General features: G+C 41.6%; 55 protein-coding genes (2 of these 55 only partly in view). 35 read left to right on the top strand and 20 right to left on the bottom strand.

Annotation, left to right across the window (positions count from 1 at the left end):
- Nucleotides 1-555, top strand: partial view of a neutral/alkaline non-lysosomal ceramidase N-terminal domain-containing protein gene (locus tag A0125_RS02965; protein ID WP_082784863.1) — the 3' portion only. 789 nt of this gene lie to the left of the window's left edge; 555 of the gene's 1,344 nt are visible here — the last part of the coding sequence; the start codon falls outside the window, past its left edge; the stop codon is at nt 553-555.
- Between the two features lie 32 nt (nt 556-587).
- Here A0125_RS02965 and A0125_RS02960 read toward each other — a convergent pair whose 3' ends face one another.
- Nucleotides 588-863 carry an Rdx family protein gene (locus tag A0125_RS02960; protein WP_066751869.1) on the bottom strand — a complete coding sequence of 92 codons (276 nt, stop codon included), beginning with the start codon at nt 861-863 and terminating at the stop codon, nt 588-590.
- A gap of 64 nt (nt 864-927) precedes the next feature.
- Here A0125_RS02960 and A0125_RS02955 point away from each other — a divergent pair, with 64 nt between their 5' ends.
- The 3 genes from A0125_RS02955 (at nt 928) to A0125_RS02945 (ending at nt 3,568) form a co-directional block, all read left to right on the top strand.
- Nucleotides 928-1,797 (top strand): DUF808 domain-containing protein, encoded by an 870-nt coding sequence (locus A0125_RS02955; RefSeq protein WP_066751867.1) that lies wholly within the window; start codon nt 928-930, stop codon nt 1,795-1,797.
- A 79-nt stretch (nt 1,798-1,876) separates the two neighbouring features.
- Nucleotides 1,877-2,332 (top strand): hypothetical protein, encoded by a 456-nt coding sequence (locus A0125_RS02950; protein ID WP_066751865.1) that lies wholly within the window; start codon nt 1,877-1,879, stop codon nt 2,330-2,332.
- Between the two features lie 60 nt (nt 2,333-2,392).
- The gene (locus tag A0125_RS02945) at nt 2,393-3,568 is read left to right on the top strand and encodes a lycopene cyclase family protein (RefSeq protein WP_066751863.1); all 1,176 of its coding nucleotides are present in this window, start codon (nt 2,393-2,395) and stop codon (nt 3,566-3,568) included.
- A 340-nt stretch (nt 3,569-3,908) separates the two neighbouring features.
- Here the strand turns inward: A0125_RS02945 and A0125_RS02940 are convergent, their stop codons facing one another.
- The 10 genes from A0125_RS02940 to fmt all read right to left on the bottom strand — a co-directional run bounded on the left by A0125_RS02940 (nt 3,909) and on the right by fmt (nt 14,726).
- On the bottom strand, nt 3,909-7,607 hold the full coding sequence (locus A0125_RS02940; RefSeq protein ID WP_066751861.1) for an ATP-binding protein: 3,699 nt from the start codon (nt 7,605-7,607) through the stop codon (nt 3,909-3,911).
- A 97-nt stretch (nt 7,608-7,704) separates the two neighbouring features.
- Nucleotides 7,705-8,427: a tRNA threonylcarbamoyladenosine dehydratase gene (locus A0125_RS02935; RefSeq protein WP_066751859.1), complete on the bottom strand. Its 723-nt coding sequence runs from the start codon at nt 8,425-8,427 to the stop codon at nt 7,705-7,707.
- A gap of 11 nt (nt 8,428-8,438) precedes the next feature.
- The gene (locus tag A0125_RS02930; protein ID WP_066751857.1) at nt 8,439-9,101 is read right to left on the bottom strand and encodes a TatD family hydrolase; all 663 of its coding nucleotides are present in this window, start codon (nt 9,099-9,101) and stop codon (nt 8,439-8,441) included.
- Nucleotides 9,102-9,122: 21 nt separating this feature from the next.
- Nucleotides 9,123-9,494, bottom strand: coding sequence for a hypothetical protein (locus tag A0125_RS02925; protein ID WP_066751854.1), 372 nt, complete (start codon nt 9,492-9,494; stop codon nt 9,123-9,125).
- Nucleotides 9,491-10,054, bottom strand: a complete 564-nt coding sequence (locus tag A0125_RS02920) for an NADPH-dependent FMN reductase (RefSeq protein WP_066751851.1) — start codon at nt 10,052-10,054, stop codon at nt 9,491-9,493. Before A0125_RS02920 ends, A0125_RS02925 begins: the two co-directional genes overlap by 4 nt.
- A 52-nt stretch (nt 10,055-10,106) precedes the next feature.
- Nucleotides 10,107-10,790: a hypothetical protein gene (locus A0125_RS02915; RefSeq protein ID WP_156472388.1), complete on the bottom strand. Its 684-nt coding sequence runs from the start codon at nt 10,788-10,790 to the stop codon at nt 10,107-10,109.
- Nucleotides 10,791-10,892: 102 nt separating this feature from the next.
- A complete protein-coding gene (gene lpxB / locus A0125_RS02910) occupies nt 10,893-12,014 on the bottom strand; it encodes a lipid-A-disaccharide synthase (protein WP_066751849.1) in 1,122 nt (373 codons plus the stop codon).
- A gap of 25 nt (nt 12,015-12,039) precedes the next feature.
- Entirely contained in the window at nt 12,040-13,056 is a 1,017-nt protein-coding gene (locus tag A0125_RS02905) for a WD40/YVTN/BNR-like repeat-containing protein (RefSeq protein WP_066751846.1), read from the bottom strand.
- A 23-nt stretch (nt 13,057-13,079) separates the two neighbouring features.
- Nucleotides 13,080-13,739: a YceH family protein gene (locus A0125_RS02900; protein ID WP_066751843.1), complete on the bottom strand. Its 660-nt coding sequence runs from the start codon at nt 13,737-13,739 to the stop codon at nt 13,080-13,082.
- A gap of 69 nt (nt 13,740-13,808) precedes the next feature.
- On the bottom strand, nt 13,809-14,726 hold the full coding sequence (gene fmt, locus A0125_RS02895) for a methionyl-tRNA formyltransferase (RefSeq protein WP_066751841.1): 918 nt from the start codon (nt 14,724-14,726) through the stop codon (nt 13,809-13,811).
- A gap of 90 nt (nt 14,727-14,816) precedes the next feature.
- Between fmt and A0125_RS02890 the strand changes: the two genes are divergently transcribed.
- The 4 genes from A0125_RS02890 to metA all read left to right on the top strand — a co-directional run bounded on the left by A0125_RS02890 (nt 14,817) and on the right by metA (nt 19,514).
- Nucleotides 14,817-16,034 carry an ABC transporter permease gene (locus A0125_RS02890; protein WP_066751839.1) on the top strand — a complete coding sequence of 406 codons (1,218 nt, stop codon included), beginning with the start codon at nt 14,817-14,819 and terminating at the stop codon, nt 16,032-16,034.
- A 72-nt stretch (nt 16,035-16,106) separates the two neighbouring features.
- On the top strand, nt 16,107-17,378 hold the full coding sequence (gene icd / locus A0125_RS02885) for an NADP-dependent isocitrate dehydrogenase (RefSeq protein WP_066751837.1): 1,272 nt from the start codon (nt 16,107-16,109) through the stop codon (nt 17,376-17,378).
- A 51-nt stretch (nt 17,379-17,429) separates the two neighbouring features.
- Nucleotides 17,430-18,461, top strand: coding sequence for a threonine aldolase family protein (locus A0125_RS02880; RefSeq protein WP_066751835.1), 1,032 nt, complete (start codon nt 17,430-17,432; stop codon nt 18,459-18,461).
- A gap of 90 nt (nt 18,462-18,551) precedes the next feature.
- A complete protein-coding gene (metA, locus tag A0125_RS02875; RefSeq protein ID WP_066751832.1) occupies nt 18,552-19,514 on the top strand; it encodes a homoserine O-acetyltransferase MetA in 963 nt (320 codons plus the stop codon).
- On the opposite strand, the gene A0125_RS02870 is transcribed toward metA, so the two are convergent.
- Nucleotides 19,489-20,514: a DNA topoisomerase IB gene (locus tag A0125_RS02870; RefSeq protein WP_066751830.1), complete on the bottom strand. Its 1,026-nt coding sequence runs from the start codon at nt 20,512-20,514 to the stop codon at nt 19,489-19,491. The two genes, metA and A0125_RS02870, sit on opposite strands and share 26 nt — an antisense overlap.
- 279 nt (nt 20,515-20,793) lie before the next feature.
- Here A0125_RS02870 and A0125_RS02865 point away from each other — a divergent pair, with 279 nt between their 5' ends.
- From A0125_RS02865 to A0125_RS02820, 10 genes are all read left to right on the top strand, one after another.
- Nucleotides 20,794-21,468, top strand: a complete 675-nt coding sequence (locus A0125_RS02865; protein WP_066752707.1) for a MarR family winged helix-turn-helix transcriptional regulator — start codon at nt 20,794-20,796, stop codon at nt 21,466-21,468.
- Nucleotides 21,465-22,958 carry a phytoene desaturase family protein gene (locus A0125_RS02860; protein ID WP_066751828.1) on the top strand — a complete coding sequence of 498 codons (1,494 nt, stop codon included), beginning with the start codon at nt 21,465-21,467 and terminating at the stop codon, nt 22,956-22,958. Before A0125_RS02865 ends, A0125_RS02860 begins: the two co-directional genes overlap by 4 nt.
- Nucleotides 22,942-23,778 carry a phytoene/squalene synthase family protein gene (locus A0125_RS02855; RefSeq protein ID WP_066751826.1) on the top strand — a complete coding sequence of 279 codons (837 nt, stop codon included), beginning with the start codon at nt 22,942-22,944 and terminating at the stop codon, nt 23,776-23,778. Before A0125_RS02860 ends, A0125_RS02855 begins: the two co-directional genes overlap by 17 nt.
- Nucleotides 23,779-23,805: 27 nt before the next feature.
- A complete protein-coding gene (locus A0125_RS02850; protein ID WP_066751824.1) occupies nt 23,806-24,279 on the top strand; it encodes an SRPBCC family protein in 474 nt (157 codons plus the stop codon).
- Nucleotides 24,276-24,743, top strand: a complete 468-nt coding sequence (locus A0125_RS02845) for a sterol desaturase family protein (RefSeq protein WP_066751821.1) — start codon at nt 24,276-24,278, stop codon at nt 24,741-24,743. Before A0125_RS02850 ends, A0125_RS02845 begins: the two co-directional genes overlap by 4 nt.
- Entirely contained in the window at nt 24,733-25,284 is a 552-nt protein-coding gene (locus A0125_RS02840) for a lipocalin family protein (protein WP_066751819.1), read from the top strand. Before A0125_RS02845 ends, A0125_RS02840 begins: the two co-directional genes overlap by 11 nt.
- Nucleotides 25,274-26,578 (top strand): cryptochrome/photolyase family protein, encoded by a 1,305-nt coding sequence (locus A0125_RS02835; RefSeq protein WP_066751817.1) that lies wholly within the window; start codon nt 25,274-25,276, stop codon nt 26,576-26,578. The genes A0125_RS02840 and A0125_RS02835 overlap by 11 nt, the downstream gene beginning before the upstream one ends.
- Before the next feature lie 9 nt (nt 26,579-26,587).
- Entirely contained in the window at nt 26,588-27,130 is a 543-nt protein-coding gene (gene idi, locus A0125_RS02830) for an isopentenyl-diphosphate Delta-isomerase (protein WP_066751815.1), read from the top strand.
- Between the two features lie 128 nt (nt 27,131-27,258).
- Nucleotides 27,259-27,612, top strand: coding sequence for a hypothetical protein (locus tag A0125_RS02825; protein ID WP_066751812.1), 354 nt, complete (start codon nt 27,259-27,261; stop codon nt 27,610-27,612).
- 201 nt (nt 27,613-27,813) lie between these two features.
- Nucleotides 27,814-28,326, top strand: coding sequence for a GNAT family N-acetyltransferase (locus tag A0125_RS02820; protein WP_066751809.1), 513 nt, complete (start codon nt 27,814-27,816; stop codon nt 28,324-28,326).
- Here the strand turns inward: A0125_RS02820 and A0125_RS02815 are convergent, their stop codons facing one another.
- Nucleotides 28,327-28,881: an NADPH-dependent FMN reductase gene (locus tag A0125_RS02815; protein WP_066751806.1), complete on the bottom strand. Its 555-nt coding sequence runs from the start codon at nt 28,879-28,881 to the stop codon at nt 28,327-28,329.
- A 110-nt stretch (nt 28,882-28,991) separates the two neighbouring features.
- Here A0125_RS02815 and A0125_RS02810 point away from each other — a divergent pair, with 110 nt between their 5' ends.
- Complete coding sequence (locus tag A0125_RS02810; RefSeq protein ID WP_066751803.1) at nt 28,992-29,366, top strand: YkvA family protein; 375 nt, start codon at nt 28,992-28,994, stop codon at nt 29,364-29,366.
- Nucleotides 29,367-29,450: 84 nt separating this feature from the next.
- Here the strand turns inward: A0125_RS02810 and purL are convergent, their stop codons facing one another.
- Nucleotides 29,451-33,128, bottom strand: a complete 3,678-nt coding sequence (gene purL / locus A0125_RS02805; protein ID WP_066751800.1) for a phosphoribosylformylglycinamidine synthase — start codon at nt 33,126-33,128, stop codon at nt 29,451-29,453.
- 110 nt (nt 33,129-33,238) lie between these two features.
- Nucleotides 33,239-33,775, bottom strand: coding sequence for a lipocalin family protein (locus A0125_RS02800; RefSeq protein ID WP_066751796.1), 537 nt, complete (start codon nt 33,773-33,775; stop codon nt 33,239-33,241).
- Nucleotides 33,776-34,089: 314 nt separating this feature from the next.
- Here A0125_RS02800 and A0125_RS02795 point away from each other — a divergent pair, with 314 nt between their 5' ends.
- From A0125_RS02795 to uxaC, 6 genes are all read left to right on the top strand, one after another.
- Nucleotides 34,090-34,281, top strand: coding sequence for a biotin carboxylase N-terminal domain-containing protein (locus A0125_RS02795; protein WP_066751793.1), 192 nt, complete (start codon nt 34,090-34,092; stop codon nt 34,279-34,281).
- A gap of 8 nt (nt 34,282-34,289) precedes the next feature.
- Nucleotides 34,290-34,442: a hypothetical protein gene (locus A0125_RS16560; protein ID WP_082784860.1), complete on the top strand. Its 153-nt coding sequence runs from the start codon at nt 34,290-34,292 to the stop codon at nt 34,440-34,442.
- Between the two features lie 268 nt (nt 34,443-34,710).
- Nucleotides 34,711-35,169: a DUF4268 domain-containing protein gene (locus tag A0125_RS02790; protein ID WP_066751790.1), complete on the top strand. Its 459-nt coding sequence runs from the start codon at nt 34,711-34,713 to the stop codon at nt 35,167-35,169.
- Nucleotides 35,170-35,178: 9 nt separating this feature from the next.
- Entirely contained in the window at nt 35,179-35,985 is an 807-nt protein-coding gene (locus tag A0125_RS02785) for a S1/P1 nuclease (RefSeq protein ID WP_082784859.1), read from the top strand.
- 51 nt (nt 35,986-36,036) lie between these two features.
- A complete protein-coding gene (locus A0125_RS02780; protein ID WP_066751788.1) occupies nt 36,037-38,040 on the top strand; it encodes a M13 family metallopeptidase in 2,004 nt (667 codons plus the stop codon).
- Nucleotides 38,041-38,447: 407 nt separating this feature from the next.
- Nucleotides 38,448-39,848, top strand: coding sequence for a glucuronate isomerase (uxaC, locus tag A0125_RS02775; RefSeq protein ID WP_066751785.1), 1,401 nt, complete (start codon nt 38,448-38,450; stop codon nt 39,846-39,848).
- Nucleotides 39,849-40,158: 310 nt separating this feature from the next.
- On the opposite strand, the gene A0125_RS02770 is transcribed toward uxaC, so the two are convergent.
- Complete coding sequence (locus A0125_RS02770; RefSeq protein WP_231863095.1) at nt 40,159-41,805, bottom strand: RluA family pseudouridine synthase; 1,647 nt, start codon at nt 41,803-41,805, stop codon at nt 40,159-40,161.
- A 134-nt stretch (nt 41,806-41,939) separates the two neighbouring features.
- Here A0125_RS02770 and A0125_RS02765 point away from each other — a divergent pair, with 134 nt between their 5' ends.
- Nucleotides 41,940-43,382, top strand: coding sequence for a dicarboxylate/amino acid:cation symporter (locus tag A0125_RS02765; RefSeq protein ID WP_066751782.1), 1,443 nt, complete (start codon nt 41,940-41,942; stop codon nt 43,380-43,382).
- Between the two features lie 98 nt (nt 43,383-43,480).
- Here A0125_RS02765 and A0125_RS02760 read toward each other — a convergent pair whose 3' ends face one another.
- From A0125_RS02760 to A0125_RS02745, 4 genes are read right to left on the bottom strand one after another with little or no spacing between them, the layout of a single operon-like run.
- A complete protein-coding gene (locus A0125_RS02760; protein WP_066751779.1) occupies nt 43,481-44,293 on the bottom strand; it encodes a phosphate ABC transporter ATP-binding protein in 813 nt (270 codons plus the stop codon).
- Nucleotides 44,248-45,120, bottom strand: a complete 873-nt coding sequence (locus A0125_RS02755) for a PstA family ABC transporter permease (protein WP_066751776.1) — start codon at nt 45,118-45,120, stop codon at nt 44,248-44,250. Before A0125_RS02755 ends, A0125_RS02760 begins: the two co-directional genes overlap by 46 nt.
- Nucleotides 45,113-46,000: a phosphate ABC transporter permease subunit PstC gene (gene pstC, locus A0125_RS02750; protein WP_066751773.1), complete on the bottom strand. Its 888-nt coding sequence runs from the start codon at nt 45,998-46,000 to the stop codon at nt 45,113-45,115. The genes A0125_RS02755 and pstC overlap by 8 nt, the downstream gene beginning before the upstream one ends.
- Entirely contained in the window at nt 45,997-46,893 is an 897-nt protein-coding gene (locus A0125_RS02745) for a PstS family phosphate ABC transporter substrate-binding protein (protein WP_231863094.1), read from the bottom strand. The genes pstC and A0125_RS02745 overlap by 4 nt, the downstream gene beginning before the upstream one ends.
- A gap of 236 nt (nt 46,894-47,129) precedes the next feature.
- On the opposite strand from A0125_RS02745, the gene A0125_RS02740 reads away from it, so the two are divergent.
- The 9 genes from A0125_RS02740 to A0125_RS02700 all read left to right on the top strand — a co-directional run.
- Nucleotides 47,130-49,235, top strand: a complete 2,106-nt coding sequence (locus tag A0125_RS02740) for a HEPN domain-containing protein (protein WP_066751768.1) — start codon at nt 47,130-47,132, stop codon at nt 49,233-49,235.
- A 29-nt stretch (nt 49,236-49,264) separates the two neighbouring features.
- Entirely contained in the window at nt 49,265-50,029 is a 765-nt protein-coding gene (gene cobA, locus A0125_RS02735) for a uroporphyrinogen-III C-methyltransferase (RefSeq protein ID WP_066751765.1), read from the top strand.
- A 4-nt stretch (nt 50,030-50,033) separates the two neighbouring features.
- A complete protein-coding gene (locus tag A0125_RS02730) occupies nt 50,034-50,606 on the top strand; it encodes a precorrin-2 dehydrogenase/sirohydrochlorin ferrochelatase family protein (protein ID WP_066751762.1) in 573 nt (190 codons plus the stop codon).
- Nucleotides 50,603-51,301 (top strand): phosphoadenylyl-sulfate reductase, encoded by a 699-nt coding sequence (locus A0125_RS02725; protein WP_197464740.1) that lies wholly within the window; start codon nt 50,603-50,605, stop codon nt 51,299-51,301. The genes A0125_RS02730 and A0125_RS02725 overlap by 4 nt, the downstream gene beginning before the upstream one ends.
- 8 nt (nt 51,302-51,309) lie before the next feature.
- On the top strand, nt 51,310-52,200 hold the full coding sequence (gene cysD, locus A0125_RS02720; RefSeq protein ID WP_066751756.1) for a sulfate adenylyltransferase subunit CysD: 891 nt from the start codon (nt 51,310-51,312) through the stop codon (nt 52,198-52,200).
- 30 nt (nt 52,201-52,230) lie between these two features.
- On the top strand, nt 52,231-53,478 hold the full coding sequence (locus tag A0125_RS02715; protein WP_066751752.1) for a sulfate adenylyltransferase subunit 1: 1,248 nt from the start codon (nt 52,231-52,233) through the stop codon (nt 53,476-53,478).
- 553 nt (nt 53,479-54,031) lie between these two features.
- Nucleotides 54,032-56,413, top strand: coding sequence for an outer membrane beta-barrel family protein (locus A0125_RS02710; protein WP_082784858.1), 2,382 nt, complete (start codon nt 54,032-54,034; stop codon nt 56,411-56,413).
- Nucleotides 56,414-56,502: 89 nt separating this feature from the next.
- Nucleotides 56,503-57,027 carry an RNA polymerase sigma-70 factor gene (locus A0125_RS02705; RefSeq protein ID WP_231863092.1) on the top strand — a complete coding sequence of 175 codons (525 nt, stop codon included), beginning with the start codon at nt 56,503-56,505 and terminating at the stop codon, nt 57,025-57,027.
- Nucleotides 57,028-57,076: 49 nt separating this feature from the next.
- A protein-coding gene (locus A0125_RS02700) for a hypothetical protein (RefSeq protein ID WP_066751746.1) crosses the window boundary here: on the top strand, nt 57,077-57,671 show its 5' portion. The gene runs 113 nt beyond the window's last position; only the first 595 of its 708 coding nucleotides appear in the window; it begins with the start codon at nt 57,077-57,079; the stop codon falls past the right edge of the window.

Below are 57,671 nucleotides of genomic sequence, written 5' to 3'. Positions count from 1 at the left end.
GAGCAGCAAAAAGGAAAATTTGGAGTGTTTATGGCTGGTGCAGTAGGTAGTATGGGTGCACTAAGTGAGGGAGATTCAGATATCGCTTGGGCGAGTGGCGTAGCTCACGGTTTGTACTCTAGATTGGTTGCGCATAACATTGATGAACCAAAAATATTAGCTAACCGTATAGTTAGTGATTATATAAAAATCCCTATGCCAGCGCAAACTGCACGCATTAGCTTGCGTTTTGCTTTACGCCCTTGGGTTTTTCGCACATTTTTTGGCGCATATCCAACCTATGTCAAAATCACGAAAATTGGTGATGTGCTATTGCTAGGTATGCCAGCGGATTTTTCTGGTGAGATCATGACCGAGCTAGATCAGTATGCACAGCAACGTGGTCTACAATTGGTGATTACGAGTTTCAACGGTGGTTATGTAGGTTATATCACAGCAGACAAATGGTACGATACGGATCTGTATGAAACTATTACTATGTCTTGGAATGGTTACCACGCTGGTGGCTATTTCACAGAAGTGGCTAAAGATATCATCGACAAGTTTGGACATTAAATAATCAACGCGCATCATTACGGGCTTTCGTTTTATTTATCGGAGTGGCCTAATGATTTGTCGGGGTTAATCTCATCGCGTATTAGCTGTTTGAGCGATTTAATTTCTGGAAAACCACCTTCAACTTTGCGATCATAAACTAGACGCCCATCAATTCTTATGTGATATCGACCACTAACGGCGCTGGGCATCAGTGTCACACCGTGTATATCATCTACGAAAGTGGTCAATAGTTCTTGCGCCATATAGGCTGCGCGCAGCATCCACCCGCATTTGGGACAATATTCTATTTGTATCGTCGGTTTCATAGTTACAATATAGATTTTTTTACCAGATATTACCTACATTTAGTCCCAATAATACATACCACCTATGGCTTCAGGATTTTTTGCAATTTTAGATGATATTGGCGCTTTAATGGACGACGTCGCGGTAACCAGTAAAATCGCGACACGCAAAACAGCGGGCATTCTTGGTGACGACCTCGCAGTGAATGCTGAGAAAGCCACTGGCTTTTTAGCCAATCGGGAAATCCCTGTTTTATGGGCGATTACGAAAGGTTCTTTTATCAACAAATTGATTATTGTGCCTGTTGCACTATTGTTAAATGCTTTTTTCCCAATAGCCATTCAAGTGATTTTAGTTTTAGGCGGTTTCTACCTCGCATATGAGGGCGTGGAGAAAATTGTTGAATACCTGTTTCATCGACGCAAAAGTGGACAAGAAGTAGTGCAGGAAGCCATTTTAGATGCGGCCGCTGCCGAAAAAGCCAAGGTTCGTTCGGCAATTACGACAGATTTTATTCTTTCCGTCGAAATCGTAATTATTGCTTTAGGTACTGTGTTAAATCGGAGCACGACCATTCAGGTCGTAACCGTTTCTATCGTAGCGATTATGGCAACCGTTGGTGTATATGGTATAGTAGCTTTAATTGTGCGAATGGATGATGCCGGATATCACTTGATTAAACAATCCGACAACAAGGGATTTCGTGCTAAGCTCGGCACAATATTAGTCAAAGCTTTACCCATCGTAATCAAAACATTGGGCGTAATAGGTACTATCGCTCTGATATTAGTTGCCGGTGGTATATTCGTGCACAATATCGATTTCTTTCATGGGCTACTGCCTAGCTTACCGGGTATCTTAACGGAAGTACTGATCGGATTGCTGGCTGGTTTGGTAGCATTACTGGCAGTGTTTATTGGTAAAAAAATGCTGAGTTCTTTTCAGCGAAATTAGTGCTACGCTATTCTTTCAAAATTTTAAAACTATTCCCTAAGTTTGGTGCGCACGGCCAAACACCATGTAATTAGCTACTATGATTCGATCTATTCTGTTTTTTTTACTTTTTTTACCCTTAATTTCATTCGGTAACACGTTAGAAGAGCTTCGCAACAAATTTCCAGACGTAGTATCCGATAGTGACTTGTGTGAAAATTTGATCGAAGAATTGGTAAATAAAAAAGACCTTTCGTCGACCGAAAAAGCGTACTTGGGAGCCATGCAAACCATCTGGGCAAATCATACAAACAGTCCTATCAGTAAATGGAAAACGTTTAAAAGAGGTAAAGAAAATCTCCAAGCCGCAGTACGAGCATCACCAAATAACATAGAAATTCGTATGCTGCGCTATTCGGTACAGAGCAATTGTCCTAAATTCTTAAATTATTCTGACGAACTAGCAGAAGATAAGGCTTATATTGAAGCAAATAAAACACAAATCAAATCCCCAGCAGTGATCCGAATGTACAACGGGTTATTTACCAAATCATAGTAAGTTTGAGCGTTATTTCTTAGACATATACTGATAATTTTTGAAGCTTCACTACGTGATATGGAAAGACAGCAAACAGGTAAGAATTATAATATTGCAATTTTAGGAGCTGGCATAGCTGGTGTTTCTTTGGTACTACAGGGCCTTAAGCAAAACCTTTGGCAAGACCAATCTATATTGCTATTAGGAGATTCTCTTGACACTGGACCCAATAAGCGTATCTCGTTTTGGGCGCAAAACAAGGATTTCGTTCCAGAATTTCCTTATCTACAATGGGATAAGCTTGCAGTTATTTCGCACGAAGGGAACAAAATTCCACTGGAGCTTGACGATTATGTCTATTATAGCTTTGATGCGTCAGCATATCGTCAACACGCGCTTACCGAAATTAGAAAATATAAAAATGTGGAAGTTGTTGAGGGGACAGTGCAGCGCATTGAGCAGCATGATACGTACTGTGATATTAGTAGTACGCAAGGTAATTATCAAGCCGATTATATTTTCCAGACGATCTATCAAAAACCTATTTTAGCGCCGCACAGCCAATACTTCCTTCAGCATTTCACAGGTTGGAAAATACGGACAGATCAAAAATTTTGGAATAACGATGAAGCGGTCATCATGGATTATCGTACAAGTCAAGAACATGGAACTTCTTTTATATATGGTTTACCTGCCTCAGACGATGAGATCTTCATTGAATATACCATATTCTCAAAAAACTTAATTTCTAAAGAAGAGTACGCACAAAAACTATCTACGTACTTAGCAGAGGTGTGCATGGTGTCCGAATATGAGGTTATAGAAACGGAGTACGGAGTGATTCCAATGACGGATCATCACTTTAGTCGACGAGATCGACGCATTTATTTTTTAGGTTCAGCAGGAGGTGATACGCGAGGTTCTACCGGTTATACCTTTACAAATACCAAGCGTACGATCGCTCATATTTTACAAGCTTTTAAGCAAAAAACGTGGCCAAAAATGCAACAACCCAAACAGTGGAAGGGAAGGTTTTATGATGCTATATTATTGCACGTTTTAGCCCAAGGCAAGTACCCTGGGCATGCTTTATTTCGTGATTTATTTAAGAATACGCGCGCTTCTGATGTATTCAGATTTCTCGACAGCCAATCGGATTTCAAGAATGACTTACGAGTAATGTGGAGTTTGCAGAAGTGGCCATTCATTGTAGGGATGTATAATACCCTACGTTTAATGATATGGAAGAAATAATTAGCTAGCTTCTGCTAAATCTACGCTTTCTGAATCTTCTTCTTGAATTATTGCCATTAACAATAAGTAATATCCTTTGTCCAACCCTAATTTTGCTGCTTTTGTTTCGATAGTATCCATAGCTGTATTATTTTTCGGTGTGAATGATATTGTTTTACATAGACAATATTCCAAAACCGATGCCAAACGTGGTGTTTTCGTGTGCCAAGAAGTTAATTAGGTATTATCGCAAGTAATTATAACGTAAAATGCACGAAATAATGTGAATAATACGCACTTGCTATGAATTCGAAGCGATCAGCTCATGCGTATTAAGGTGCAGATTAAAAGGTAAAATCAACTATTGAATAGGCAAACTGAAACTAAACGTAGAACCTTCTCCCCAAATACTTTCTACCCAGATACGTCCATAATGCCGTTGTACGATCTCGGCAGATAAATAAAGACCGATTCCAAAACCTGCAATATTTTCCATGCTTTTGTTTTTCACACGATAGTATCGATCAAAGAGCTGGTCAATGTCTTCCGATTTTATTCCCATACCAAAATCTTGAACGCTAATAATAATCATACCATCAACAGTACGCGTGCGAACATAGACCTTTCCATTTTGCGGAGAATATTTTATCGCATTGCCAATCAAATTATACAGCACAGAACCAATTTTGTCTCGATCTGCTAAAAGCATAACGTTGGGCTCCTCATCATATATAATATCATGACTTCCAGCCACATCGTTTGCTGTATCAATCGTTTCGGTGATTAATGTATGCAGTGAAAAGTGCCGCTGCTGTAAGTGTATTTTCCCTGAATCTAATCGAGAAACATCCAAGAAACCATTGATCAGGGTGTTCATTTTCTTCAGTTGTGAGAAGAGTTTGTCCAACTTATCAGAGGTATAATCATCTGCATTCAACTTTGCTTTTCGCTGCAATATTTGCGAATAGCCACTGATAGCGGTCAAAGGAGTTTTGAGTTCATGGCTTACCATAGCAATAAAATCGTCCTTTCGTTGGCTATCGGCTTTGGATTCGGTGATATCTAGTAAGGTTCCGATCAATCCTACAACTGCACCACTTTCATCGAGCTCCGCCTTTCCCGTCGAATGCAACCATCTTCGATTAGATCCATCCGCTGGCTGAATTTGGTATTCGATAGTAAATCGACCTTTGCTATCTACTGCCTGCTGAATGACTTCCAAAAATTGCATTCGGTATTCTGCCAGGATTATTGGGATCATTTGATCAAATAGTAACGCTGTTCCTACAGGGATTCCATGTAGGCGATATGCCATATCCGAAAAGAAGAGATTGTTAGTGCCCCAATCTGTTCTCCAGGTACCGAGGTTAGCTGCTTCCATAGAAAGTACTAATGTGTCAGACGTTTTCTCCAGCGCTTTTCGCGCATTGATGAGGGTCGTGACATCGGCTGCAGCTGCCATTATACCAGTGATCTTATCTTCTGTTTTTATGGCTTCGATAGTGAGGTTCAAATAGGTGGTTTCTACCACATTATTTCGCCGGATACTTAGTGGAAATTCCGAAGATACAAATCGTTGGCCTGTACGATACACCTGATCTTTGATCTCTCGCATACCTTGCGTTAACAATTCTGGAATAGCGTCAAACAAAGGTTTGCCAAGGGTATGCTGAGCATCACGCCCCCAATATTTCAACATGCGATCATTGGCAATATCGATCACATAGTTGGGGCCTTGGTAGATTGCAATGGCCACCGGTGCATTCGTGATCAACGCACGTAACTGCTGTTCAGCTTGATTGCGTACGGCCATAATTTTGATCTGCGCGCGAACCTTGCTAAGCAATTCTGCTGCCGCAAAAGGTTTGACCAAATAATCATCTGCGCCGGCTTCTAAGCCGTCTATACGCGCTTCTGCACCTGCGCGTGCCGATAGAAATATAACCGGCAAACGTGCTGTATGTGTATGTTGACGAATGCGATGAAGCAATTCTTTCCCGTCCATTACAGGCATCATGATATCACTCAATATCAGATCGGGTAATTCATCTTGAATACTATTCCAAGCTACAAGACCGTTGGTGGCCAATTCTACCTGAAAATAGGGTTGTAATAATCTTTTTAAGTATGCGCGCATGTCTGAGTTGTCGTCAACTACCAAAATACGTACACTTTTAGTCGGATTTTCCTGTTGTGGATCTTGTGAAAGAGTTATAGCGGAAGAATACAAATCGCTTGTGTTTTCCTGCTCCAACAAACTTGCAGCTTCCTGTATAAAAGCACCTTTGAGTGCTGAATTATCTGTGTCTACTTCTGATTCAGATACAAGTTCGGCAGGTAAATGTGATTTGCCTAAAGGGATACAGACCGTAAAATTTGATCCTACGCCTATGGTACTTTTTACCGTAATTTTACCGCCATGAAGCAATACTAACTCATGTACTAAAGAAAGTCCGATTCCCGAACCTTCATGTGTGCGACCAGCGGCGTTTTCGACACGATGAAAACGCTCAAACATATGCGGCAACTCCTGCTCAGGAATTCCAGTACCGGTATCTTCAACTTCCAGAAAAGCTTCACTTTCAGTAGCATAAACCTTTACTTGAATGCTGCCTTCCAACGTAAATTTAAATGCATTGGATAAGAGGTTCAAAACAATCTTTTCCCACATCTGACGATCCACATAGATCTCGTCACTAATTGGTGATGTATTCACGATTAATTGCATACCAGCCTTTTCGACAATTGATCGAAAACTGCTGGCCAAATCCGCGGTCAATTCTGTAAAATCTACCCTTTGGTATACCGCCTGTGTACGGCCGGCCTCCACGCGGCTATAATCCAGCAGATTATTTACTAATTTTAATAAACGTAAGGCGTTGCGATGTGTGGCCTGCAAAGGCGGTTGTAGTTCGGTAGATAAAGCTGGGTCTTGGAGTATATCTTCTAACGGACCTAACATCAAAGTAAGTGGGGTGCGAAACTCATGGCTTACGTTACTAAAAAACAATGTTTTAGAACGGTCAATCGCAGCTAAAGCTTCAGCTCTTTTTAGTTCTTGTTCGTAAGCATATACATTGGAAAATGCGGTATTATAGGTATTCTGCAATTGTTCGTAGAAGTTCAAATAATCGTTGTCCAACGCGCGACGGGCACTAACTCCCGCAATTAAAAAGCAAAAAGCTTCCTCCTGTCCGCTAATACGAATCGGCAATACAACTGCAGATGCTGGACATTCTGGATAGGGCTCGCACTCAAAGTCACCAAATTTTTCTGCCAATCCATGTACCTGAACAATTGTTCCCGTATATCTATTATCGGTTAGCGGCCAACTATCGGACTGTTCAACGAGATGGAGCTTTTCTGGAGTCAACAAACTATCCATTGGCAATCCCGATGCACTAATTAGATTAGCCGTATCGTGCTGACTGTCTAATTGGTAGAGCATCAGAAAGGGGAGATCCAGTTCGCAATCTGTTTGCAAAGTACGTGTCACATCCGCGATATCTTGGATACTTTTGGCTTCACCTAACGCGGCGCCTAGGTCGCGCAGTACTTTGGTACGCCTAGCACTTAGCATTTTGACCGTTGTTTCGGTAATCGGGTGAAAAATACCACCTACGCCACCAGATTCATCTCGGATTGGAGCGAATGAAAACGTCATAAATGCTTCCTCCAAATAACCGTGCCGATCCAAAAACATTCTTTGATCGTTGATATAGGTGCCTTCGCCCTGTTCACCACGGGTAAACGCGTCGCCAACTACTTCTAGAGCAGTTTCCCAGCAAATTCTGAAATTCTGCCCCATAGACTGGGGATGCTTGTCTCCACAAATCGGACGATAGCTATCGTTATAAATTTGTATTTTTTCAGGACCCCAAGCAATCAAGATTGGAAACGTGGATGAAAGACATAAACTAACGGATGTACGTAAACTTTGAGGCCAATTTTCTACTGGTCCAAGTGCCGTTTCAGACCAATCCATACTACGGATCAGCGCACCCATCTCACCGCCTCCTGAGAGGAATTGAGGAATATTCTGCGATTCAATTATATTCATGAAGTAAATGTTCGGAATATCCTCCCGAATGGATGCTAGTTGAGCTGTTCTAAAAATACGTATTTCATTTCTGATTTACGATACGTACTTCCGAGTTTTATCGGCCGATCAAATCGCGAATAGCTGCCGATGCAATCGCGCCTCCAAAAGCAGCTGGAAGGTATGACATGGTACCATATGCCGATTTTTTGTAATTGCTGCCATCGGTATACAACAGTGATGCTTTATCCGGCAATTCTGTTGAAAAAGCCACCTTTACACCATACTCTATATCGTGCTTACGCAATTTCTTGCGTATATGCCTAGCTAACTTGCAATTGTACGAATCGCTAATATCTCCTATACGTATTTTAGTAGGATCTACCTTGCCGCCAGCGCCCATCGAGCTGATAAAAGGAATGTTAGCAGCATGAGCCGAGCGGATCAAAAATAGCTTCGGTGTAATACTATCTATTGCTTCTATGATATAATCTGGCTTTAGGTCTATAAAAAAGGGAATTCGATCGGGTACGACGAATTCTTCAAAAACCTGTAATTCTAAGTCGGGATTGATTGCTAGCAAACGCTCCTGCATAATTGTAGCCTTGGATACACCATGATTTGTAGCCAATGCAGGAAGCTGTCTATTTCTGTTGGATGGATCGACCGTATCACCATCAATGATGGTCATTTTGCCAATACCGCTACGACAGACAAACTCGGCCGCAAACGATCCTACACCGCCTAATCCTAGTACCATCACATGTGCATTTGTGAGGGTTTTAATGGCGTCGCCGCCAATCAAAGCTTCCGTACGAGAAAGCCACGATACATCTTTCATTCTTATTGCAACTACAAATTAAATACCTTGTCAAAATTGGCGCTTATTTGCATCTTTAATGCAGATAAGCTCATCTTTCGAACGCGGCAAAAATACATATAAATTTCTGAGATCGGGGAGGTCGAATCGTCCGTCTCAAAGAAGAGGCGGTGCAATGGGATACTGCGGATTAATTCATCTTGTCGGCCATTTAAGATATTAGCGCCAAGAGATAAGTAAAAACCTTGTTTTATAAGCTGTTCCGCCAATCTTGGATGCTTGTTAAAGCCGTGGATAATGGGCGACTGTATCATTTTTGCATCTTTCACAAGCCTAATTATTTCTTGGTAAGCACGAACGCAGTGGATTATTACCGGCTTCGAAAATTCGTTGGATAGCTGTAGTTGCCTACTAAATACGATCTTTTGAGTTTCCCATGGAGTATCTGTTATTTTATCCAATCCGCACTCACCAACAGCCAAAATGCTTGGATTCGTCAAGAGATTATCATAGAGTATCTGTAGTTGAAATTTGCCATCTTCATGTAGATACCAAGGGTGTATCCCAACAGAGCAAGGATTATCAGGCAGCGTATCTTTATCCACAGCGACATTATTGATACGATACACGGCGGTGCTGGCATCATCCGCAAAATGGTGCGTATGAATGTCAATAAATGTAAAATTATCTTGCACTGCGGGTTGAAAATGATGGATTTAATTGGAGCCGTAGCGCTTTATAATACGAAGTACGCTGTATTTTCCTGTCTCAAAATGGGGTTCTTCTAAAGTCAACTCCGTTGGGTAAGAGCCATTTTTGTCGAAAAAGTATATTTTAGTTACACTGCCATAATCGTTGGTGGGGAATAAGTCGGCACACTGCTCGTATTGCGCCTGAGTGGGATCGCCCACAGTAACGGCATAAATGCGTACAATTCCACCTTTATTTTGTTCATTACGCACAAAAGCAACTTCTTCAAAATCTCCTGGAACGTCTTTTATATTGGGCTGGCTGTAGCTATCCCACACAAAATAAATCAATAACAGCGATAGGGCTCCAACGAACCAAATAATTTTACGTGACTTCATGATGTTTGTTTAGAATCCAATATTTTCTTCATCTCCCGTTTTGTCTTTCTAACTTTCGCCTCTAACTGACTACGAAATAGGGCATTGGTCACACCTTTTTCATCTTCAAAATTTGCAGAAAATTCTGGTAGGGATAAACTTTCTAGTACCGTACCACCATCATATGGCATCCGAGCGAGCGCTATGTTCATCACACTTTGACCACCGCGCGCACCATTGCTAGTTGATAGTAAGAAAAGGTGCGCATTTTGATATGGTTTTCTGCCTTTGATTCGGCTTACCCAATCAATGAGGTTTTTGTATCCGGCTGAATAATTACCATTGTGCTCTGCAAATGAAATGATTATTAAATCTGCAGCATCTATGTGTTCGGCAAATTGAATCGCTTGGGGCGGAATGCCATTTTCCCTTTCTCGATCCGCAGAGTAGATTGGCATTTCAAAATCATGAATATGCACTATTTTCACGTCGTCTTCCTTATAATATTTGGACACGCTAGTGGCGAATTTCTGATTGATGGACCTAGAGCTGTTTGAGGCTCCAAACGCTAAAACTTTCATACGTAAAAATACGACAAACTTTGCGAAGACACAACCATGCGGCTTTCAACTGTTATTGTAGCGCTTCTACAGTTACTTTACCTTCGCGCCCCGGAGATCCTGAATACACTTGCCCTTGTGGTATTCCCGCAATTCGACCTCCTTGACTCATTCCGATGCGGCTCATGACCAAAGCTACGTCCGTTGGTGGATTTACACGACGTCCTCCTGCACTTGCATCAATTTTTAGATGTTGTTTTGCTTTTCGATCTTCTTGTTGTGGTACTAATCCATTGGGATCGTACCGGAAAGTGACGTCGCCGCCATCACCATTTGGATTTGTACGTGTGCCATTCATCGCATCTATACCGCGAGCGATGACATACATAGATTGAAATTTTCGAAGGTTAATGGCAATATCGAAGTTGGAAGCATTGTTTTGGCTACCGATACCCGAAAAAACAACGTCTTTGCCTATTTCTGCATATCCGATCTGCAATTGTACATCTTTCAATCCGTGGAATTGTAAGGAAGCACGATCTTTCATGATCAACGTATCGATATGAATGGTAATAGTAGAGTCGCGTCCCTTATTACGAAATATCTTGTTCTTCTTTTTGGATAGGACAAGTTTTCCAATATGTTCTTCTATACGATATTCGTTACTTTGATCTTGCGCTACGGATGCAGTGCTGTGGGACAGTGCTAGTAATACTGATACGAAGCACATCAATGGTAAGCTTAGTAAATGTTTCATAAGCATGCGTCTTTGTATTTTAGACCAAATACTATGCTCATTGGTTTAATATCAATTTATAGCGTGTTTGAAGAGCGTTACGCAGTCAGGATTATGCCTTGGCTATTGTGATTCGCGAAGGTAAGCCACAATCTTGCTCGCTGTCTTGCCAGATGCGCCGGGTTCACCTAATTTTTCACGAAGCACGTCGTAATTTTCCAATACGCTGGCACGATGTGCCGGATTGGTGATCAATTCACCTATTTCGTCGGCAATATTGCTGGCTGTGCAATCGCCCTGAATCAGCTCGTGCACCGATAGGTAATCATTAATGAGATTTACTAAAGAAATAAATCGCACTTTAATCAACTTCCGTGCAATGGCTATGCTAATCGGATTGGCTTTGTATACGACTACTTGCGGAACGCGTAAGATAGCAGTTTCTAATGTAGCGGTACCACTTGTCACGACTGCGGCCACGGCATGTTTTAGCAAGTCGTATGTCTGATCGAATACGATTTTTATGGGTAAATCGCCAATGATGTTTCGGTAATAAGATTCGTCAAAATTGGGTGCTCCAGCAATGATTACTTGATGCGAGGGAAACTTGTGATAGAGTTCGGCCATCTCAGGCAAAATGCGTTCGATCTCCATTTTGCGGCTTCCAGGCAGTAAGGCGATGATATCTTGCTGTGGCGAAAGTGCATTGTCGGCTACGAAGTTGGTGTTGATTTGGTGGTCTGAAATTGCATCGAGCAATGGGTTTCCGACGTAATCTACTGCATAATGATACTGCTGATAGAAATCAACTTCAAATGGCAAGATACAAAACATATGATCTACGACCTGCTTGATCTTATACACACGCTTTTGATTCCAAGCCCATATCTTTGGTGAAATATAATAACTGGTTATAATGCCATTCTTTTTGGCAAAGTCAGCGATTTTTAGGTTGAATCCGGGGAAGTCGATGAGGATTACTGTATCTGGACGCACACGTAGCAGATCTTCTTTTACAGCCTTAAGATTCCGTGCGATAGACGACAGATTCATAATAACCTCAACAAAACCCATAAAGGCCATTTGATTAGTATGAATCAATGCTTTCTGTCCGCATTCTGCTTCCATTAGAGATCCACCAACAATCGTGAATTCTGCAGCTTGATCTTCCTTTTTTAATGCTTTTATCAGGTTCGCTCCATGCAGATCGCCAGATGCTTCGCCCGCTATAATATAGTATTTCATGCTAATTGCTCTTTGTTCTAATTGCCTACTTCCACTGAAGTACGCTAATTTGTCCATTACTTCCGGCCAGATAGATTCTTTTACCAGATTTGGATTTGCCGACAACATTATAACTATCTGCTGAGATGGTATTCCAATGTTGTCCAGCATCAGTCGATACATCGGTACCTGACGTACCTGTAGCCACCAATTTCTGTTTGTTTATGTGCATCACGGCTGATCGAAACCCGCCGACAGGCTTAACAGGCTTTGTCCAAGTATCTCCACCATCGTTCGTAAGATAGACGTTGTGCTCATTATACTGATCATTCATGTAATCACCGCCAACGACGACGCCTCGCTTGTCATCCCAAAAACTAAGCGAGAATATACCTTGACTAGTGGCACCACTGATAATAGGAGTCAGCATCTTATACATCAACATTTTTTTTTCATTTCGGCGAAATACAGCCGCAAATGAACCTCCGCTACCAATCCAGAGATTTTCTCCACGAAGTTGTATGCCCGATCCGCTCGCAGCAAAACCTACTTCACCAGGCTCAGCGAATAGCAACAGACTTCCCGAAACATCGCGCCAAGTGGCACCCCGATCGGTTGTTTGCAGTAATTGGAAAAAACCGTCAATCGGATCGCCAATGGCAAAACCACGATCACCGTGAAAATCCATACCATTTAAAAAGATCTCGGGATCATCATTATGATATACCTGACTCCACGATGCCCCGCCATCGACCGTTCGCAGTATAACAGCAGGAGTACCTGCGCTTACAATTACTGCCTCGTAATTATTGAATACCGCGATGTCTCGAAAATCAAACTCCTCATAACCTTTTGGCCCAACCCATTTCCAAGATTTTCCTTTATCTACTGATTTGCCCACTGTACCATTCGTACCACTCACCCAAATGGAACGCTCACCGTAAGTGTCCATCCCCCGAAAACTGCAATTAGGTTTTTGAACTAGCGGCTCGATGTGCTGTCCGTAACTCACTAAACCTATCATACAAAATAATGCGGTAAGCAGGGATAAAGATCGCTTCATAATTGTGTTGCTTAAAGGTCTAATTAGGTTAATTCACTCATTAGTTTATCAAAATCTGACTGCAATTGCTCAAGTTGTTGTTCCAGTTTTGCTACTCGATCGTTGAGCACTTCGATTTGCTCATTCGGCGTGGATCGGGCAGTGGTGTGCTCGGTTTCATAATCAGATTCATCAAAATCTGATAGTAGCTGGATGTACCTAATCTCTTTTTGACCACTACGTTTTGCTGCAATTTTTACAAATGCTGGTGAACTACTTTCTAACTTGTTTAGTAACTGCGCCACCTCATCGAGCGACTCAAAATCATACAATCGACCGGCATTAGTATTGATTTCTCCGGCGGTCAATGGTCCGCGAAGCAATAATAAACATATAATCGCTAACTCCTGCGGTAATAGTGGATACTGTATCGCTAAATTATGCTTGTACTTCACCACGCGACTGCCGCCGCCGACCACAGTAGATACCAAACCGAACTTTCGCAAACTATCCAAAGCTACTATAACCGTGTTTTCATCATATTGTACGACTGGGCGACGCGAGGTCTTTTGATTACATGCCGTCTGTAAGGCATTCAACGTCAGCGGATAATATTCCGGAGTGGTTTTCGCCTTTTCGAGCAAGACGCCCAATACGCGAGCCTGTTCGGCATTTAATGTGGGTAGTGGTTTGTGTTCTTCCATCTATAAGACTTTTGTTATAGCTATCGTACGATGTGGTAAGTTACAGATATTTTCCTTTGTTATGTAGTGTTAAGAAAATCGATATCCACGCAGAAAATCTGCTATGGTCATCCGTTTCTTGCCCTCGATCTGCACTACTTTCAAGTCAATATACCCATCCATACAGGCAAAACGCAAGTACGTTTTTTCGTCCGTATCATATTTTCCAGGCTCGATAGTCGGTTTTTCGTGCACTGGCAATGTTTCATAAATCTTGAGCACTTTGTCTTGCAATGTAGTAAATGCTGTCGGGTACGGACTCAGCCCTCGGATCTGATTATATACCTCTTCGCAAGGTCTGTTCCAATTAATCGCACAATCTTCTTTAAATATTTTTGGCGCGTGTTTCCATTCTGTGCCGGGTATATCTTCTTGTGGCGTCGGCTCGAGCGTACCGGCACGTAAGCCGTCTATCGTTTCTACGAGTAAGCGAGCGCCGGCATGCATTAATGCGTCGTGCAAATCACCAGCGGTATCCGTTGCGGCGATATTCACTTCTTTTTGTAATAAAATATGGCCCGTATCAATATCATGTTGCAACAAAAAGGTTGTCACGCCGGAAACCTGTTCACCATTCATCACCGCGTGATTGATGGGAGCAGCACCGCGATAGTTGGGCAGGAGCGAAGCATGTACATTCACCGTACCATGTACTGGCATATTCCACACGACCTCAGGCAGCATTCGAAATGCTACTACAATCTGTAGGTCGGCCTTGTATGATCGTAATGATTCTAGGAAATCTGGCGCACGCAATTTTTCCGGTTGCATAACAGGGATTTGATGTGCCACAGCATATTGCTTCACGGCAGATTCATGCATTTTCTGACCACGACCAGCAGGCTTATCAGGCATGGTAACGACTGCTACCACCTCTTCGCCAGCCTGTACTAGTGCATCGAGAGAAGCGACCGCAAAATCTGGGGTTCCCATAAATATTATTCGCATCGTATCTGTAAATCTTTGTAGTTTGTTTCCCGTCAAGTCAGGGATGACATTTTTTATTAACTTTGCGAAGTTACAAAATAAAATTTCAGCTTGAATTTCTCCTATTTTTTAGCCAAAAGGATTACTGTTTTCGGCCACAGAACATTCTCGAAGATGATTATTCGGGTCACCATCGGTGCGCTGAGCTTGGCTATACTCGCTATTATTATGGCGGTCGCTATCTTGAAGGGATTCAAACAGGAGATTACGGATAAGCAACGTGGCTTTTTTGGTGACATTATGATCGTGAAAAATGATGTTTCTACGTCTTATGAAAATACGCCGATTGCGTTGTCACGTTCTAAGTTAGATTCATTACGACAGTTACCCAATGTAGAGGATGTTTATCCTTTTGCTACAAAAGCGGGCATCATCCATGTTAATCAGGAGGTGGAAGGTGTATTGATGAAAGGCATTGATGCAGATTATCGTCAGGATTTTTTGTCTCGTATGATTGTGGAGGGTGACACTATCGATTTTACAGCAGAGAATGCTAATAATCAGATATTAATATCAGCGCAGACAGCCAATCGCCTGCAGTTACAAATTGGCGATAGCTTTATCATGTATTTTGTGCAACATCCGGTTCGCAAACGCAAGCTCGAGGTGAAAGGAATTTATACCACGCATTCCGAAGAGTTAGACAAAATGTATATCATTGGATCGCTTGACCTTATTCGCCGGATCAACGATATGCAGCCAAATGATGTCGGTGGTTATGAATTACGTATTCGCGATTTTACACAATTGGAAGCGACCACGAGCATCGTAGAAGACCATCTGCCGATACAAATGGCGACTATGAATGTAGTCGAAAGAATGCCTGATGTGTTCAATTGGTTAGAACTATTGGACATGAACGACAGTGTGATATTTGTGCTCATGGTTATTGTTGCGCTCATCAATCTGATCTCGGCGCTGCTAATCAATATTTTAGAAAGATCAAGTATGATCGGTGTACTCAAAGCGCTCGGAATGCGCAATACTCAATTACGCAAGGTATTTTTGTACAATTCCTTATATCTAATTGGTTATGGTCTGCTTATCGGCAATGTACTGGCTATTATGCTATACTTTTTTCAGCGTAGTACGCAGTTCTTCAAACTTGATCCAAGCATTTATTACGTATCCTTCGTGCCGGTACAAATTACTTGGTACGAAGTACTATCGCTCAACGTTGCTTTGGTCGCTATTGTATTGATTGTACTGATTATTCCATCTATGCTGATCAGCCGCATTTCGCCCATCAAAACTATCCAGTTTAAATAAGATATTGATCTGATGCATTTTGGTATTGTTTTGGTTGCATGATAGCTATAACAATCTCAAAAATCAAGCATTATGGCCGAGAAAATTTCTTTAAACGCAGAAGGATCATTGCAAGTTCCGCATCACCCGATTATTCCATTTATTATTGGCGACGGTATAGGCCCAGATATATGGCATGCCGCGGTCCGTGTTTTTGACCAAGCGGTAGCACACGTGTATGGAAAGCAACGAGCTATAGCATGGAAAGAAGTGCTGGCGGGTGAGAAAGCGTTTAATGAAACTGGAAGTTGGTTGCCTGATGCAACGATCCAAGCCTTTCGCGATTACCTTGTCGGAATCAAAGGGCCGCTAACGACGCCGGTCGGTGGCGGCATTCGCTCGCTCAATGTCGCTCTGCGGAAAGCGCTTGATCTGTATGTATGTCTGCGGCCAACAAAGTGGTACCCAGGTACACCTACGCCGGTATTACATCCTGAATATATTGATATGGTTATCTTTCGCGAGAATACCGAAGATATTTATGTTGGCGTAGAATATGCTGCCGACTCTGATGAAAGTATCCAACTACAGCATTTTCTAACAAATGAACTCAAATTGGATTATGATTTTAGAGCCAATACGGGATTGGGTATAAAAGTGGTGTCGGAAGAAGGTACAAAACGCCTCGTTCGTTCAGCAATCACCTACGCTCTAGAACAAAAGCGCGCATCTGTTACGATTGTGCATAAAGGCAATATCATGAAATATACAGAAGGCGCGTTTAAAAACTGGGCGTATGAATTAGCTGAGCAAGAATTTGCCGACCAAGTATACACATGGGGGCAATGGGAGAGAACCAAAGCAGAAAGTGGCCAAGAAGAGGCAAACAAGGAACAACGCCTTGCAGAAGAAGCCGGTAAATTGATTATAAAGGATGTCATCGCCGATAATTTTTTGCAGCAGATCTTACTGTCACCCCGCGATTATTCGGTAGTAGCTACACTTAATCTCAATGGCGATTATGTATCTGATGCGTTGGCAGCTATTGTAGGTGGTATAGGAATCGCGCCGGGAGCCAATATTAATTATCAAACTGGGCATGCTATTTTCGAAGCTACACACGGTACAGCTCCAAGATTTGCTAACACCGATACGATGAATCCCTCATCTGTTATTCTGAGTGGGGTCATGTTATTCGAATACCTCGGTTGGAACGAGGTTGCCGAGACCATCACAGAAGCTTTGGCAAAAACTATTAAAGCAAAGACAGTGACAATCGACTTCTATAACCAAATGGAAAATGCGACGTTGTTAAAGACAAGTGCCTTTGCCGATCAGATCATTGCTAATTTTGATCGACAGTAATACCAATTTTTTTTGCACTTTTGACCGCCGCTAAATACGGCTTGCTACGATATGTATAATTTTAAGAATGACTACGCAGAAGGTGCGCATCCATCCATACTAGAACGCTTGACACAAACTAATCTCGTGCAACAGCCCGGCTATGGGGAAGACAAATATGGATTGCAAGCGAAGCAAATAATTAAAGAAAAGCTGGGCAACAAATGGGCTAGCATTCATTTCGTATCTGGAGGCACGCAAGCAAACTTACTCGTCATCGCGTCCTTATTGCGTCCGCATGAAGCAGTTATTAGTGCTAGTTCAGGTCATATCTTTACGAATGAAGCAGGTGCTATTGAAGCGATTGGTCACAAAGTAATCAGCGTGCCTACTACAGATGGTAAACTAACTACCGCTGACATGGAAAGCACACTGCAATCCTACAGTCTGAAACCTCACGTCGTGAAGCCGCGCTTAGTCTATATCTCTAATACCACGGAAATGGGTACGGTATATTCTAAAAACGAGTTGAGAGATTTGTATGCGCAATGCAAGGCAAACGATTTATTGCTCTTTTTGGACGGCGCTCGCTTGGGTCATGCGTTAATGGCGCCTGGTAGCGATTTGCTTCTTGAAGATGTTAGCCGATTTACAGACGTCTTTTACCTCGGCGCCACGAAAAATGGTGGACTTATCGGCGAAGCCATCATATTTAATCATCAGGCAATAGGCAGCGAATTCGAATATATAATGAAGCAAAAGGGCGCCTTATTGGCCAAAGGCCGTTTGTTAGGGATACAGTTTTTATGTTTGTTTGAAGGCGATTTGTATATGAAATTAGCGCAACATGCCAATTTGATGGCAAGCAAGATCGCGCAAGCCATCGAAGCAGAAGGATATTCCTTTCTAACAAGACCGCAGTCTAACCAACTTTTCCCCATATTCCCGATGCCGCTCATTGATCAATTATTGGAAAAATACCAGTTTTATATTTGGCAACAGGTAGATCAGAACCAAGCCGTAGTGCGCTTAATCACCTCTTGGGCTACGCCAGAAAAAATAGTCGATGCGTTAATTCAGGATATTCTTCGCTACAAACAATAAAACGCAGTCTTAAACCCCATATAACCTTTTTTATTCTACCGTTTTCTTGTTATTTTTGTTTACCAATACATCTAGGGAAAAAAGAGGGATATGCCAGTAAAGATACCAAATAATCTACCAGCTATTGAGCTCCTCAAAGAGGAAAACATCTTTGTGATGAGTGATCTACGTGCTAGCACACAGGATATTAGACCGTTGCGCGTATTGATCTTGAACTTGATGCCTTTAAAGATCAGCACAGAAACAGATTTTGTACGTTTGCTATCCAATAATCCACTGCAAGTGGAGGTCGAATTTTTGCGCTTAGATACACATACTCCCAAAAATACATCGGAAGAACATCTTGAGTTATTCTATAAAGGCTTCAGTCAAGTGACGGATAATTTTTACGATGGCATGATCATTACCGGTGCTCCTGTAGAAATGTTGCCCTTTGAGGAAGTGAGTTATTGGAATGAAATGAAAGATATTTTTGACTGGGCCAAAACTCATGTCACATCTACCTTGTATATATGTTGGGCTGCCCAGGCAGCATTACATCACTTTTATGGCGTAGAAAAAGTACCTTTAGATCAAAAGTTATTTGGTGTCTTTAGACATAGTACCACGCAACATCGTAGCCCTCTGTTTAGAGGATTCGATGATGAATTTTATATCCCGCATAGTCGCCACACAACGATCACAAAAGATGCGCTTCTAGCAAATGATGAAATTGCGATATTGGCCGAATCCGATGAAGCGGGCGTAGCCGTAGTATGCTCACGAGGTGGCAGGGAGTTTTATCTTACCGGACATTCTGAATATTCTCCGTGGACGCTCCATGAAGAATATTTGCGAGATGTAGAGCGAGGTAGCAATATACAGCTTCCCGTCAATTATTACAGAAACGATGATGCAAGCAAAGCACCACTAGTACGCTGGAGCGGGCATGCCAATTTACTCTTTAACAACTGGCTTAATTATTTCGTCTATCAGGAGACGCCATATGATCTTAAAGATGTGCCACATCTGGGCGCACTTAACGAACCTAACGCAACAATCGCTGACATATAGCTTCAGCTTGCGGAATAGTGAGTCGCCGTGCACCCAACTTTAACTTGGCTTTCCTATAAAACGTGCCCTCGAGAAATAATTCCTGTATCAAGGGATGAACGTAGTACTTCTTGGCTACAGCTCTTGTATTACCCAACTCTTTTGCAATCTCATCAATGATCGCATTGAGCAATTTTTGACTATTCTTCAAGTCGTATTCGGATTGGATGGCCGCCATTAATTTGACAGCCAATATAGTTGCGCCCCAAATACGAAAACTTTTAACAGATAGCTTATGCTCTGTGTTTTGCCCTTTAAGGTAGGCGTTTACATCGCGTCCACGCAGTTTTTTAACTCCTTTTGATGCTCCCGAATCTCGGTACTGAAAAAGGTTCTTACCAGGTATCTCCGCTAATGATGACAAAAAGTTGTACAACTTTTTGTCTTTTACTACATGTAACTGCGATACGCCTTTCTTGCCTACATAACTAATAGTTATTTCCTCTTTTGATAGCGTAACATGCGATTTTTTCAATGTCGTAAGGCCATAAGACTTATTGGCTTTGGTATATCGTGCATTGCCTACGCGCATTAGCGTGCGTTTTATCAATGCCAATGCTAAGGCAGAAACCTTGTCTTTTGTCCACTCCGGTAATTTCAGGTCCTTATTAATACGACGCTGTAGCGTAGGCAAGTAAGGTCCAAGCGCTAGTACTTTTTGAAATTTGCTATCATTCTGTTCTTGAGTCCATTCTTTGTGATAAATGTACTGCTTACGATCTCGAAGGTCATAACCAAAACATTGGATATGGCCTTTCGGATCTGGACAAATCCATACGCGCTTCCAGGCTGGAGGAATTACTAAGGCGTTGATTCGCTTTAAGGTACGTTCGTTCGTAATATATGCGCCACGCAAATTTTTGTAGCGATAGGATTTACCAACCTTCACTCGTTTGTAACCCTTACAGGTGCAATCTATATATTTATAGCCAATCTTTGTCGCTTGCTCAATGCTTTCCATCGTCGTATGAAACTAATGCGGACAAATCCCGTCCGCGTCAGTACCAACAGACAAGTTGCGGCATTTGTTTCTAGATTATAACAGATAGCGTCAAAATAAAATTCATAGGATCTTGAAAGATCAAAAACACTAGTTAAATTGAGAATAAAAGTTTATTATTGCACTAATTCTACAAACAAACTTGCGTATAACATGGTTTGTAAATTGTTTAAATCATAATTATGATTTAATAATAAACCATTTTGCACCGTATATGTGACATCGATGAATGCACCAAATATGAAGTACAGTCTATTACAAGATATCATTCATTTGGTATCGGAATTTGAGTATGTATCCGAATCCAATAGCAACTACACGACAGACGTTGCGGGTTTCCGAAAGTGGATTGTAGATCAAGAGAAACCTCCAGTCAGTAAAGCTGCACGGTGGACTGGCATAGAAAAAGGTCGTTCTCCGGAGAGCGCTATCAGTACCTTACTAGTGCATTTGGGCAGATATGCCAAAAATTACTCTCGATCAGTGATGTTTAATACTAAACTTTCGACACAAGAAGAGTATATTTATCTCATCAATCTAAAGGCTTTTGGTGCAATGACCAAAATGGCTTTGATCAAGAAAAACATTCATGACAAACCTGGCGGTATGCAGATTATAACGCGATTGATTAGAAATGGCTGGGTCGTGCAACAAGATTCTACGACAGATCGGCGCAGTAAAACGATCTCGATAACCGATCTGGGCTTACAGCTTTTGGAGAAACAAATGACAAAAATCAGGACAGCCACGGAAATAGTTTCTGCTGATCTATTACCCGAAGAAAAATTGGAATTAATTCGCTTACTACAAAAACTTGAAGCATTTCATCACCCTATCTATTTGGGTAACACACCTGCAGAATTACTATTGGATCAAGCGTATCAACAACTACAAGCTACCACGATAAAAAGATGAAAAAAAAGATCGCCATTATAGGATCTGGTATATCCGGACTGTCTGCCGCAGCGTACGCAGCTGCAGAAGGGCACGCAGTACATGTTTTTGAGAAAAATGCCACTCCGGGTGGTCGAGCACGACAGTTCACCACTGAGAATGGTTATACTTTTGACATGGGGCCGAGCTGGTATTGGATGCCAGATATTATCGACAATTTTTTTCAAGACTTCGGAAAGCAAGCTACAGATTATTTTGAGCTGATCTCACTCGATCCTCAATTTGAAATGGTTTTTTCGCAGGAAAATGTATCCGTGCCGCACGATTATTCGGAGATGAAAACCTTATTTGAGCATATCGAACCGGGTGCTGGATTACGTCTCGACGAATTTATGTCTGCCGCCAAATATAAATATGAGGTCGGTATGCGAGACTTTGTTCATAAACCTTGCTATAGCTGGTTCGAATTTATGTCGCCCAAAATAGCCAGCAGTGCTTTGAAGCTAGATCTTCTTTCGGGCTTCAGAAATTATGTTAAGAAATATTTCAAAGATCCGAAGTTAATTTCCTTAATGGAATTTCCGGTGATTTTCTTAGGCGCTTCTCCACGAAAGATTCCTGCGATGTACAGCTTGATGAATTATGGTGGTTATGCGCTGGGTACGTGGTATCCTAAAGGTGGTTTTTATGAGCTTGTAAAAGCGATGAAATCCGTAGCGGAGGAGCAAGGTGCTGTGTTCCATTTTAATCAGCCAGTACAGGCCATCAACTGCGGTAGCGACGCCGTAAGCACATTGGTGATCAATGGAGTCGAACATGCTTTTGATGCAGTTATCGCTTCTTCCGATTATCATCATACAGAAACGCTCTTACCGCCATCTCTACGTAATTACGATGAAAAATACTGGGCAGGGCGCACTTTCGCGCCATCTTGCTTGATCTATTATTTGGGCTTTAGGCAACGTATTCCAAATCTGAAACATCATACCTTATTTTTTGAGCATGATCTGGATGCGCATATCGATTCAATATATGTCGATAAAGCGTGGCCAGATAAACCGCTATTTTATGCCTGTAGCCCTTCGCAAACCGATAATGGCGTAGCACCCGACGGACATGAGAATGTATTTCTACTAATGCCATTAGCGATGGGAGTGTCTGATGACGAAGCTACCAGAGAACGCTATTTGTTGGATATGATAGCAAGACTGGAAAAACATACAGGAGCCACACAATTATTGGACAAGATCGATTATCAGAAAAGTTATTGCGTTTCTGATTTTATGCAAGATTACAATGCTTATGGAGGCAATGCGTATGGCCTAGCCAATACCCTGTCGCAGACAGCGGTATGGAAACCTGCAATCAAAAACAAAAAATTGAAAAATTTATTTTATACAGGGCAGCTCACTGTACCAGGCCCTGGTGTACCGCCATCGATCATTTCGGGTAAGATCGTTGCTACTGAAGTCAATAAACTTAATATACAATCCTATGAAAAAGCTGTTTGATGAATTAAGCTTCCAAGTAAGCAAAGCTACTACAGAAAAATATAGCACCAGCTTTTCGCTCGGAATTCTAGCTTTAGACAATTGTATCCGTCCGGCGGTATATGCCATTTATGGCTATGTACGCTTGGCGGATGAGATAGTAGACAGCTTTCACACCTATGATAAAGAAAAGTTGCTTCTTCGTTTTAAAGAACAAACCTATCAGGCACTGGATGAGAGAATTTCTTTGAACCCTATACTGCAGTCTTTTCAAGAAACGGTGCATCGATACAATATTGACCGTGCATTGATTGAGCAGTTTTTGCATAGCATGGAGATGGATCTTAATCCTATCGAATACAATACCGAAAAGTACAAAGAGTATATTTTGGGTTCAGCAGAAGTGGTCGGCCTAATGTGTTTGCAAGTATTCGTGGATGGAGATAAGACCATTTATGAAGCATTAAAGCCTTATGCCATGAAGTTAGGATCCGCCTTTCAAAAGATCAATTTCTTGCGTGATTTGAAAGATGATTATCAAATCCTTGGGCGCACCTATTTCCCTGATGTTAATATGGCTGTATTCGATAACGCGATCAAATCAGCGATTGAAAAGGATATTCATACGGAGTTTAGCGAAGCGCTGATTGGTATCAAAAAATTGCCTGCTTCGTCGCGTTTCGGTGTTTATCTTGCGTACAAATATTACCTATCCTTGTTTAAAAAGATAAAACGTTTGCCTGCGCAGCGAATCATGAGTGAACGAATCCGTATTCCGAACAGGCAAAAAGTATCACTCATGATGCAAAGCTATGTAGCTTATAAGATGGCTATAATTTAAGATTAGTTCAACAAAAAAAGCTCTACGATGATCTACAGCATATACCGAGAACAGCACGTAAAGGGTGATATCGAGAGGGTATGGCGCTATTTTTCTTCGCCACATAACTTGGCCGATATAACACCTAAAGACATGGCATTTGTAGTCAAGGGCGATCACCATCATAACGACATTTACAAAGATCAAATCATTGACTATACAGTAAGTCCGATTTTGGGCATTCCACTAAAATGGCGCACACGCATTACCGAGGTAGTGCCTTTTCAACGATTCATTGATTATCAAGAGCGCGGGCCATACAAATTATGGGAGCATACGCATACATTTACACCAGAAAACGATGGAGTGATGATTACTGATCACGTGCGTTATGAGTTGCCATTTGGTTTGTTAGGTACATTGGCGCACAAATTGTTTGTAAAAAAGAAACTGGAAAATATATTCGACTATAGGTATCAAGTCCTAGACGAAAAATTTAATCATAATACCAATCTACTATGAATTTTTTAATCCTGCTGGTCACATTCCTACTAATGGAAGCAATAACTTGGACGGTACATAAATATGTGATGCACGGTTTTCTGTGGCGGTTGCACCGCGATCATCACGATCATAGTACGCCAGGGCATTTGGAGAAGAATGATTACTTCTTTGTTATCTTCGCTATTCCGGCCATCGCACTAATTTACTTGGGAAGTACTCAGGGTTTCAATTATTTGTTTTATATCGGCCTAGGTATTACGTTGTATGGTTTTGCTTATTTCTTCGTGCACGACATATTTATACATCAGCGCGTTTCTTTTCTAAGAAACACCACCAATCCCTATTTGATGGCGATCCGTCGTGCACATAAACAGCACCACAAACATACCGGTAAAGAAGAGGGCGAATGTTTCGGTTTTTTATGGGTACCCGTCAAATATTTTCAGATGTATTTCAATAAAAATCAGCAACATGAAAAATAAACGTAATGTATTCTTCGCAGTTATCGTAGCGCTACTTTTGGTAGGTTGCAGATCTATTCCTAAAAATGCCAAACCCGTCAGTGCATTTAAGGTGGATAGCTATTTGGGCACGTGGTACGAAATTGCTAGGCTCGACCATAAATTTGAAAGAGGATTATCGCACGTGACCGCTACGTACTCAGCTAATGATGATGGAAGCATCAATGTCCTAAATAAGGGATATAATAAGGAAGAAAAAAAATGGAAATCGGCAGAGGGTAAAGCCAAGTTTCGTGGTAATCCGGATGTAGCGGCACTAAAAGTTTCCTTTTTTGGTCCATTTTATTCTGGGTACAATGTATTGGCTATTGATAGGGAGTACAAGTATGCGTTGGTGGCTGGAAAGAATTTCGATTACCTATGGATCTTATCGCGCGAAACTAGTATACCAGAAGATGTTAAAGTAGATTATTTACGATTAGCGTTAGAAGTAGGTTATAATATTGAAGATCTACTTTGGGTAGATCAAAATCCTGCAACTAAAGGAGCGGATGAAGGATAAAGTAGTAATTCATTGGTTTAGAAGGGATTTACGTTTGGAAGATAATGTAGGTTTATCCAAAGCTTTAGCTGAGGACTTTCCTGTCGTTCCGATATTCATATTCGATCAGGATATTCTGTCAAAACTTTCCAATTCTGAAGATATTCGGGTCGATTATATCCATCAGGCACTACAATCTCTACAAGAAAAGTTAGAAACAGTAGGCAGCTCACTGCACGTGTACTTCGGCAAGGTACAAGACGTATTTGAATCCTTACTACAGCAATTCGACGTCCAGTTGGTCTTTTGCAATCAGGATTATGAACCGTCGGCTATAAAACGTGATCATCAAATTGAGCAATTACTACGTAAAAAGGATATAGTTTTTCATTCATTTAAAGATCAGGTCATATTTGAGAAAGACGAAATTCTTAAAAATGATGGTAAGCCATATACCGTATATACGCCATATGCGAGGAAATGGCGCGCTACGCTCGAACGAAAGCATTACACAGCAGCACCAAGTAAGTTGGAAGGGTTTTATACAACTTCCAAAAAGAAGATGCCTTCCTTGAAAGATCTTGGATTTGAAAAAACAGCGCTTGAATATGAAACACCATCACTGACGCCGGGCAAGATCAATGATTACGACCAACATCGCGATTTTCCGGCAGAAGATCGAACTACCCGACTTGGAGTAGCACTTCGGTTTGGCACAATTTCCGTGCGAGAATGTGTGAAGACAGCACTTAAGACCAACGACGTGTGGTTATCTGAACTGATTTGGCGTGAGTTTTTCATGCAAATATTGTATCATTTTCCCCATGTGGTGGATACCAGCTTCAAACCTGCGTACGATAATATTCGCTGGCGCAACAATGAAAAGGAGTTTGAAAAGTGGTGCCAAGGCAAGACGGGATATCCTATTGTTGATGCCGGAATGCGGCAGCTGAATCAGACAGGTTTTATGCATAATCGCGTACGGATGGTGGCGGCTAGTTTCCTATGCAAACATTTATTGATTGATTGGCGATGGGGCGAAGCGTATTTTGCAGAAAAATTATTGGATTACGAGCTTTCATCTAATAATGGCAACTGGCAATGGGCTGCTGGATGCGGATGCGATGCAGCGCCGTACTTTCGCATATTTAATCCAGATGCGCAAACTAAGCGATTTGACAAAGATCTGAAATATATCAAACGGTGGAATCCTAATTATGCAGATCGCATAGAGCGTGCAATAGTAGATCATAAAGAAGCACGCGAACGCGCATTGAAAACGTATAAAGAAGCACTAAACGAGGCCAGATCCTAATTGTATTGTATGGAGAGAAATAAGGTAGTAATAGTAGATCGCAACGATAATTCGCTAGGAGAGATGGATAAACTGTTGGCGCACGAACGCGGTGAACTCCATCGTGCATTTTCCGTATTTATTTTCAATCATTCCGGCGAAATGTTGATTCATCAACGCGCCGCTGATAAGTACCATGGTGGTGGATTGTGGACCAACGCGTGCTGCTCACATCCACAACTACAAGAAGATCTGGAGCAAGGCGCTTTACAACGACTCCAATATGAGATGGGTTTGGTTTGTCCGATCCGCAAGCTGTTTTCCTTTATTTACCATGCCCACGTTGAAAATAATTTGATTGAGCACGAGTTCGACCACGTTTTTGTTGGTTATACGGATAACAATCCAATACCTAATCCTACAGAAGTGCAAAGTTATCGTTGGATCTCGGTGGATAGTTTACAGGAGGAGATTCTGACTTTCCCAGATACATTTACGTATTGGTTTAAGTCCGCATTAGATCAAGTTATAGAAGCGCTAGAAAAATCTAACTTGTTGACGGCTAATCGTTAAGCATTAGTCAGTCGATTTTTTATCGAAAACGCCCAAACCGTACCTTTAATTCATTTGTTATTAAATACAAGAAGCAACATTTCACTGCAAGATTTGCCTGCTAAATTTTAATTTCAAAACAGATATTGATGAAATTTTCAATTATATTATTGGTGGCTACCACCGTATTTCTTACAGGCACAGCTTGTGGTAGCAAGCGCATGAATAATAATGATACAGTGCAAGCACCATCAGGCATGGATGCCTCACGAAATCTCGTGATTTATTATGATAAGGATACAGGAAACGAACAATTATTAGAAGCCGTACAAACTTTTGGCGCTGAAATCGTGTATTTGTACGATGCTTTGAGTGGCGTAGCGATTAGTATTCCGGATGATAAGCCAATGGAAGATGCGATCAGTTACTTTGAAAATATTGCAGGAGTAACCTCCGTTGATCGTGACGGTATGATGTCCATCCAAAATCAAATGGACAAATAAGCTGCCGAGAGGGATCATATTTTCTGAATAAGTTTTCACAAATGTTTGAATAGCATTACATTTGTGAAAATTACTACTACGGGTGACAACAAAATACCACAAAATTCTGACCTTAACGGCTAATAACTCATCATTAGCGCGGGTCAAAGATAATGTTATACGTAGTCGTTATACCATATTTACCTCCCAACTTCTTACCGAATGAGTACGCTCCGTTATAGAGATAGTACAATAGATGATTTGCCTTCTATTGTGGATATTTACAATTCTACGATTGCATCGCGATTGGTCACTGCAGATGTAAGCCCAGTATCTGTCGAAAGCAAATTGAATTGGTTTCACGACCACACAGCTGATAAACGCCCTTTGTGGATGATCGAAAAAATAGAAGATGGCGCGTTGGTAGGCTGGGTAAGTTTCCAATCATTTTATGGAAGACCAGCCTACGATGGTACGGTGGAGATTAGCATCTATCTAAACGAATCGCAGCGAGGCCAAGGGTTTGGCAAAATGGTGCTACAGCACTGTCTCGACCGAGCACCGAGTTATGGTATAGATGTTTTACTAGCGTATATATTTGCGCATAATACGCCTAGCATTAGCTTATTCGAAAAATTTGAATTTTCGGAGTGGGCACATCTTCCCAATATCGCAGTGCTCGACGGACAGCGGCGTAGTCTAAAAATTTTGGGTTTGCGACTGAACGTCGGGTAGTTAACCCTGTTTGTTGGCAAAATCTAAGTACGCGGACAATACTTTTTGTAAAAATTGACCGCTTTCTTCTTTTTGTAAAGCGCCATCTTCATTAAAAATATTTTGTACGTTGGCAATATAAACCTCCGGTTGAGCTAGCGTTGGCATGTTGAGGTAAGCCAATGTTTGTCTAAGGTGATGATGCGCACCAAAACCGCTTTGATCACTAATCGAAGAAGATATGACTAATGCGGGTTTTCCATCCCAAGCGCTACTCCCGTAAGGGCGCGAAGCTACATCAATGGCATTTTTTAATACTCCTGGTACCGAGCGATTATATTCTGGTGTGATAAAAATAATACCATCAAATGATTTGATCTGCTCTCGGAATGGAGCATATTCTGCTGGCTCACCACTTTCATCGTAATCTTGATTGTATAAGGATAAATGGCCTATCTCTACCATTTCGAGTGAAACACCTTCTGGCGCATGATTTTGCAAATATTTACCTATTGCTTTGTTGTAAGAACCTTTGCGTAGAGAACCTACTACTATTCCAATCTTTTTAACTGACATACTGTTTTCATATTGATGTATCCTACAAACACATGCAACTATAATTTGGTTTTTCCTTGGGCATAGTTATTGTCTTCTCTAGTTGATTTAGTGAACAAGAAAGGACGATAATGATTAAACCAAGGTATTTTGTGAAGGCTTTAGCACTGTATAAAGTATTTAAAACTTATCAACTAAGTAGAAAAGATTTGGATAAGGCAGACAACTTGTCAGCACATCTTAAAGCACATACTGAAGATTTTAAGTTGATGGTGCGCATGGCAAAAGATACGCTGACTGGAAAATATAAGATGAACACCTGGAATATGTCTATCATCGTAGGTACCATCGTATATGTGATTTCACCTTTGGATGCCGTTCCCGATATTATACCAGTATTAGGCTGGTTGGATGATGTGGCGATCGTGAGTTATGCACTCAGTAAATTGCAAAAGGAAATACAGCGCTATCAAGAACAACAGCAATTGCACCCGAGCAAATTGTAAAATAAATGCAAAAAGCAAAAAAGGCTCTTCATTTCGTTAGACGATTCGAAGAGCCTTTTTTGTTTATAATTTTGAGTAGGTTTCTTATGCCGATGGATGTGATTCAATCCATTTGCGCGCATTTACGAATGCTTCTAACCATGGCGAAACCTCATCTTGCCGACCAGCCGGATAATTAGCCCAGTTCCATTGAAATATAGAACGTTCGATGTGTGGCATCGTAACTAAATGACGACCAGTAGCATCGCATAGCATTGCTGTATTGTAATCTGATCCGTTTGGATTATGTGGATAAGCTTCATAACCATACTTTCCGACAATGTGGTACTGGTTTTCGGCCTGTGGTAAATGGAATTTACCTTCACCATGCGAAATCCATACGCCCAATGTGCTACCCGCTAAGGTAGAAAGCATGACTGATTTGTTTTCCTCAATACGAACCGAAACAAAGTTAGATTCGTGCTTGCCCGACGTATTGTGGTGCATCTTACCATGTTCTGCATGTGAAGGATTGATTAATTCTAACTCCATAAATAACTGACAACCATTGCAAATACCAACTGATAGCGTATCTGGTCTGGCAAAGAAGTTATCTAATGCTTTCTTCGCTTTTTCGTTATATAAGAACGCACCGGCCCATCCTTTAGCAGATCCTAATACATCCGAATTGGAGAATCCGCCAACAGCACCAATGAATTGAATATCTTCCAATGTTTCACGACCACTAATTAAATCGGTCATGTGTACATCTTTCACATCAAATCCAGCTAAGAACATAGCATGTGCCATTTCACGCTCACTATTCGATCCCTTTTCGCGAATGATCGCTGCTTTGGGCTTAGGTGCAGTTGGGTCGATTTTTGGTAATTTTCCATCAAAATGAGTAGGTAGTACAAATTGAAGAGGTTGCTCTTTGTAATTCGCAAAGCGCATTTCTGCCGTACCATTTTTGGATTGTTTTTGATCCAATAGGAAAGAGGTCTTGAACCAAGTATCTCGCAACGCCGCTACGCTAAAATCCAATTCATCGCCGTAGTTGACTAAGGTGATAGTATCACCAGTTTTTGCTGTACCAATTTTGACCAATGCGATATCTGCTGCTGCAAATGCCGATTCTAAAGCTGCGTCTTCTGTAGCTTGCAGTACTACCGCAATATTCTCATTGAATAATGTTTTGACGCTATCTTGCTCTTCCAGTGCAGTCAAATCATAGCGTGCACCTACATTTACTGAAGCAAAGGAAAGCTCCAATAAAGTAGTCACCAATCCACCAGAGCCAATATCATGACCTGCAGCAACCAATCCTGCCTCAATAGCGTTTTGAATAGTATTAAAAGCCCTCTTGAAAAAGTCTGCGTCCTTGATATCAGGCACTTCTTGCCCGACTTTATTTAAAATCTGTGCAAAAGAAGAACCGCCTAATTTGAATTGATCTTGAGATAGTGCAACATAATAAATCGATCCAGCATCTGCTTTCAACACCGGCTCGATCACTTTAGTGATGTCGCTACAGTTACCAGCTGCTGAAATAATGACCGTACCAGGCGCTATTACCGCTTCGCCATTTGGATATTTCTGCTTCATGGAAAGCGAATCTTTTCCTGTCGGAATATTGATTCCTAACGCAATAGCAAACTCTGAACAAGCTTCTACGGCTTGATACAATCGGGCATCTTCTCCTTCATTATTACAAGCCCACATCCAGTTTGCAGAAAGTGAAAGACCCTTTATTCCATCTTTGATTGGCGCAAATACCATGTTTGACAAGGCTTCGGCAATCGCGGTGCGGCTAGCTGCTGCCGGATCTACGATAGCAGCTACTGGCGAATGACCGACTGTGGTAGCGATCCCTTCTTTTCCTTTGAAATCCAACGCCATTACACCCACATTGTTTAATGGCAATTGCAACTCTCCAACACATTGCTGTTTCGCAACGCGTCCACCAACACAACGATCTACTTTATTCGTTAACCAATCTTTGGCTGCAACCGCTTCCAGTTGCAATACTTGATCGAGGTAAACTGGAATCTGATCAGCACTATATGCTAAATCAGCATATTGACGTGCGATCGTCTGATCGCGCATAATCGTTTTTGGCGATGAACCAAAGAAATCTTCCAATGCATAATCCATCGGTTTTGCACCGGTGGTTTGCGAAGCAAATGTGAAACGATGATCGCCGGTCACATCACCAACTGTATACATTGGTGCGCGCTCGCGGTCGGCTATGGTTTTTAAACCTGTGATATCTTGCTCGCCAATCACTAATCCCATACGTTCTTGAGATTCATTTCCAATGATCTCTTTGGCAGAAAGGGTAGGATCGCCCACAGGTAATTTGTCCAAATCGATCAACCCACCGGTATCTTCTACCAATTCAGACAAACAGTTTAAATGACCGCCTGCACCATGATCATGGATAGAGACAATGGGATTGTGATCGGATTCTACCATAGCGCGCACTGCATTGGCAGCTCGTTTCTGCATTTCTGGATTGGAACGTTGAATCGCATTCAATTCGATTCCCGAACCAAAAGCTCCTGTATCTGCGGAGGAGACAGCAGCTCCACCCATACCGATACGGTAGTTTTCACCACCAAGAATCACGATCTTATCACCTGTCTTTGGCGTATGTTTTTTGGCTTGATCTAACTTCCCATAACCGACGCCACCAGCCTGCATTATTACTTTGTCGTAACCTAAGGTGCGACCATCTTCTTTATGCTCGAAAGTGAGTACCGAACCAGTAATTAATGGTTGACCAAATTTATTTCCAAAATCAGAAGCACCATTCGATGCCTTGATCAGAATATCTACTGGGCTTTGATAAAGCCAATTTCGCTCGGTCACAGCTTGTTCCCACGGACGATCTGCCAACAGACGAGAATAAGCAGTCATATAAATTGCCGTTCCGGCCAAAGGAATCGAACCTTGGCCACCGGCCAAACGATCACGGATCTCTCCGCCAGAGCCTGTTGCCGCACCAGCAAATGGTTCTACGGTGGTAGGGAAGTTGTGCGTCTCTGCTTTAACAGAAAGCACAGAATCAAATGTTTTCTCTTCGTAAAAATCCGGTTTATCAGCCGATTTAGGCGCAAATTGCACCAACTGCGGACCGCCTACAAAGGCGACATTATCTTTATAAGCCGACACAATGCTATTCGGATTAGTTTCCGACGTTTTCTTAATAAGTTTGAACAGGGATGTCGGTTTTTCTACACCATCGATGATAAATGTACCGTTGAAAATTTTGTGACGGCAATGCTCGGAGTTGGCTTGTGAAAAGGCAAATACTTCTGCATCAGTTAATTTTCGATCCAGTTTCTCCGCCAAGTTGTTTAGATAGGTCACTTCTTCGCTATTAAGTGCCAAACCTTCGGATTCATTATATGCGGCGATATCATCAATATCTAAAATAGGTTCTGGTGCGATATCAATCGTATATAAATCTTGCTTTAAAGCGGGGTAACGCTGCGAAATCATCGGATCAAAGTCTGAAAAATCAGATTCTACCGGTTTAAATTCCTCGATACGAATGATGCCTTCGATGCCCATATTTTGGGTAATCTCAACGGCATTGGTACTCCAAGGCGTGAGCATAGCAGCACGAGGACCGACGTATGTTTGTGCAATTTCACTATCTTCCAAGATAGAGGCATTACCAAAAAGCCAATTGAGTTTACGAATAGAATCAGCGGTAAATGCCGTTTGGGTCTGCACTGCGTACACGATACCCTGTTGGTTACGAAAGAAATGGATCATTAGAAATACTGCGTAAGAAATTCTTCAAAATCAAACACAAAATTAGCTAATTTTAGTGTAATTCGTACACAGAAATATCGGTGTTAGTAATTTCTAGCGTTATTAACAATCTATTCATCCTGAGATGCCCAAACCAATTTGTGAGTAGCATAGCCGGAGCGCATAGCATATTGTACGTACTTTTGTCTTATATTTTCAGGCACTTGTTTCTCTCTTGAAAGAATCCACATATAGTTCGTATTTCCGCCAAACACTAGCGCATATTTATAATCTTGATCAATATGCATAATATTGTACCCGGCATAGAGCGGTCTAAAAAACGATACCTTCAAGGCGCCGATATGTTCTTCACCCAAAAACTTCACCTTACCCGATCTTTCCTTCCATTTATCTTTAATTAAATCGTAACCACGATTTAAGACATTAATTGATCCGTCAGCATTGATCGAGTACGTTGCCGTTACTTCTGTAAGATTTTTTTCCCAAAAGAAATCTAGTCTTGCAACTTCATGCCATGTACCCATGAATTTTGATTTATCAAAATCTTCGATTACGGGAACATCCGAACGTACTGGCTTTAGAATATTATATGCTGCCGTACCTGCTGCGATTGCAGTTATGGCTAATAGCGACTGTTTCTTATCCATCTCTTGATTATCTTATACTAAAATAACGCAGGCAAGAATTCTTTGCTGGCGCTAGCTTTTGAAACGTATTATTAGTGAAAGTGTTTTAGCATTTTTTTTAAAAACAGGTTTATTGGAAATTTTCCAATATTACTAATATTAAAATGCTAATTAAATTTATCCGCTTGAACATTTTTTAAAATTATCATTAAAAGTAAAAATAGATAAATAATTCTTTTAAATTAATTAAAATAATTGATGTGTTTTATATTTTTGCAGAAAATTAAGATTTATACCGATTAATGCACTAAAGAGGTAAATACTTCAAAAATAACATGTTTAAAAAACTATTAATAGCAAATCGCGGAGAAAATGCTATTCAGGTTATCAGAGCGGCTGCTAGGATGAATATTAAAACTGTAGCTGTGTATACATACGAAGATCGTTTCTCTTTGCATGGCTACAAAGCCGATGAATCTTATCAAATTGGCACCGTCAATCAAGTTTCGAGGCTTATGATGATGTAGAAGAAATCATGCGTATTGCAATTGAACATGATGTTGATGCCATACATACTGGTAACGGATTGTTGGAAAATGATCTACAATTCACAAAACGCTGCCAGGATGTAGGAATCACAATAGTAAATTCGGAATATGAAGGAGTACTTAAAATGAACAAGTGTTAACTTACTATAAAATTATGGATTTGTAGCAAGAGTTGTCTTAACGATTACGCCACGCTACAGCGCTACCGGAAATCCTTGAGCACTCCAAAAGTATTTCGAGATGAGGCATCAGTAACGTATTGGCACTGGCACATTCTAAACTAGCAAATGTACACGACTGTCATGAAATTCATCCCTATTCGTGTAACATTTTGGAGTAAAAACACATTGGCGATTCCAAAAGTTCTCTCAGATTTGATAATTTTACATTCTACAATAATGAGAAATAGTGTACGCAAGGGAAGAGGTTAAGAAAACGAAAGAAGCATTTTGGACGGCTTACGGACAATATATGCGAAGTGTGCCTTTTGCAGATCCCGAAAAGCAAAGCTGGATCAACTATAAAACGGGCGTAAAACATCTGTTTTTTCGTATGGAAGCCACGAATGATTTTGCGCGTATCAGCATTGAAATGGATCATCCAGACTCCAGCATTCGTGATCTGATATATGCACAATTTATTGAATACCGCTCACTGCTACACGCCGAACTGGGCGAAGAATGGAATTGGATTGCCAACACGAATGACAGATATGATAAAGAAATAGCCTGTATCCAAACCATTATCAAAGCTAATATTATGGAAAAGAATGACTGGCCTACACTGATCTCATTTTTTAAACCTCGCATCATTGCCTTGGACAGCTTTTGGTCTTCCGCAAAATATGCATTTGAACTATTTAAATAATCCACACCCATGATAAAATCAAATATAAATCACCTTTCTAAGGCTATCGTTACTCTACTATTATTGACTGCAAGCAGCACCGTGTTTGGGTGGGGGATGACAGGGCATCGCGTTATTTCAGAAATCGCGGAAACGCATCTTTCCAAGAAAGCAAAGAAGAATATTTACCAGCTAGTAGGCAACCAAAAATTAGCATACTGGTCAAACTGGGCTGACTTTATCAAATCTGATCCAAATCCAGAATTACAGAAAACAGGATCATGGCATTTTGTGAACACATCGGGCAATCTTTCTTATACCGATTTTGTCACCGAATTGAAGGCATCTCCCGACGACAATCTGTACAAAGCATATGCAGCACTTCGCAAAGATGCAAAAGCGCGTCAAGGAGATCTGGCTAGCAGACAACAGCAATTGTATTTTATCATCCACTTATTGGCCGATGCACACCAACCGATGCACGTAAGTCGCAAAGAAGATCTAGGTGGCAATCTCATCAACGTCACATTTTTTGGAAGAAAAAGCAATATTCACCGTGTATGGGATAGCGATTTAGTCGATAACGAAAAATATAGCTACACCGAATATGCGCGTGTGTTGGATTTTGATAAAAACAACTATGCAAAACACACGCAATCTTCATTAGAAGAATGGCTGTACGAGTCGCACCAATTGGCCAATGAAATCTACGATGACGTTGCGAAAGATAACAACCTTAGTTACAAATACATTTTTAACTATAAATCGAAGATGGAGTCATGTTTGCTAAAAGCTGGTTTACGATTAGCAAAGGAACTAAATGATATTTATGGTTAAATAGAAAACCACACTTAAAATGCTATACACAAACATTTAAACAATTAATAGATGAAGAAAACGTTGATCTTAGCAGGAGTGATGCTGGCAACTGGGATAGCCAGTGCGCAGGAGAATCCGGCAATTAACCAAGCACACATGGACAAAACCGTACGTCCGCAGGACGATTTCTACCAGTTTGTAAATGGCAACTGGATGAAAACTGTAGAAATACCTTCCGACAGAGCGCGTTGGGGAAGCTTTGATGAGCTTCGCGAAATGACCGATGCCAACACCCTTAAGCTGCTTCAAAATGCATTAGAGAAAGATTTTGAAAAAGGCACAGACGGGCAAAAGATTGCAGATCTTTACCGATCTTATGTGGATATGGAAGCCCGTAACCACCACGGAATTGAACCTGTAAAACAACAACTAGCCGATATACAAGCTGTCAAAAATCTAAACGATTTATATGACTATTTCGTGAAATATGGCGCTGTAGGCGGCAATCCATTCTTTGGTGGCTATGTTGGTACGCACATGAAAAATTCGGCAATAAATACAGTGTATCTTGGTGGTGGTGGTTTGGGTTTAGGCCGCACTTACTATCAAAAAGAAGATGCTAAGAACACCGAAACTTTAGCCGATTATCAACAGTTTATCAATAGTCTGTTTCCAGCATTTGGTCAAAGAACTCGCGAACTGAAAGGACCGAGCATAGTAGCTTTTGAAAAATCAATTGCTTCAAAGCTGAAAACCGTAGAAGAACAACGAGATGCAAACAAGCGATACAACCCAGTGGCGGTAAAGGATCTTGGCGCTATGGTCAAAAATATGGACGTAGCTGCTTATTTGAAAACGATGGGCTTTCAAGCGGATACCGTTATTATTGGCGAACTGAAATATTACCAGGAACTGGATGAAATCCTAAACGCGCAAAACCTTCCCATCATTAAAGAATATTTAAGCTTTCATGTAATGGACGGTGCTACAGGTTATTTGACCAAAGAGTTAGAAGATTTGTCTTTCGACTTTTATGGCAAGAAATTGCGTGGACAAAAAGAGCAACGTGCGTTGGATAAAAGAGGTTTAGAATTTGTAAATGGCAACGTAGGGGAACTATTAGGTAAATTGTACGTAGCCGCTTACTTTCCGGAAGAAGCAAAAGAAACGTGTGAAGAATTGGTAGGATACCTACGCCAATCATTCGATGCGCACATTCGCGGATTGGCTTGGATGTCGCCAGCAACAAAAGAAAAAGCGCTAGAAAAGCTTTCCAAATTTACGGTGAAAATCGGATATCCAGACAAATGGAAAGATTATTCAAAATTGGAAGTAGGTACTTCGCTGTTTGAAAATATCAACAACGTTAAAAAATGGCGTTTTGAACAAAATCTTGCCAAACAAGGTAAGCCAGTGGATAAATCTGAATGGGGCATGTCGCCACAAACGGTAAATGCGTATTACAGCCCTCTGAATAACGAGATCGTTTTCCCAGCCGCAATCCTACAACCTCCTTTTTATGATTATAAAGCAGATGCAGCAGTAAATTTTGGCGGCATCGGCGCCGTGATTGGTCACGAATTATCACATGGGTTTGATGATTCGGGCTCGCAATACGATGGAGATGGCAACTTAAACAACTGGTGGACCGATCAAGACCGCGAAAAGTTCGAAAAAGCTGCCGATGCGCTGGTAGCACAATTTGAGACTTACGAACCAGTGCCGGGTGTTTTTGTGAATGGTCGATTTACTTTGGGTGAAAACATTGGCGACTTGGGAGGCTCATCGGTTGCATTTGATGCTTTACAAATGTATTTGAAAGATAAAGGAAATCCTGGATTAATTGACGGGTACACACAAAATCAACGTTTCTTCTTGTCTTGGGCTACCATTTGGCGTACCAAAACGACGGACGAATTTGTTGTGAATCAAGTTAAAACCGATCCACATTCACCAGCACAATATCGCGCATTTGCGCCAATCATAAATCTTGATGCTTTTCATGAAGCGTTCGATACCAAACCTGGTGATAAAATGTACGTACCAAAAGAAGATCGTATTGTGATCTGGTAAGTAACTGATTATGCCATACTATAATAGTATGGCATAATTGAGATAAATTCGCAAAGTCCTTGTTGTACGCAATCAACAAGGACTTTTTTTAGGACTTCCAGCGATAACGTTTGCGTAAATATTGTAACCTCTTTTTTCGATCTGAGCATTGTATTCCCTTATCTTGCAGCATAATATAAATATGTATATGATCGAAAGACTATAGCGTTTTTAGCATCTTTTAAATGCGATAAAACGCTGGTCGTCAAAATATTTATAACCAATTGATCATAATTAGGATGCCCTACCTTCTTCCTATAGGAACGGTACGAAGCGGTTCGGTGTGTTGCTGTATAGCGATACAGCAATGCACCAAAAAACGCAGCAAAATCATAAGCTGGAATTAAGCATACAACACAAAAAGCGCAATGAAGAATTTTTTAGATCACAACTTTCTGTTACGCACTAATACGGCACAAGATCTTTATCATCAGGTAGCGAAACATCTACCTATCATTGATTATCATAATCATTTGATGCCACAACAAGTGGCCGCAAATAGTAGCTTTGAAAATATAACTCAGGTTTGGTTAAATGGCGATCATTACAAATGGCGCGCTATGCGTGCCAATGGAGTAGCAGAAAAATACATTACTGGCGACGCAACAGATAAGGAGAAATTTTTAAAATGGGCTGAAACTGTACCTTACACGTTGCGCAATCCGTTGTACCATTGGACACATCTTGAATTACAACGATATTTTGGTATTAACGATTTGCTATCTCCCAAAACGGCCGAAAAAATTTACGAAGAGACAACTGCGCTATTAAAGACACCTCAGTTTTCTGTGCATGGATTGTTAGAACGGATGCATGTAGAAGTTATCTGTACGACTGACGATCCTACCGACACGTTAGAATATCACCAGCAATTTGCACAACAAACTGCTAGTTTCAAAATGCTTCCGGCCTTTCGGCCAGATAAAGCTATGCAGATAGATGATAGTGCCATATTCAACACGTATGTGGATTTATTAGAAACGGTAACGAATAGATCAATCAATAACCTGTCTAGTTATCTGGAGGCATTAAAGGAACGTCACGACTATTTCGCTGCGAATGGTTGCTGCGTATCCGATCATGGATTAGAACATATTTATGCTGAGGATTACACAGAAAGTGAAATCACTAGCATTTTCGATAAAATTCGCCAAAATAAACCTATTTCGTTACTCGAAAATCAACAATTCAAATCGGCAATGTTGATTTATTTCGCACAATGGGATCATGAAAAAGGATGGGTACAGCAGTATCATTTAGGTGCATTGCGTAATAATAATACGCGAATGCTTCGCTCAATAGGACCTGATACTGGCTGGGATTCGATGGGTGATTTTAGTCAAGCCAAAGCACTATCTAAATTTTTAAATCGTTTGGATCAAGAGAACCAGCTAACCAAAACCATCATTTACAACCTGAATCCGGCAGATAATGAACTTATCGCTACGATGGTAGGTAATTTCAATGACGGATCCATAGTGGGAAAAGTACAGTTCGGCGCCGCTTGGTGGTTCTTAGATCAGAAGGACGGCATGACCAAGCAATTAAATACCTTGTCGAATATGGGCTTATTGAGCCGATCAGTAGGAATGTTGACCGACTCGCGTAGTTTCTTATCGTTTCCGCGGCACGAATATTTCCGGAGATTACTATGCGATATCTTTGGAGAAGATATAGAGCAAGGTGAGTTGCCGAATGACACTGAATTGATAAGGAAGGCTATTGCTGACATTTGTTACTATAATGCCCGCGACTATTTTAATTTTTAATGGTCTTTAATGGCGCTTGCGGTGGTATTTTTATATTATATTCATATAATTGTTAATGAAATGTTATTAATATCGATATTCGATTGTAAAAATCATATATTTGGATAACCAAAAATGATGAATAGGTTTCCTATTTCTTTTCTTGCTAATAACTTATACAGTCCGCACGCGGCTGTAGACATATTTCAGTTTTTGTTGTAAGCGTTTTCGCTTAGTTTGTGTTGGGTAGCAGCCTTCGGGCTGCTATTTTTATTCACTGGGTTGCAAGGTGATTGTTCATTTGATTAAAATGGATCAGCCACTTCAAAGACTACACGTTCGAGCGATATAGGATGCGAAAAGCGATATATCCTGCATGTAAATGCAAGCGATCAGCTTTTTTGCCATACAAATCGTCTCCTACAATAGGTGTATTCAACCCTAAACTATGTGCGGCATGCACACGCAATTGATGCGTGCGTCCAGTGAGCGGAAAAAAATGTATCCTAGTTTTTCCATCTTCAACCTTCACGACTGTGTAATTAGTATGTGCTGGCTTTCCGTGTGTATAACAAACCATTTGCCGAGGGCGATCATCCAAATCGACACGAAGTGGCAAAGAGATTGTACCATTCTTGTTTGCTAAATGGCCATCCAATATTGCAGTATAGCGCTTCACCACTTCATGTTTAATAAACTGATCTTGAATAATGCGATGTGCTTCTTTGTGCTTGGCCAACACGATGATACCGGAGGTAGACATATCTAAACGATGAATGATGACTGGTCCGGTAATCTCTGCTCGCAACGACAATATGCGGTTGTACACGCTATCTTTTATCTGAATTCCTGGCACAGATAGCAATTCAGCAGGTTTATTCACGACTATCAGATGATCATCTTCGAAGATGATATCTAATCCGGACGGTGTATTCGGCGTTTGTACCAATGGATTAGATTCTACCGACAATCCCTGCATCATAAAATGGAGAATGGGCTCGCATTTGCCACGGCAAGAAGGATAAAATTGCTCATGCCGACGTACTTCTGCCGAGGGCGAAGTACCCCACCAAAACTCGGCCATACAGATTGGCCTATACTGATTTTGATAAGCATATTGGAACAATTTTGGTGCGGCGCATTCTCCGGCGCCGGCTGGCGGTATGCTGCCAGCGTACGATTCAAATAGATCAACTACATTTTTCGTGTTCCCATTGGCATTAAGAAACTGATATTGGTCAAATATCTTCTGCTGAAGTGCCGAAGAACGTTGTTTACGCTCTTCTTTAAGCTGCCGCAGTGCTATTTGCCACTGCTGCTCTTCGGCCTGCGCAACGCGCAAGCGTTCTTGACAGGAGCGCTTCACGAGATCGTACTCATGTTGATCGCGGTAGCTTTGTTTAACCAAATCGGCTAGTATTTCCGCAGTTTTCGCATCGTTTGCATCCAACGTACTACGAACATGTTTTCTTTCGCTTTTCAATTGCTTCTGCTTTATACGCGCAGCTTGCAAGCACTGTTCATTTTCCAACTCCACGGTATCTAACATCGCTCTGGCATGTAGCCAAGCATCAGATTGCTCCAATACATAGATTTCGCGGTTTATCTCGTTGATACGTTGTTCTTCTTGGAGAAAAAAACCATCTTCATCCAACATATCATATATGGGCGGCACGAAAAAAACATGCTGATTACTATTCGCCAATTTCCCAGAGACGGCAGCAAGATATCCAAGCTGTCCTTTCTGATTTTGCACGACCATTACTCCAAACATTTTTCCGATAGCCAAATCCGACGTAGCGCCTGTCAGTCCAAAGTTGTGCACAAAATCATTTTGATGCTTCAGGTAGGCTTTTACTTCTTCTGCTGCACGCACACTCAACGGATGAGGATCGTAACTAAATGGATAGGTAAACAAGTCAGGTAGAGTTTCCGTATTGTTTGACAGGTGGTGAAAATAACGATCAGTTGTTGCCATATGATGTAGACAAAATTAGCGAATTGTGCGTTATGTAAAAAGGCCGTTTTAAAGCATCTTAATTCAACCCGAACATTTGGTTTACCCGCCTATTTTTATATTTTTGCTGAAATAAGGTTAAACCACCACATTACATGCAAAAATCAAAAATTGCTTTTGTAACACTTATAACCATTGCATTAGCTTCTATCATTACCTTACTTTCGGAATTCGAGATTGTCTCCATTTCCAGTACTGGAATGATGGCCGTACGCTGGGTTACCGCTGTTGTACTTGTTCTTAATGCGCTAGTTAGACGCAACCTGACTACTTGGATACTAACCAGTATGGCACTCGGTGTCTTCATTGGCGTGGATTTTCCTAATGTAGCTCGTGCATTGCAACCGCTAAGTCAGGGATTCATCAAACTCGTCAAAACGATCGTCGGTCCGATCTTATTTGCTACGTTAGTTTACGGTATTGCGGGTCATTCCGACTTAAAACAAGTAGGCCGAATGGCGTGGAAATCGTTGTTGTATTTCTTTTGCGCCACTACCTGTGCGATTTTTATTGGATTAGCTGCCATAAATATTACACAAGCGGGTGTAGGAATCGATGTGGAGAATATGCCGCACGAAGAATTACCACAATCGACCTCTACGGTTTCGGCCTCCGATTTGGCCGCTTTGGAACACATCGATGAGTCAGCACATGGGATTTATAAGTTCGCTTCATTTTTCCGAGATACATTTCCAGAAAATATTGTAAAATCAGTTTACGAGAATAAGGTCTTACAGATCGTCGTGTTCGCCGTCATATTTGGTATTGGACTTGCGATGGTACCTGAAGAAAAGCGCAAGCCGATGGTGGCATTTACAGAAAGCTTATCAGAAGCGATGTTTAAGTTCACCAATCTTATCATGTACTTTGCACCTATTGGTGTAGGAGCGGCGATGGCATATACAGTTGGTCATTTAGGAGTCGATATTTTGAAGAATCTCTTCATGCTATTAGCTACTTTATATATTGCACTGATATTCTTTATATTACTGGTGCTATTTCCAGTAATGATCTATTTAAAAGTACCAATCAAGCAGTTCTTGGCTGCTATTAAAGAACCGGTATCTATCGCGTTTGCTACAACTAGTTCTGATGCGGCTTTGCCTAAGGCTATGAGTGCTATGGAACGTTTTGGTGTACCACGGAAAATTGTATCATTCGTTATCCCAACCGGATATAGTTTCAATCTGGATGGTACTTCACTTTATCTTTCTTTAGCTTCGATATTCGTGGCGCAGGCTGCAGGAATGGATCTCAGTTTCGGGCAGCAATTAATGATTGCCTTCACACTAATGATTACTTCCAAAGGCGTAGCTGCAGTACCGCGTGCTTCCTTGATTATCTTAATAGCCACCGCTGATCAATTTGGTTTACCTACTTTCGTGATTGCTGCTATTTTGGGTATTGATGAGCTGATGGATATGGCACGCACGTCTGTTAATGTCATTGGCAACTGTTTAGCGACAGTCGTAGTCGCTAAATGGGAGGGAGAATTTGATGCAGAAGCGCCATTTCGTCAAGACGACATGGCAGACTAATAAATAGTTGCGCTCTGATGTTTGGCTTTTTAGCTGACTAAGCATAGAGTGAAAATGAAAAAGGGGGCTTACAATATGATATTGTAAGCCCCCTTTTCTTAGGATATGAATCCTTTTACATATTGCTTCGTGAGCTCTTGCTGTGGATTTAATAAAATATCTTCGGTCTTCCCGAATTCGACCACCTCACCTTGATATACGAAGAGTATATAGTCAGAGACACGTCTGGCTTGTCGCAAAATGTGCGTAACCAGCACAATGGTATAATCTTTTTTCAAGTCAATTAGCAGGTTTTCAATTGTCTGTGTTGAAATTGGATCTAAGGCCGAGGTGGATTCATCGCCTAAGATAATTTCGGGTTGAACTGCCAAACCCCTTGCTAGGCACAAGCGCTGCTGTTGACCAATAGATAATCGAGTAGCCGACGTATGTAAACGATCTTTTACCTCATCCCACAAGCCCACATTACGGAGCTGCGTTTCTGCGATCTGTTTCAACTTATTTTTGTCACGCTCACCATGAATGCGCGGGCCATATACAATGTTATCATAGATGGACATTGGCAGTGGAAAAGGTTTTTGCGACAGCAAGCCCATTTTTTTCCGAATATGTGTTACCTCCGCATCTCTGCCGTAAATATCATCTCCATCCACCAGTACTGAGCCGCTCACTTGTACTTCCTTACTATCATCCAGTAAACGATTAAGGGTTTTCAATAAAGTGGTTTTGCCACATCCCGATGGACCGATGATCGAGGTAATGGAGTTATTGGGGATGTCCAAACTGACGTTTTTCAAGATTTGTTTTCCCTCGATATGTACATTCAGATCTTTAATCTGTATCAATGGCTTCACGGCGGTGTCGATCAAAGCTTGTGTTTCTTTTGTTTCGCTGCTAGTAAGTGTGTGCATAAAACGATGAATAAAATAATGAATGTCAGAACCAAAGCGGATGCATATGCTCTTCCTTGTACTTCGGGAATCGGACTGCTTAATTGAAAGAAGATAGCCAGAGGCAACGTAGCGGCTGGCTCATCGATATATTTGGGCATATTGTCACTGAATCCAGTCGTGAGTAATACGCCAGCTACATCGCCGATAGCGCGACCAAAAGCCAATAAAATGGCAGTAAATATGCCCGGCCTTATATATTTAAGGACGACACGCGCGGCTTCCCATCGCGTAGCTCCCAAAGAAAAAGTTACCTGCGTCAGGTCGATAGGGACTGTTTTTAACAACTCGTCGATAGTACGTACCACAATCGGTATGGTCAATAAAGTTATGGTGATGATTCCTCCCAGCAATGATGCGCGAATTCCCAACCAGATCATGATACTGAATGCTATAGCACCATATACGATGGAAGGAATGCCAAATAAGACATCAAACAATAACTTTGCACTACGCGCAGTAAAAGAATTTTTTGGCACATACAAATTGAGGTACAATGAGATGGGAATCCCAACCAGCGTAGCGATTCCGGTGGATGCTAATGCCAGATACAAAGAACCTAGAATCGCGTTGAGAATACCACCGCCCTTACCTAAATAAAAGCCCCCTTGTGGAGCTTGTGAAATCATCTCCCAAGATAGATACGGCAGTCCTTTGTATAAGATCGTACCTACAATAAAAAACAGAGATCCAGTAATAAGGATACCGGATAATTGCATCAGAATTTTTGCAATCTTTTCTTTACGAAGACGCCATTCGATCTGCTGATTAGGAAACTGCCTAGCCATGATCCTCCAATCTGCTTAGTACAATCCGAGAGATCAGGTTGAATCCAAAAATAATAACAAACAGTAGAAGTGCAGCAAACATTAGCGCAGCATCATACATAGGGATCGACATCATTTCGCCAAAATTATTGGCAATCAGAGCCGGAATCGGATAACCAGCGTCAAACCAAGAAGCGGGTATCTGCGGCACGTTGCCACAAACCATCAGCACTGCAATAGTTTCGCCTATAGCGCGCGAAATTCCTAATACAATTGCCGCAATGATACCGGGTTTTGCTTTCCTTAAGCTGACAGATACAATGGTTTCCCAATGGGTGGCACCTAATGATAAAGAGGCATCTTTCAATTCTTGCGGAACAGTCTGCATGACCTCAACCATGATACTGATGAGTATTGGAAAAATCATCACGGCCAATACTATACCTCCAGCAAAAACGGAAAATCCCGTCGTTTCGATGCCAAAAAGCGGTGCGATATATTGACTGATAATAGGTACTACAAACAAAATGCCCCACACGCCATACAACACTGGCGGAATGGCTGCCAGTACATTCATTAAAGGTAATACCGATTTACGCAAACGATCTGATGCGAATTCGACCAGATAAATAGAAGCCATTATGCATAACGGGACTGATATTATGAGCGCTATTAAAGTGACCCAAATCGTACCGAGAATAAACGGCAGAAACCCAAAATGGCCTTTTAGCGGCGACCAAACGCTACTGCTTAAAATCTCCCACAAATTTTCATGCTGTAGTAGCGGCCATGCCTTAATGGTTAGCCCCAGCGCAATCATCAACACGACCAATATCTTCGCAGCTAATAAAAATGCGGAACCAAACTGTACCAGTTTATCTACCCAAAGTCTGTACGTCATTTTGTTAACAGTTTTTGATTCTCCTTTGCAATGGCTTGCTCATTAAGCGGAACGTAGCCATTCTCTAATAAATAGCCTTGTTGCTCTTTTTCCAATACAAATTGGATAAAGGCTTTCAAGAGTACATTATCTCGTTGTTCGTTATGAATTACAAACATCAAATCTCGCGCTGGTGGGCTCGGATACTTATCGGCCGCTACGGCTTCCGTTAGCTTAGGCAGTGTGCTATAAAAATCTTCATCCGGATCGATCTTTCCGTTTTCATTTTTATCAATCGGTATCACTGCTAGTCCAGCACTTGTACGTTTTGTTTTCAGATCGAAGAGGTAATTAATGTTATTAAATCCAATCGAAAGCGGTCGATCCCTAATCGCTTGCGCAATACCAGGGTCACCAAAAATTCCGATTCCTTTCAGATCTTCCTGATTCACACCCAAAAATTTTGCCCATGTCTCTGCAGCGCCAGCTGCATCGGATCGCGTATAGACATCGATTGGTTGCGCCACAAACCGGGCATCTATGTCATTCCAATTTTGATACTTCTGCGTGACAAAAACGTCAATCAACTCTTGGCGAGTCAATCCGCGCTGAGCAATTAATTCAAAGTTGGGGTGTGCGTTATTAATCGTACCGATCACAGCATCTTTAGCTACAAAAACAGGGAAGGCACCCTTATCCAATTCCTGCTGGTGCAAATCGCGAGAAACCAGCCCAATATCGACCATATTAGTCAGCACATCGGTAATGCCTTTACCAGCGCCACCAGCAGAAATGTTGAACCGAACCTCTGGATGCAAAGCTTTAAAATCTTCACTCCATAATATCGCTATTGGATACAAAGCAAATGCGCCAGAGATGGAAATATTCCCCATCAATTCGCCTTTTTCATTCACACCCCTTTTTGTTTTTGGTGCGCATCCGGCTATAAAAACTAATAAAACCAAACTAACTACTTGAAATACATAGTGTTTGATGTACACTCTTCTTAATTCATGCATAACTATACCAACAAATATATAGTAAATTGGTAGATATTATGGGTTTTGTATATATTTTTTTTAGATTTGTGCTGTGGACATTATGATAATGATTAGCCACGGAGATAAGGTATTGAAATTTACAAGAGATTATGCAGAGTTTTCGAACAGAGCTGGAGAACCCGGTCGTTGAACAAGAAATTATTGCCTTAGCGCAGAAAATCCGTGATTATCATGCGGGAACGCTACCTGAGGAAAAATTTCGCTCGTTGCGCCTTGCGCGCGGTGTGTATGGTCAACGGCAGGCCGGCGTGCAGATGGTTCGTATCAAATTACCATTTGGCCGCGTAACTTTTCAGCAGCTATTAAAAATAGCAGATGTATCCGATGAGTACGCAAGTAAGAATCTTCATCTTACCACAAGACAGGATATACAGATCCATTACGTGAGTCTGGATAAAACGCCAGAATTATGGGCGAAGCTAGCGGAAGATGATATCACGTTGCGAGAAGCTTGCGGAAATACTGTTCGTAATGTGACTGCTTCAGCAACCGCTGGAATTGATCCAGATGAGCCGTTTGATGTATCTCCATACGCACATGCTACATTTTTATATTTCTTACGTAACCCTATATGTGCGGAGATGGGTCGTAAAATTAAGATATCGTTCTCATCGAGCGAAAAGGATTCAGCATTTTCATATATCCATGACTTTGGTTTTATACCAAAAGTGAAGGTTATTGATGGCTTAGAGGTCCGTGGTTTCAAGGTTATGATGGGAGGAGGCCTAGGAGCGCAACCCATACTAGCACACCCAATTTTTGACTTCTTGCCTTCCGATGAGATTATTCCTTATATGGAAGCTACATTACGAGTCTTTGACCGGCATGGAGAGCGCAACAACCGCAATAAAGCTCGTTTCAAATACTTAATCCAGAAACTAGGGTTAGAAGAGGTACTTAGCCTAATCGAGACGGAGAAAAAAGCTATAAAGTCCAAAAAATTCGCTATCGATCTACATGCTGTTGAGCAACCCTTAGCGCCAATGGCAGCCATTGAGCGCACGACACCAGTGGATCCCTTGGCCTACGAGATCTGGAAACAGACTAACGTATTTGCACAAAAACAAGCAGGTTATTTTGGAGTGTATGTCAAAGTGCTTACCGGTGATATCCCCACGAGCAAAGCACGGATTCTGGTCGACGGTATCAGAGATCATATTGCAGATGATATACGCATTACACAAGATCAAAACCTTTTATTTAAATATGTACGCGAAGAGTCATTGCCACATATTTACAATCTACTACATGAGCTAGGTTATGCACGCGCCGGATATGATAGTACTTCAGACGTCACAACCTGTCCGGGTACAGATACTTGTAATCTAGGTATTTCCAACTCCACAGAAATGGCGCGTGTTATCGAGCAATATATTCATGAATTTCATGCCGATTTTGTTCACGAGAAACAGCTAAAGATTAAAATTTCTGGTTGTATGAATTCCTGCGGGCAACATGGCTTAGCGCACATCGGCTTCCATGGAAGCTCGGTAAAGGCTGACGGGAAAGTAGTTCCAGCTGCACAAGTCATGCTAGGTGGTGGTACCTTAGGCGACGGACTGGGAAGAGTGGCTGAGCGCGTCATCAAGGTACCCACAAAACGTGTACTGCAAGTCGCAGATGTATTATTGATTGACTTTAAGAATAATCGCGAATTCGACGAAAAATTTCATGCTTATTACGAACGGCAGAGCAAAGATTATTTCTACCGCTTGTTGAAACCCTTAGCAGATTTGACAACGCTGACAGAAGATGAGTTTGTAGATTGGGGGCACGAAGGTACGTTTTCGACCGCCATTGGTGTAGGAGAGTGTGCCGGTGTGGTCATTGATTTAGTAGCGACGTTGTTGTTCGAATCAGAAGAAAAAATTGATTGGGCACGACAAGCTTTGGAGAAAGCCCAGTATGCTGATGCGATCTATCATAGCTACAGCTCATTTGTGGGCACAGCCAAAGCATTACTATTGGACAAAGGGGTGAATGCCAGCACGCAAGCACAAGTGATTGCAGAGTTTGATACAAAATTTGTGCAAGAAGCATTATTTTCCTTTCCCCAATCATTCTCAGAGAGAGTATTACAAATCAATAAGTTTGAGCCCTCTAAAGAATTTGCAGAAGCTTACCTAACACAAGCTACAGCTTTTTATTTGGAAGCTGTGGAGCGAAGAGAAGCCCTGCGTGTAGCTAACACCTAATAACTAAGCAAAACAAGAAAAGACACCGAATGAAAGATATAAAACCATTTATCACCTTAGTAGGAGCAGGTCCTGGCGACGCGGAATTAATCACCTTAAAAGGTATTAAAGCCATTCGCGAAGCAGATGTGATCTTGTATGATGCTTTGGTTAATGATGAGCTCTTGGAACACGCAAAGCCTGATTGTGTCAAAGTATACGTTGGTAAGCGTGCGGAACGATTATCTACTTCACAAGATGAAATCAACAAGCTACTGGTTGATTATGCAATGAATTATGGTCATGTGGTGCGTTTGAAAGGAGGCGATCCGTTTGTATTTGGCAGAGGCGGCGAAGAATTAGATTATGCCCATGCACACCATATTAAAACTGCGGTCGTTCCTGGTATTTCTTCTTCAATTTCTCTAACAGGATTACAACAGATTCCGCTAACGTATCGCCATATTGCGGAAAGCTTTTGGGTGATTACGGGATCAAAGTCGGATACGCAGCTATCCGAAGATATACAACTTGCCGTCAAAAGTACGGCTACCGTTGTGATCCTTATGGGATTTGCTAAGTTAGCAGAAATCGCATCGACCTATCAGCGCGAGGGGAAAAACACATTACCTATCGCTGTGATACAAAACGGTTCTACGAACGAAGAACGTATCGTGCTAGGCACTATAGACACAATCGTTGATCAAGTACGCAATGCCGAATTAGGCGCGCCAGCAATCATCGTGGTGGGCGAAGTTGTCGCCAAGCATCGCGAATTTGCAGCAGTCATGGAGCAGGTAGAAAAAAACTATTAGCCGTATGAACACCTTGTTTCCCATATATATAAAGATGCACCAGATTCAGACTTTGGTAGTAGGCGCGGGGCCGGTCGGGCTCGAAAAACTACAGGCTATTTTAAATAATTCGCCGCAGGCTAAGGTGCATGTAGTGGCAGAAGAGATCAGCGACGATTTCTCTGCATTTGTACGTGATCGAGCGACCGTTGTTGTGTCGCAAAGGTCATTTAAAGAAGCGGATTTAGATGGGATTGATGTGGCTATTTTAGCAACGGATAATGCGGATTTAAACCATTGGGTAAGAAAATTAGCGAGCGCCAAGCATATTTTACTTAACGTAGCCGATAAACCTAGCTTGTGTGATTTCTATCTAGGATCTGTTGTACAAAAAGGTGATCTCAAGATTGGCATATCGACCAATGGCAAATCGCCCACGATCGCTAAGCGCGTGAAAGAATTGCTGCAAGAACTTATACCGGAAGAAATTGATGAAACCTTGGCATTGATGCAAGCCATGAGAAACGAGTTAAAAGGAGATCTTCAGCACAAGATTTCGGTGTTGAACGCACACACAAAGGAGTTATTGATAAAATGATTGCGGCTTTAAGAAGAGATATTGAAGGTCTGGGAGCAAGGGAGATCTTGGTGTATTTGCAGCAGCATTATGCTAAAGAGTCGATCTTTTCGACCTCTTTTGGGATCGAAGATCAGGTAATCACACATTTGCTCTACGAAGTACAAAGCCAGATCGATATTTTCACATTAGATACTGGCCGGCTTTTCCCGGAAACCTATTACGTATGGAATAGAACTTTAGAAACCTACGGTTTCCCGATTCGTCCGTATTATCCCCAAACTGATGCCGTAGAGCAAATGGTGGCGTTAAAAGGTCCATCCAGCTTTTATGAAAGCGTTGAAAACCGCAAGGAATGCTGTTTTATCCGAAAAATAGAACCATTACAACGAGCGATTAAAGGGTATAAGATCTGGATAACAGGCATTCGTGGCGATCAATCGGCCAATAGACACGATATGCAGCAGGTCGAGTGGGATGAAGGAAATCAGTTAATAAAGATTCATCCTTTGTTTCACTGGACATTAGAAGAGGTGGAGTCGTTTTTGAAAAGAAATTTTGTTCCCTATAATCCTTTGCATGATAAAGGATTCCCTAGCATTGGTTGCCAACCTTGCACGAGAGCCGTAGCGCCAGGGCAAGATTTTAGAGCGGGACGCTGGTGGTGGGAAGATCAGAGCAAAAAAGAATGTGGTTTACATGCTACGAGTAAATAAGTAAACAGATGGATTATTTAGATCATTTAGAGGCGGAGGCCATTTATATATTGCGAGAAGTTGCTGGTCAGTTTGAAAACCCGGCGTTATTGTTCTCAGGCGGAAAAGATTCGATTACACTGGTTCATTTGGCCAAGAAAGCGTTTAGACCAGGAAAATTTCCTTTTCCTTTAGTACATATCGATACCGGTCACAATTTTCCAGAGACGATCAGCTTTCGTGATCAACTTATAGCAGAACTGGGCGAAAAGTTGATTGTAGGGTACGTACAAGATAGCATCGATCAGGGAAAAGTAGTCGAGCAAACGGGGAAAAACGCCAGCAGAAATGCATTGCAAACAGTCACTTTGCTCGATACCATTGAGCAGTACGGTTTCGATGCTTGTATTGGAGGTGCCCGACGTGACGAGGAAAAAGCACGCGCTAAAGAACGTATATTTTCGGTACGTGATGAATTTGGGCAGTGGGATCCAAAGCGGCAGCGTCCTGAACTGTGGAATATCCTGAATGGCAGGATTCATAAAGGCGAAAATGTTCGCGTATTTCCTATTTCTAACTGGACCGAACTAGATGTATGGAATTACATAAAACGTGAAAATATAGCGTTGCCATCGATCTACTTCAGTCATCAACGTGAGGTCGTGTTGCGCAATGGACAGTGGATGGCCGCTGCGCCATTTTTGCAAATCGACGACACTGATACAGTGGATTATAAATCCGTGCGCTTCAGAACAGTAGGGGATATGACTTGCACGGCGGCTGTAGATTCAGAAGCTGTTGCGTTGGATGATATTATTGAGGAAATACGTTCGTCAACAATAAGTGAACGCGGTGCTCGTATAGACGACAAAGTGTCTGAAGCGGCGATGGAAGAACGAAAAAAACAAGGTTATTTTTAAGCTGCTACGCAGCAAAACGCATTGTACATCATGGATATATTAAAGTTTATAACAGCAGGTTCGGTAGATGATGGGAAAAGCACCTTGATCGGCCGCTTGCTATACGATACCAATTCTGTACTAGACGATCAACTGGAGGCAATCAAGAAAGCCAACCGTAAAAATAATGATGGCACAGTAGATTTGGCCATTTTGACAGATGGTTTGAAGGCCGAACGGGAGCAAGGCATCACGATTGATGTTGCTTATAAATATTTTCAGACGACTCGACGCAAATTCATCATTGCAGATGCACCAGGACATATACAATATACCAGAAATATGGTGACAGGTGCCTCTAATTCAGATTTGATCGTCATCTTAGTCGATGCCCGAAAAGGTGTAATCGAGCAGACCAAAAGACATTCTTTCTTGGCCAAACTGTTATCTATCAAAAAAGTACTCGTCTGCGTAAATAAGATGGACATGGTAGACTACAATGAACAAGTTTTTGAAGATATAAAGGCAGATTATGAGCTGCTAGCCGCTAAACTGGGTTTGGAAAACGTCGATTATATTCCGGTATCAGCACTAAAAGGTGATAATATCGTACACCAATCTCTACGGATGAGTTGGCACAAAGGAAATGCACTGCTGGACTATCTGGAAACTATTGAATTTCAAGTAGCTAAATCATCCAAAGGCTGGCGTTTTCCGGTGCAATGGGTCGTTCGGCCGCAAACCGATGATTTACATGATTACCGAGGTTATGCAGGTCGCGTATTGGGATCTGGATTGCGCGTCGGAGAAAAGGTGCTCATTTTACCAAGCGGTGTTCAAAGTACAATAGAGCGCATCGAGATCAATCAACAAATTTTTGAAGAGGCCGAAGACGGACAGTCGGTGATTGTACATTTGAGTAATGATGTAGATATTTCTCGTGGAGACACGATTGTGAGTGCTGCACATCCAACACACAGCGAGCGCAGTTTCGAAGCCAATATTAGCTGGTTTGATAATAAACCATTAGACACCACACAGCAATATTTACTGCAACATCATAGCCAAACGGTAAAAATTAAAGTTTCTGAGGTTTTATTTAAATATGACGTCAATACGCAAGAACAACACTATGGAACTGAAATTGGACTGAATGATATCGGAAAAATATGTATTAAGTCGGCAAATGAAATTCCATTTGATGTACAAGCCGATTTTCCTGAAAATGGTCGCGCTATAATAATAGATCCACGAAGCAACATTACGGTGGGCGCCATAACGATAGAAAACGTGGCGTAAATGGTCAATAACACATAACTATGTGTTATTTTATATTTCTATTTAACATAATATATATTATAATCCAAACTTAATCACATAATTTATTTTGATTTTTCGACCTCATATGTGTGCACATGTGAGGAATTTATAAATTAATAGATTCAATAATGAATAAATACATTCAATATTATATACTATGCACTAGCACTTTGCTACACATCAAATCACGAAATCACTAATTTCTTCTTTCTATAAAGAACTTTTCTAAATAAGCCTTCGGTAAATCTACAGTTAGGCAACACTCTTATAATAAGGCTGCAAAAATTGCTGTCAGAAAAACATAAATCATTATGATGAATAAGAGCACATATATTTCCATGTATACGATTCCTTTGCACGGTATCTTCACCATTAGCAAAAAATTAAATCAAGCCAACCAGACTTATAAAAATTGAGTTCCTTAGACTCATTAAGAATGCTTACGAAACACTTACTTTATCTAAGCGCAGATTATATTATACCATCCACCCCATTCATTAAGATATAATCTTCCATCGACTTTTAAAAATGGATGACTATATCATGCCGCGACATGACTTTACAAACAAGATTACTCTTCTTTCTTTTTCTACTTTTAGGCGCCAATTTGTACGCGCAAACCAGCATCAAAGGGCGCGTATTATCTGCTGATGGCACACCACAAGCTGATGTTTCCATTATGCTGCTGCGCTCGCCGGATAGCACATTAGTAAGTTCGCAGAAAACAAATGCGGAAGGCGCATATCAACTTCAAATCACGCAAAAAGGCACATTTTTATTACGTGTACAGGCATTAGGCTTTGCCGAATATGTATCTAATGAAATGATGCTAACTCCAGGCGAACAGCGCCTGCTCGATGATATCTATCTGCATGACGACCTCACCGAAATCGCCGCCGTATCCGTCAGCGGACGGCAGCCTGCCATTCGGCAATATGCCGATAAATTGGTGGTTGACGTAGAGGGATCCGTATTGAGTGAAGGCAATAATGCACTTGAATTATTAGAAAAAACGCCGGGCATTATATCCGACGGAAAAGGAAATTTTTCGATTCAAGGACGCTCAGGTGCAAATGTACGTATTGACGGACGTGAAACCTACCTAACTGGAGCGCAATTGGCCAACATGCTGCGCGGTATGCAGGCTACCGATGTGGCCAAACTGGAACTGATGAGCAATCCATCTGCCCGTGAAGATGCCGCTGGAACGGCGGGCATCATCAATATCGTGACCAAGCGCAACAAACGTAGTGGTTTTGGTGGTGATGTATTTGTGCGTGGTTCGCAAAGTAGACGATCGCAAGGAACGATTGGCGGTGCCGTCCATTACAAAGTAAATGGCTGGAATATGTACGCCAACGGTTCTATAGGTCGTGAACAGTCAAAAGATAGCACCTTGGTGGAGCGGCAGTTTTTCAGCAATGGTCTATTTCAAACGCTACAAAAACAAAAAGAAACGAAAGAACTGGATCCTGGCACATTTCACAGCTTGCGTACCGGCGCGAGTTATGAATTCAACGATGGCGGTGTGCTCGATGCCAGCTTTCACTGGATGCGTGGGCGCTTCATCAGCAAATCGCTGATCGATATGGTCACGAGCACCGCGACGGGCAGCACCATGCAGACGGCGACGACAAACAATCAGTTTGATGAAACATTTAACAACCTCACGTTCAACATCAACTACGTGAATAAATACGAAGGCGAAGATCACTTTTTGAAGATCAATTTCGACTATGCGCCGCATACCAATGCGTATAACAATATTTTTCGCACGGATATTGCCAATCTGCAAACGATTGACAACAGCACCACAGCACGCGCAAACGTGCAAGATCTAAGCAACACGACCTATGCTGGCCGATTGGATTACAGCAAGCCTTTTAGCGATCTAGCCAAGCTCGAATTAGGTTGGAAAGCCACGTATTTCTTTATCAGTAATGATGTGCGCAATGATACGTTGAGCGGCAATAGTTGGCTGCGAGATGCCAACACCTCCAATCAATTCCAATACACGCAACATATTCAAGCGGCTTATGCCACGTATTCTGGAAAATTCAACCGCTTCGAATATCAGGCAGGTTTACGCGGAGAATATACCTTTATCAAAGCCAATCAGGTGACGCTAAACGACATCAGCCAACAGCGCTATTTTGACTTGTTCCCGAACGGGTTCTTACTGTACAATATCAACGATGCGAATACGATTCGCGGTTCATTTAGCAGCCGTATTGAGCGCCCAGGTGATCACGATATCAATGCGTTTCGCATTTACGAAGATGCTTTTACGTATTCGGAAGGAAATCCAGAGCTGAAACCCGAGCGCAGTTATATCGGCGAGATCGGACATGGTTATAGAAATGCCCTATTCACCACGGTAAGCATGAGTTATGGGTACGATGTGATCAATTGGATCTCGCGCGTGGGCAGCAATCCGGGCGAAAATTTGACGCGCCCAGCCAACATCGGCGATTTCAAAAATTACAGCGCCAGTATGATGTACAACAATACCTTTTTTCCGTGGTGGACAGGTAGCCATTATCTCAATGCATTTCATAATAATTATCAAGGTGAGATCGATGGTGTGATTCTGGATTCGGAAGGTTCAAGCTGGTCAGCCAACAGCCGCCACACGCTGCACTTGAAGTGGGGATTACGTGCCGAAGTTGCTGGCTATTACAATTCGGGCGTCACGACCGGTGCGATGCGCACCGATCAGCGCTATGGCGTGGATCTGGCGGCCGAGAAAAAAATGCTCAACGATCGCGCCATGTTGAAGTTGGCGGTAACGGGATTGATTCGCAATGGCAATCCGCAATTTACGAGTACGTATGGCGATTTGGTGATCTGGCAATCGGCATTTCCTGATAATCGAAAAGTGATGCTATCGCTGAGTTACCGATTTGGCGAATAAAAAATATAGGTATATGCATAGCAATTTAGGCAATTTTTACTATTAATATTATTTATAATAAATCTAAATAAGTGTATATTTGCGATGCTTTGGAAGAAAATCTACATACGCAATTAGTTCAAATTACCCACGTATCGTTCAAACAACTGTTTGAACGATACTGGAAACGTTTGTTCGGTTTTGCTGTGAAGATGACCGCAGATGAGGAAGATGCAAAGGAGATTGTACAAGAGATTTTTAAATCTTTATGGGAAAGGCGCGCCAGCCTCCATATTGAAGATGTAGAGCGCTATTTGCTTCGATCTGTGAAACTGAAAACCATGGAATACATTCGAAATAAATCAACCAAACAGCGCCACCATGACATCATTCTGAATACGACAAAAATCGATTATGAGGATCAGCAAGTGCAAGTCAAGGAACTCAAACATAAAGTTAATCATCTGGTTGAATCCCTACCAAAGCAATGCAAAAACGTATTCAAGATGAGTCGCGAAGAAGGGATGACGAACAAAGAGATCGCACATATGCTGCTCATCTCTGAACGTGCGGTCGAATACCATATTAGCAAAGCGCTTTCTACCTTAAGAATGGGATTGTATCCGGTAGAATAAGGATTAACTGCAGCTCACAATAATGTATTATCTTTGTAATATTGAAGAGATGAAGATAACCAAAGAATTACTAGAACGCTACGAACTGGGGCAGTGTACCGAGCAGGAAGCGACTGCCGTAAGCCTTTGGTTGGATAGCACTTCTTTGTCGTTGGATGGCGATGACGAGCAAGAAGCCGATATAGCTGAGGACATTATAGAAGATCTGCTGATCGAGCAGGAAATGTGGCAGCACATATCCGCATATATGCAAGAATCGGCTGCCAAGAGCAATATCCCTGAAAGATCTGAAAATTCCAACGCCGTCAAGCTTGCAAAAAACAACGATCCAACCGTAAAATTTGCGGCGCTGATAGCCATCGCGGCTTCGCTACTGATTATCTTAGGAATGGGTTGGTGGTTCTACCCTACTACTGCGAGTAAAGAACATTTGTTCAACGCCAGCAACTCAGACAAAGCGGTCATGCTCTGGAAAGAAGATTCCTTCGAATTCACACTCAGCAAAAACAGTTCGGCCAGCATCAATCTACAATCTGGCAATATGGCCATTTCTGGCGATGTCTTATTCAGTCCTAAGAAAGATATCAAGCTCTATGACAAGCATAATAACACCTCGTTGGATTTTCGGCAGGGAGAAGTATATT

This window comes from Sphingobacterium populi, from assembly GCF_001586775.1.
GTDB classification, from domain to species: domain Bacteria; phylum Bacteroidota; class Bacteroidia; order Sphingobacteriales; family Sphingobacteriaceae; genus Sphingobacterium; species Sphingobacterium populi.
The sequence above is the reverse complement of the archived record's forward strand: the minus strand, read 5'-3'. Positions and strand labels throughout refer to the sequence as shown.

Excerpts from the sequence above, each read along its gene's own strand:
- A0125_RS02780 (WP_066751788.1), top strand. The coding sequence starts at position 36,037 with ATGAAGAAAACGTTGATCTTAGCAGGAGTGATGCTGGCAACTGGGATA.
- A0125_RS02845 (WP_066751821.1), top strand. The coding sequence starts at position 24,276 with ATGAATTTTTTAATCCTGCTGGTCACATTCCTACTAATGGAAGCAATA.
- lpxB (WP_066751849.1), bottom strand. The coding sequence starts at position 12,014 with ATGAAATACTATATTATAGCGGGCGAAGCATCTGGCGATCTGCATGGA.
- purL (WP_066751800.1), bottom strand. The coding sequence starts at position 33,128 with ATGATCCATTTCTTTCGTAACCAACAGGGTATCGTGTACGCAGTGCAG.
- A0125_RS02835 (WP_066751817.1), top strand. The coding sequence starts at position 25,274 with ATGAAGGATAAAGTAGTAATTCATTGGTTTAGAAGGGATTTACGTTTG.
- A0125_RS02945 (WP_066751863.1), top strand. The coding sequence starts at position 2,393 with ATGGAAAGACAGCAAACAGGTAAGAATTATAATATTGCAATTTTAGGA.
- A0125_RS02800 (WP_066751796.1), bottom strand. The coding sequence starts at position 33,775 with ATGGATAAGAAACAGTCGCTATTAGCCATAACTGCAATCGCAGCAGGT.
- A0125_RS02915 (WP_156472388.1), bottom strand. The coding sequence starts at position 10,790 with ATGAAACATTTACTAAGCTTACCATTGATGTGCTTCGTATCAGTATTA.
- A0125_RS02935 (WP_066751859.1), bottom strand. The coding sequence starts at position 8,427 with ATGAAAGATGTATCGTGGCTTTCTCGTACGGAAGCTTTGATTGGCGGC.
- A0125_RS02940 (WP_066751861.1), bottom strand. The coding sequence starts at position 7,607 with ATGAATATAATTGAATCGCAGAATATTCCTCAATTCCTCTCAGGAGGC.
- pstC (WP_066751773.1), bottom strand. The coding sequence starts at position 46,000 with ATGACGTACAGACTTTGGGTAGATAAACTGGTACAGTTTGGTTCCGCA.
- A0125_RS02820 (WP_066751809.1), top strand. The coding sequence starts at position 27,814 with ATGAGTACGCTCCGTTATAGAGATAGTACAATAGATGATTTGCCTTCT.
- A0125_RS02825 (WP_066751812.1), top strand. The coding sequence starts at position 27,259 with ATGAAATTTTCAATTATATTATTGGTGGCTACCACCGTATTTCTTACA.
- A0125_RS02725 (WP_197464740.1), top strand. The coding sequence starts at position 50,603 with ATGATTGCGGCTTTAAGAAGAGATATTGAAGGTCTGGGAGCAAGGGAG.
- A0125_RS02755 (WP_066751776.1), bottom strand. The coding sequence starts at position 45,120 with ATGGCTAGGCAGTTTCCTAATCAGCAGATCGAATGGCGTCTTCGTAAA.
- A0125_RS02810 (WP_066751803.1), top strand. The coding sequence starts at position 28,992 with ATGATTAAACCAAGGTATTTTGTGAAGGCTTTAGCACTGTATAAAGTA.
- A0125_RS02865 (WP_066752707.1), top strand. The coding sequence starts at position 20,794 with ATGAAGTACAGTCTATTACAAGATATCATTCATTTGGTATCGGAATTT.
- A0125_RS02740 (WP_066751768.1), top strand. The coding sequence starts at position 47,130 with ATGCAGAGTTTTCGAACAGAGCTGGAGAACCCGGTCGTTGAACAAGAA.
- icd (WP_066751837.1), top strand. The coding sequence starts at position 16,107 with ATGGCCGAGAAAATTTCTTTAAACGCAGAAGGATCATTGCAAGTTCCG.
- A0125_RS02840 (WP_066751819.1), top strand. The coding sequence starts at position 24,733 with ATGAAAAATAAACGTAATGTATTCTTCGCAGTTATCGTAGCGCTACTT.
- A0125_RS02815 (WP_066751806.1), bottom strand. The coding sequence starts at position 28,881 with ATGTCAGTTAAAAAGATTGGAATAGTAGTAGGTTCTCTACGCAAAGGT.
- A0125_RS02920 (WP_066751851.1), bottom strand. The coding sequence starts at position 10,054 with ATGAAAGTTTTAGCGTTTGGAGCCTCAAACAGCTCTAGGTCCATCAAT.
- A0125_RS02795 (WP_066751793.1), top strand. The coding sequence starts at position 34,090 with ATGTTTAAAAAACTATTAATAGCAAATCGCGGAGAAAATGCTATTCAG.
- A0125_RS02715 (WP_066751752.1), top strand. The coding sequence starts at position 52,231 with ATGGATATATTAAAGTTTATAACAGCAGGTTCGGTAGATGATGGGAAA.
- A0125_RS02950 (WP_066751865.1), top strand. The coding sequence starts at position 1,877 with ATGATTCGATCTATTCTGTTTTTTTTACTTTTTTTACCCTTAATTTCA.
- A0125_RS02850 (WP_066751824.1), top strand. The coding sequence starts at position 23,806 with ATGATCTACAGCATATACCGAGAACAGCACGTAAAGGGTGATATCGAG.
- idi (WP_066751815.1), top strand. The coding sequence starts at position 26,588 with ATGGAGAGAAATAAGGTAGTAATAGTAGATCGCAACGATAATTCGCTA.
- A0125_RS02960 (WP_066751869.1), bottom strand. The coding sequence starts at position 863 with ATGAAACCGACGATACAAATAGAATATTGTCCCAAATGCGGGTGGATG.
- A0125_RS02730 (WP_066751762.1), top strand. The coding sequence starts at position 50,034 with ATGAACACCTTGTTTCCCATATATATAAAGATGCACCAGATTCAGACT.
- cysD (WP_066751756.1), top strand. The coding sequence starts at position 51,310 with ATGGATTATTTAGATCATTTAGAGGCGGAGGCCATTTATATATTGCGA.
- uxaC (WP_066751785.1), top strand. The coding sequence starts at position 38,448 with ATGAAGAATTTTTTAGATCACAACTTTCTGTTACGCACTAATACGGCA.
- A0125_RS02860 (WP_066751828.1), top strand. The coding sequence starts at position 21,465 with ATGAAAAAAAAGATCGCCATTATAGGATCTGGTATATCCGGACTGTCT.
- A0125_RS02770 (WP_231863095.1), bottom strand. The coding sequence starts at position 41,805 with ATGGCAACAACTGATCGTTATTTTCACCACCTGTCAAACAATACGGAA.
- A0125_RS02870 (WP_066751830.1), bottom strand. The coding sequence starts at position 20,514 with ATGGAAAGCATTGAGCAAGCGACAAAGATTGGCTATAAATATATAGAT.
- A0125_RS02880 (WP_066751835.1), top strand. The coding sequence starts at position 17,430 with ATGTATAATTTTAAGAATGACTACGCAGAAGGTGCGCATCCATCCATA.
- A0125_RS02765 (WP_066751782.1), top strand. The coding sequence starts at position 41,940 with ATGCAAAAATCAAAAATTGCTTTTGTAACACTTATAACCATTGCATTA.
- cobA (WP_066751765.1), top strand. The coding sequence starts at position 49,265 with ATGAAAGATATAAAACCATTTATCACCTTAGTAGGAGCAGGTCCTGGC.
- fmt (WP_066751841.1), bottom strand. The coding sequence starts at position 14,726 with ATGCGAATAATATTTATGGGAACCCCAGATTTTGCGGTCGCTTCTCTC.
- A0125_RS02900 (WP_066751843.1), bottom strand. The coding sequence starts at position 13,739 with ATGGAAGAACACAAACCACTACCCACATTAAATGCCGAACAGGCTCGC.
- A0125_RS02855 (WP_066751826.1), top strand. The coding sequence starts at position 22,942 with ATGAAAAAGCTGTTTGATGAATTAAGCTTCCAAGTAAGCAAAGCTACT.
- A0125_RS02955 (WP_066751867.1), top strand. The coding sequence starts at position 928 with ATGGCTTCAGGATTTTTTGCAATTTTAGATGATATTGGCGCTTTAATG.
- A0125_RS02925 (WP_066751854.1), bottom strand. The coding sequence starts at position 9,494 with ATGAAGTCACGTAAAATTATTTGGTTCGTTGGAGCCCTATCGCTGTTA.
- A0125_RS02905 (WP_066751846.1), bottom strand. The coding sequence starts at position 13,056 with ATGAAGCGATCTTTATCCCTGCTTACCGCATTATTTTGTATGATAGGT.
- A0125_RS02760 (WP_066751779.1), bottom strand. The coding sequence starts at position 44,293 with ATGCACACACTTACTAGCAGCGAAACAAAAGAAACACAAGCTTTGATC.
- A0125_RS16560 (WP_082784860.1), top strand. The coding sequence starts at position 34,290 with ATGCGTATTGCAATTGAACATGATGTTGATGCCATACATACTGGTAAC.
- A0125_RS02710 (WP_082784858.1), top strand. The coding sequence starts at position 54,032 with ATGACTATATCATGCCGCGACATGACTTTACAAACAAGATTACTCTTC.
- metA (WP_066751832.1), top strand. The coding sequence starts at position 18,552 with ATGCCAGTAAAGATACCAAATAATCTACCAGCTATTGAGCTCCTCAAA.
- A0125_RS02785 (WP_082784859.1), top strand. The coding sequence starts at position 35,179 with ATGATAAAATCAAATATAAATCACCTTTCTAAGGCTATCGTTACTCTA.